Source organism: Marinilactibacillus sp. GCM10026970, from assembly GCF_042660675.1.
In the GTDB taxonomy this organism is placed as follows: domain Bacteria; phylum Bacillota; class Bacilli; order Lactobacillales; family Carnobacteriaceae_A; genus Marinilactibacillus.
In genome coordinates, this window is record NZ_JBHSUL010000009.1 from 1 (window position 1) to 57,671 (window position 57,671).

The following is a 57,671-nucleotide window of genomic DNA, read 5'->3' on the forward strand; positions in this document are numbered from 1 at the left end:
ATTGTGAATGAACCTTGTTCATTCGTTTAGTTATCTTGATCCATAAATGAATCGAAGACCCCTGCACATTTGGTTGTTTTTACTTTGTTCAGTTTTCAAAGATCAATCGTTTACGTCTACTAGTTAAGCTGTTCTTTCGAACGTTTACTTATCTTGTCGACTCATACTATATTACATCATCGTGTTGAAGATGTCAACAGTTTTTTATTTTTTTTTTGCTTGTTTCTCCGAATGAGTTGAAAGATCGATTCTTTTAACTGCGTTTCGTTATCAGCAACGTTTTATACTTTACCAGTTAAAATCGATCTCGTCAACAATTTTCTGCATACTTTTTTTGGATTTATTCTATTTATTTAATCAAACATTGATAAATCAACATTTATTCAGAGTCGTTTGAATCAGATTCTTTTTCTTTCATGAATGAAAAATCATAATCTTCCTTTTTTGTAACCAGTAATAGTCCATCCCCTAATGGTAGTAATGTTGTGTCTAGTGCGGGATGATCCAATACAATCTCAAGAAAAGCGTTCAATTTTTTGTGAATCTTTCTTCTTCTTCTTGGAATATCTTTTACATCTTCCAGTATCGTGCCACCTTGAAGTACATCATCGACTGCCAAAATACCACCTTCTTTTAAAACACGCATACAATCTGGGAAGAAATCATAGTATTTTGCCTTAGCACTATCCATAAAGATAAACTCGTACTGATTTTTTTTAAGCTTTTTTAACCATTCGTCTGCTTGGCCTTCAAGGAGCGTAACTCTTTCTTCAATTCCTAGTTTTTTAAAATTCGCTTTGGCCTTTTCAAGCATAACTGGATTTCGATCTATTGTCGTAATTTTACTTTCTTCACTTGTATGCTCAGCCATCAAACCAGCAGAGAATCCAATCGCTGTTCCAATTTCTAGTATTTCTTTTGGATCAATCTGGCCAAATAACCATACAAAAAAAGCAACTGTTTCGTGCGGAATGATGGGCACTCGTTTCTCATTGGCTTCTTTTTCTATCGTACCCAGTTTGCCATCCAACTGTTTTTGTGCAGATCTCAAAAAATTTCTAACTTCTTCATTTACGACTGGCCGATCCATCATTTCATTAAGTTTATGCATACTAACCTCATCTTTCTTTTTATGAATTTCCATTTTATTTTACAGGTATTTTGGTACTTCTCCAAGTGTTTATCTGTTATAATTATAATGTGAGAATAGAGATAGTTAAATGAGAAGGAGCCAATAATCAATGCTAATTAAACAGTTATCTGTACCAAAAAACGTTGTGAATACCATTTCGGAAAAAGCAACGTTACAAGAATCAATCGAACTATTAGAAGAAACAGGTTATCGCTGTGTGCCTGTATTAGACGAAAGTGGTAAAATTTTCCGCGGAAATATCTATAAAATGCACATTTATCGCCATAAAGCGAACGGCGGAGATATGAGTCTGCCGGTTACTCATTTGCTTAAGAATGCAACCAAATATGTGCACTTAAATTCTTCTTTCTTCAAAATATTCTTTATGATTAAAGATCTTCCTTACATTACTGTTTTGGATGAGAACAATCACTTCTATGGTATTTTAACGCATAGTTCTTTGATTGATCTTCTACAACAGTCTTGGAGTATTGATCAAGGAAGTTATGTTTTGACGATTGCAACGCCTGGACAAAAGGGTGATTTAACTTCAATCACAAAAATTATCAATCGCTACTGCTCAATCATGAGCTGTATAACGCTGGATGTTAAACGTGAAAACATGGTTCGTCGTACAATTATGACCTTAGAACCAGGTGTTTCAGAAAAAACATTAGAAGAATTGACTCATAACCTGGAACGTAAAGGATTCAAAGTGGTTGGTACGGAAGATCTTCACAACAACTAACCCCTTAGCAAAGCAATATCAAAAAGCAGTGTCTCTATCATCAGAGTCACTGCTTTTTTACGCCCGTTTTTTGGTTGTTACTTCATTTGTTGTCTAAAATTAATTTTACTATCTAAATAAAGCATTAAAGGAATTCCAATTACCATTGTTACGAATTGACTAATGAATAGTGATAGATAAGTAATCCAGAAAGCTTCTTCTGCATCGAAGAGCAAGATTAGAAAAGCAATCATAAAAGTGAAAATAGAAAATACGATTGTATTAATAACCATTTTCTTTTTAATCGACACCATATTTCTCGTTAAAAAGAGGACCACGATAAAGGAAACGATTGTATGTCCTCCACCAAGTACCCAGTCATATACTCCAAAAGGTGACAGTATAACATTCGCTATGATTACACCAATACCGATACCATATGCATACTTTTTATCAAAGGTTACCAAATGATTCAGCATCTCAGATAAGCGAACTTGAATCGCTCCAAACCCTAAAGGTGCGATGATTAGTGTAACGACTACATACAAAGCTCCTATAATAGCGTTTATTACCCATTGTTTTGTTTTCAAATCTATTTCCTCCTAGTTTTTGATAACGTGGGTTGGCGCTCTCGAACCACGGCTGTTAGACAACGAGTAGTAGTGTATCATGTTTTAAAGGGTTGGCGCAACTGGATATATACAAAAAAGAGGAAGTCTAGATAGTAGACTTCCTCTTTTACTAAGTAAATTGGATCATATGATCAAATATGTTTGTATTTGTTAGATAGACCTACACTGATAGATAACGCTTCGTCCACAGAATCCATTATACTTGCATTTAAATGCGTCACTTTATCTCTGAGTCTCTGCTTATCAATTGTTCGTATCTGCTCCAACAATACAACCGAATTCTTTTCAAGTCCTTGATCTGCACCAACCTCAATATGTGTTGGCATTTTACCTTTTTGAATCTTCGTTGTAATAGCTGCAACGATAACAGTCGGACTATACTTATTACCGACGTTGTTTTGGATAATCAAGACTGGCCTCATTCCGCCTTGCTCCGACCCAACTACCGGCGATAGATCCGCATAATAAATATCTCCCCGCTTAACCATAGGCGTTTTCTCCTCGAAGGTACCCTTTTGGAATGGTCCGTTTCATGCGACCCTCAATGACTCCTACTTCATCGCATGATACTTCCCGTTTTAGATATGATAATGTGCTTCGCTCTCGCATCCATCAAATTCAGAACAAATCTCTAAATTGATGTTAGCCATTTCAGCATACCCTTTCCGCATGGCATCCATTTTATTCATACTCTCTTTAATCCAATAATTTACCATTTGCGACATTAGTTCTGTCTTCTCAATGTTTGTCTCCACACAGAACTCGACTAGGTCTTCATAAACTGATTGATCTAACTCAATAATCATTTTCTTGTTGCGCTGCTCTTCCATGATTGTGCCCTCCAAAAGATTATCGCTTACTTACTATATTCCAAGTCCCATTAATTGATTTTAAAAAATCAGTTAACTTTATAAGACTGGTCTATGTTCAGTACGTTGGATCCATTTAGGAATGAATCGTGCAAATCGCTATCTTAAGGTTAAGTCTATCATGAAAGACCTCGCATTAAAACGGGTCAAACCTATCATTTGTGACGAAAGTATGACCAAATGATCACTAAATCAAGAATTTATGTTCATGTTTTTTCTAATATAACCTGAGATGCTGCAGTATTTTCCGTATGCGTTATGCTTACCCAGGCATTGCCAGCAAATGGAGACTTCATAACTTCTGGTTTACCAGAAGCGCTATTCAAAATTTCTATATCTTGAAACCCTACTTTACCGATACCTGTCCCTAACGCTTTAGAAAAAGCTTCTTTTGCTGAAAATCTACCCGCAAGATATTCATCTTTACGTGTACCTTGCAATTGCTCGTAAACTTGGAGTTCATTTTGAGTCAACACACGAGATGGAAAACTCTCTCTTCTTTCACAAGCTTTCCTGATTCTTGAAATGTCTACAAGATCTAATCCAATTCCTACAATCATACAATCCCTCGTTCTATTCTAAATGTCTATCTTTTTTCTCAAGCTTACTTGTTTTCAATACTACCAGAATCTCCACAGATTGTCATACATAAGCTTTGCAGTCAATCTGACAACCGGTCAAATGCGAACACTTACTTCTTGAATATAGATGTTACTCATTTTAATTAATACTTTACAAGCTAAAAAAGGGATCCTCATTTCGGATCCCTTCAACTTAGCTTTTAATTGTTATCCTTTATTGCTGTTACTGCTTCCGCCACGATCTTTACGGTAATTATTACGACGTCCGCCATTTTCGCTACGTCCTTTTCCATCACCGCGTCTGTTCGTACGTCTGTTATTGCTATTACCGCTACGTCCGTTTCTGTTACGGCTTCCACCTTTTCCGCCACCACTACGTTTACGATCTTTGTTTGGTAGAGGTCTTTGAGGTGTAATCGTTACAGGTACTTCAGTAGAATCTTTGATCATTGTTTTGACCAAAGCTGCTGCAATATCCTCTGACGAGTAAGCACTCAATAGTTTTTCAGCTGCAGTATGGTATTTATCCAAACCATTTTCCACGATTGTTTTACGGATATCTTCCATAGCAGACTCAAGCTGGCTTTCAATTGCTTCGTCATTTGTTGGTGGACGAAGAGAAGTGATTTCTTGCTTCGTTAGGTTTTCAATTGTACGTAAATAACCCATTTCTTGAGGTGTTACGAACGTTACAGAAACGCCTTTTTCACCTGCACGACCAGTACGTCCAATACGGTGAACATAGCTTTCTGGATCTTGAGGAACGTCATAGTTATAAACGTGTGTTAAACCTGATACATCTAATCCACGTGCAGCAACATCTGTTGCTACTAAAATATCCATTTTACCTTTTTTAAAGTCGCTCAATACACTCATACGTTTACTTTGTGAAAGGTCTCCGTGGATTCCTTCAGCTTGGTATCCGCGCATTTCTAAACCTTTAGCTAATTCATCAACACGGCGTTTTGTTCTACCAAAGATGATGGCTGAAGTTGGATTTTGAACATCGATTAAACGAGTTAAGATGTCAAACTTCTCATTGTCGCGTGCTTTAGTGAAGTACTGATCGATTGTTGCTGCAGACAATGTTTTTGTTTTAATTGCAACTGTTTCAGGTGATTTCATGAAACGTTCTGCGATACGTTTAATAGGTGTCGGCATTGTTGCTGAAAACAATAATGTCTGACGCTCTGAAGGTACTTCTTTGATGATAGATTCAATATCTTCGATGAATCCCATATTCAGCATTTCATCTGCTTCATCCAAAACAAGTGTTTCAACTTTATCTAATTTCAAAGTTCTACGTCTGATGTGATCTAGTAATCGTCCAGGAGTTCCTACGACGATTTGTGCGCCACCTTGGATTTGTTTGATTTGTCTTCTGATATCTGCTCCACCGTAAACACAAGTCACACGTACACGTTTATCTTTACTTAAACGGAACAATTCTTCCTGTGTTTGAATCGCTAATTCACGAGTTGGTGCAATAACCAAACCTTGTACATTACGATTACTTGGATCAATTTTTTGTAACATCGGGATACCAAAAGCAGCCGTTTTACCTGTACCTGTTTGTGCTTGTCCAATTACATCTTTACCTTCTAAGGCTAATGGTATTGTTTTTTCCTGGATTGGGGTTGTTTCTTCAAATCCCATACCCTCTATTGATTTCATTATCTCTGGTGCAATGTTTAATTCGCTAAATTTCAAAAAATAATTCCTCCTATTGTTTTCCTTGGCTTCTATTTGTCGTGGAGCCAAGGAGTAATGCCTTAAAATGAGCTTACAGGCTCAATAGGTCGGCACTACTTAAAAGAAACTTATCTCCTCTATGATTTACTGAGGGTAGTTCGTCGTTTCTTTTTCACATAAAGACCCTAATGTTCGTATACGAAACGCTCGACGCGAAACACTAGGGTTTTAAATTCTTCTTGACTCATATTTAATTAAAATTCATTTACTTTAAATTAGTATTCCGCTAACGAAAGCAAAATTGAACAATATCGAACCGTTGCTCAACAGCCATCATAGCATGCATAGTTTTTATTTTCAACTTAATCGATGCATATTTCAAATGAATACGTTTTACACTCTATTTACGTTTTAATTCTTCCACAACGCCAAGGATACCCGTTCCTAGGCTTGATTTAAGCAAGACCATATCGTTCTTTTGTACGGTCTTTCTAAGGTAATCTATAAGTGGCTTTTTATCTCCTGAAAAGTGTCGGATATTCTCCGTACTGAACTGTTCTTTTACTTGTTCGTATACAACACCCATTTCATCGCCATACAAGACTAAATGATCGATGGATTTTGCATCAATAGATTCCGCTACACTTTTGTGCAAGGATTCAGAAAGCTCGCCCAGTTCCAGAATGTCTCCTAAGACAACGATCTTCTGTCCATCCGCTTGTACATTGGAAAAATAATTCAATACAGCTTTCATTGAAGAAGGGCTTGCATTGTAAGCATCATTCAAGAGTTGTGAACCGTTAAACCCTTCTAGCCACTCCAGACGATTTTTAGTCAACTGGAAGTGTTCGAGTTTTTCTGCACCTGCCTCAATCTCGATTCCTAGCTCCAATCCTACCGATAAAGCCGCTAATGCATTCTGGACATTATACTCACCTGGAGTCGGTAACGTAATCGTCAAATTCGGAACCAGATTAACTGAGAATTTTGTTGACTTCACTTCGGGCTCTATACTTATTGAATACAAATCTTCTTTATCCGTCTTCCCAAAAGTTTTCGTTTTAACTGTAGTCATTTTATCTATTCGTTGCGAGAGTAGCGGTTCTTCTCCAAGATAAATCAAAGTACCGTCTGCTTTTAGACCATCCACTATTTCCAGTTTTGCATCTGCTATTCCAGATTTCGATCCAAAGAACTCAATATGAGATTCTCCTATCATTGTGATAACAGCAACATCTGGCTCAGCTAATACTGAAAGAGTGTGGATTTCTTGAGCTTGACTCATGCCCATTTCCAAAACAGCTACTTCCGTATCTTCCGGCATTTCTAAAATGGTATAAGGAAGTCCAATATGGTTATTGAAGTTCCCCACTGTTTTATGTGTTTTAAATTTGGCTGACGCAACCGCAGCAATCATATCTTTTGTCGTTGTCTTACCATTACTACCTGTCACACCGACTACTTTAGGATGAACTTTTTTCAAATACCATTTCGAAAATTTTTGTAAAGCTGTTAACGTATCTTTCACTAAAATAACGGGTATATCTTTAGGTGCTTTTTCAATCGGATCACTCCAGAACGTTGCACTCGCTCCGTTTTCAATGGCACTAGTGATATACTCATGCCCATTTCTTTCTGCTACGAGCGGTACAAATAAACTTCCTTCTGAAAGATTTCTTGAGTCAAATGATACTTCTTTGATTTTGATCGTTTCGTCTTTAGCGTAATAGACGACACCTTCTGTTGCTTCTGCTATTTCGCTTAATGTCCATTTTGTCATTTCATTCTCTCCAATAGGAGGGAGCAATCAATTGACCGCTCCCATTTATGCTGTAGATCCTTACTGTCAACGATCTTTTAAAGCTTGACCTTGTCTTGCTTTAAAGCGACGTAATCCTAGTTGGATCAATTCTTCAATTAGGTCTTTGTAAGCTAGTCCTGTATTTTCCCATAACCTAGGATACATACTGAAGTCTGTGAATCCCGGGAATGTATTGACTTCATTAATATAAATTTCATTGTCGTTCGTTAGGAAAAAGTCAACTCTAGTCAATCCACTTCCATCAATTGCCATAAACGCTTTGGCCGCGTATTCTCTTAGTGTTTTAGTAATATCTTCAGATAGTTCTGCAGGTATTTGCGGTACGACATCATTCGATAGATATTTAGACTCGTAATCGTAAAATTGCTGTTCTTTCACCAATTCCCCTGGTACTGAAGTATTAACATCTTCATTTCCCAGTACTGCAACTTCTATTTCACGGGCTTGTATGCCTTTTTCTACAAGCACTCGTCTGTCATACTCGAAAGCTTTCACAATTGCTTGCGCCAATTCTTCTCTATTCGTTGCTTGTGTAATTCCAACACTTGAGCCCATATTAGACGGTTTGATAAACATTGGATACGACAGTTTAGCTTCCGCTTCTTCTATCACTACGTCTTGATGAACACGCCATTCGTTTACTCTGACTTCGTGATAAGGAACGATTGGTAATCCAGCTTCTTTGAAAAGAATTTTACTAATAATTTTGTCCATACCCGTGGCACTTGCTAATACACCAGCACCGACATAAGGGATCTCTAGTACTTCAAGTAATCCTTGAACCGTTCCGTCTTCGCCATTTGGTCCGTGCAAGACTGGAAAAACAATTGAATTATCTTTCGGTATTTCATTGAACCGCATTTCATTTCCAGAATCATTGATGATTAAATCTTCGCTGGATTTCAGCTGGTCTGGATCTGTTATCTCTTCGCCTCTCAACCACTTGCCTTCTCTAGTAATAAAAACTGGGGTAACTTTATAATAATTGTAATAGATTTCTTTCAGAATAGAGTAGGCCGATAAAATAGAGATATCGTGCTCTGCACTTTTCCCTCCATAAACTAGAAATATATTCATCTGAGTTTTCTCCTTTAGTGTTGATTCGTCTTCACTATTTTCTCAAATACCGGTAAGGTGTCCTAACCAGTATTTTAGCAACAAACTTCTAGCTTAACAACTAAAACTATGTAGATTTAATAAAGCTGTCGAATGCTTCGCTAAACTTTTTCTATCCATTTAACATTTGTATATTCTAGTAAAAACATTAGAAATCCAAACCCGTTATTTTATATACCCAAAATGTACACAAATAAAAAAAGCCCTGGATATCCAGAGCTTTTCTTGAAATACAGTTTACGCTTCGTCCATACCGTATTTTTTGTTGAAACGGTCGATACGTCCATCTGCTTGAGCAAATTTTTGACGACCAGTATAGAAAGGATGTGAGTCAGAAGTAATCTCCATACGAATTAATGGGTATTCTTTTCCGTCTTCCCATTCTACTGTTTCGTTAGATGCTTTTGTAGAACCAGACAAGAATTTAAATCCTGTAGTAGTGTCCATAAAAACGACTTGATGATATGTTGGATGGATTTCTTTTTTCATAGTGTTTTCACTCCTTATGCCATAAAATCTCTGCGATCTCATAGTTGTCTTCTGTCATAAAAAAGGGTTCTTCTGTCTAAACTAGAATAGCAGACATTCTTATCCAATTTTAGATTGTATGCAACACTAAATATAATAGCATGATTAAATTAGTGTTGCAATCATTTTTGTAGATTTAAATGAATTATTTACACTATTAATGCTAATTATTTTTGAGTCAGCATTTTCTGTACAAATTCTTCGTTTTTCTTATATCTACCTAGTGTTTTGATAAATTGATCTGTATAGTCATACGTGTCGTTCCGCATACCCCGTCTTAATTTATAGACTGCTTCATACTGTTCTTTTGTCAGTAGCATGTCTTCTTTTCGTGTACTTGAACGTTTGATATCGATTGCCGGATAGATTCTTCTCTCTGCAAGCTCCCTTGACAGGTGCAATTCCATATTACCAGTACCTTTGAATTCTTCATAAATGACATCATCCATTCTGCTCCCTGTATCCACAAGCGCAGTAGCTACGATGGTTAAACTACCGCCTTCTTCTACATTTCTAGCAGAACCGAAAAAGCGTTTGGGACGATAAAGCGCAGCAGGATCAATTCCTCCACTTAATGTTCGACCACTTGGCTGTTCAACCAAGTTATAAGCACGGGCCAGTCTGGTGATACTATCCATCAAGATAACAACGTCTTGTTTGTCTTCCACCAGTCTGCGGGCACGTTCTAGTACAAGTTCACTGACTTTCACGTGGTTCTGTGGCTGTTGGTCGAACGTTGAATGCACCACTTCTCCGTCAATACTACGCTCAAGATCTGTAACCTCTTCTGGACGTTCGTCAATCAGCAATACAATCAATTCCACTTCTGGATGATTGTGCTTGATTCCATTAGCAATCTCTTTGAGTATCGTAGTCTTTCCTACTTTGGGTGGCGCTACAATCAATCCACGCTGACCAAAACCAATCGGTGCAATCAGATCGAGCATACGAGCTGATAATTCTTTCGGAGTCGATTCGAGGTTGATTCTTCTGTCAGGATAAAGTGGCGTCAACGCTGGAAAATGCGGTCTTTCTCGTGCTTCTTCCGGATTTTTTCCATTTACTTGACGAACATTCATTAAGCCATAGTATCGCTCTCCGGATTTTGGTGGTCTTGCTGTACCGGTAATTTTATCTCCATTTCTTAATCCGAAACGCGTCATCTGAGAAGCAGATATATAAATATCTTCATTACTGTGAGAATAATTGATTGGTCGAAGAAAACCGAAGTCTTGAGTATAAATTTTATCTAGCACTCCAGAAACCTGGAAGTATCCTTGCTTTTCTTCCTGTACACGAATGACCGCCAAAGATAACTCTTTTTTATTCATTTGACTGTAATACGGAATTTTAAGATTTTTAGCTAGCTCATAGATTTCCTTCAATGTCTTCTGCTGTAAATCGTTAAATGTTAAAATATTCGCCACTACTGCTTCCCCTATTCGTTTAATCCATTTTTTTCTCTATTCTGTTACTGTTACTTCTTCCATTCGAATGTCAGCGCCTAGGGCTGTCATTTTTTCAATAATATGCGAATATCCACGCAAGATGTTCTCCACACCCGTGATTTCCGTCTCGCCTTCAGCAATTAGTCCTGCTATCATCAAACATGCACCCGCTCTTAGATCACTTGCTTCAACTTGTGCGCCCTCTAAATTAAAAGCCCCTTCGATCAATATCGTATCGCTCGTAACTTTTGCTGCTGCGCCCATGCGGTTCAGTTCAGGGATGTGTTTGACGCGCTTAGGATAAATGGTATCTACAATAGTAGAATTTCCTTCAGCCATCATTAATAAAGGTGTAAATGGTTGTTGAAGATCTGTAGCGAAGCCTGGATACGGTAAGGTCTTGATTGAGACACCTTTCAGTTTCCCTGTCGGTTCAAAAACGCGTACGGAGTCTTCTCCGATTTCCATTGGAACACCCATTTCATCCATCTTCGCAATCAAACCTTCGATGTGTTCTACGATGACGTTCTTCACTAACACATCTTTTCCAGCTGCTGCTGCCATAATCAAGTAAGTTCCCGCTTCGATACGGTCAGGAATGACTGTATGACGACATCCATGCATTTCTTCAACACCGTCGATACGGATGATATCTGTTCCGGCACCTCTGATTTTTGCACCCATATTATTTAATAGTGTTGCTACATCAATAATCTCAGGTTCGCGAGCAGCATTTTCAATAATCGTTCTGCCTTTTGCTTTTACAGCAGCCAACATAATATTGATTGTTGCTCCAATTGAAACGACGTCAAAATAGATTCTTGAAGCTGTCAGGCCTGATTCGTCTGTTTTCAAGTACATGGCACCTAGTTCGTTTTCAACAGTTGCTCCTAGTGAACGAAATCCTTTAAGATGCTGATCGATTGGACGAGGACCTAGGAAACAACCTCCCGGAAGTCCTACGACACCTTGGCCGAATTTAGTCAGTAGTGCACCCATGAAATAGTAGGATGCACGCAAACTTTTGATTTTACCGCTTGGCATCGGAATTGACACCATCTCTGAAGGGTCGATGACTAATGTCGATCCATCGAAATCTGTTTTTACGTTCATTTGATTTAAAATTTCAATCAATGAGTGCACATCTTGAATGTCTGGGACCCCTTCTAGTGTGACGGGAGAATCAGCTAATATGGCTGCTGGTATTAAAGCTACTGCACTGTTTTTAGCGCCTGAAATGGTTACTTCGCCGGTTAATTTATTTCCACCGTTTATCATTATTTTTTTCATAATTGCTTATACAAGCCTCTCTTTTAAGAAAATGTTTTTTACTTATCTAGTTTAAGGTTAATCATTTAGTTAGACCGTTCGTACCAATACAGCTTCAAGTCTTTGGTATACGAGCCCTGCTGTAAAGGCTTTGATCATGTCTATAGGTAAAAAAGCTGTGACATTGGTGACGATAATGGTCTGCCAAGAAATCGCTGTTTCGAGAACTTGATTCATAATGAAGTACTGATAGCTCATGCCGACAATATAAAGCAGAACGATACCTAGAAACATGGTTCCAAGCATTTCAATCGTTGATGCGCTTCTTTTGTGCAGTCTACCTACAACCAGACTAACGAGAATGGCTCCAATAATATATCCAAAAGCTGGAGACAGTATACTCTGAAACCCGCCCGTTCCTCCAGCGAACACTGGAAATCCAATTAAACCTAGTAACATGTAAAGGCCCATTGTTAAAGCACCTTTCAATCTACCAATTAAAGCTGGAATCAAGAGGAAAAAGAATACTTGTAAGGTGATAGGGACAGGACCGATTGGAATAACAAATACAGATGCGACTGAAAGCATCGATGTTAGTAATGCAATTTGAATAAGGTCTTTCGTTGATGAATTTTTCAAAGGGATCTTCCTTGCTTTTCATAGTTTCAAACACAGATAAGTATATACAATAAAGATTGGTAACACAATATGAAATGCAAGAATGATATCGTCTTGCAACACGCTATTCATCACTACGTAAAACAGTAAAACGACGCCTGAATACTCAGACGTCGTTTTATTTAGATCATATAAATTTTAATTAACCTTGGTTAGAAGAACCAAATTCTTGCATTTTAGCTTTAGTAGTAGCTGTAATGTTTTCTTTACCAGGTCCGATAACTTTACGTGGATCGTAAACTTTATCATCATTAGCTAAAACTTCACGCGTACGTTTAGTCCATACTTGTTGCAATTCAGTATTTACGTTGATTTTAGTGTGACCATATTCAATCGCTTTTTTGATTTGGTGAGTTGGAATACCAGATCCACCGTGTAATACTAAAGGTGCACCAGTTAATTCAGAAATTTCTTTCATTTCGTCGAATCCTAGTTGAGGTTCGCCAACGTAGTCTCCGTGAACAGAACCTAGAGCAGCAGCTAAAGCATCGATTCCAGCTTCAGTTACCATGCGTTTACATTCTTGAGCATCAGCATATGTTACGTTACCGATAACGCCGTCTTCGTTTCCGCCTACAGAACCAACTTCAGCTTCTACAGAAGCGCCTTTAGAGTGTGCGTATTCCACAACTTTTTTAGTTGCTTCGATGTTTTCATCGATTGGGAATTTAGAGTTGTCAATCATTACTGAAGAGAATCCAGCTTCGATTGCAGCCGTACATGTTTCTAATGAAGAACCGTGATCCAAGTGAACCGCTACTGGTACAGTGATGTCCATTTCTTCCATCAAAGCATTAACCATTGCAGTTACGACTGTAAATCCACCCATGTATTTTCCTGCTCCTTCAGAAACTCCCAAGATTACTGGAGATTTTTCTTCCTGAGCTGCTGTTAGAATAGCTTGAATCCATTCTAAGTTATTGATGTTGAATTGTCCTACAGCATATTTACCTTCTAGGGCTTTGTTCAACATTTCTGTCATACTCACTAAACGAGTCATGTATTTGTTCCTCCTTAAAATTTTCGCACTTTTAAACCGAGCTTTCATAATCGGTTTCTATTTTATTATAAACAAAATTCACAAATAAAACTAGTTAAATATTGAGATTTAGACGGGATTTCCATTATCTTATATCTAAGACTTTATCTTTTTTTAATTAGATTAGACTCTCGCTTCTATTCTAATCTTTTCGCCATTTATTTACTTAATGCGTTCTCTAATGATTTCTCTACGAATGCTGCAAACAATGGTTGTGGTCTGTCCGGTCTAGAAATGAATTCAGGATGGAACTGGCAACCTACGAAGAATGGGTGATCGGCTACTTCAATGATCTCCACAAGACGGTTGTCTGGAGAAACCCCTGAGAAGATTAAGCCTTTTTCTTCAAGAATCTCTCTGTATTCATTATTGAATTCATAGCGATGTCTGTGACGTTCTTGAACAACTTCTTGATTACCGTAAGCAGCAGCTGTTACCGTATTTTTCTCTAGTTTACATGGGTAAAGACCTAGTCTTAAAGTTCCGCCCATTTCAACAACATCTTTTTGATCAGGCATTAAATCGATGATATTGTGCTCGATTGTCGGATCTACTTCTGCTGAACCAGCGCCTTCAATCATCGCTACATTACGTGCATATTCTATTGTCGCTAGTTGCATACCTAAACAAATACCGAAGTAAGGGATTTTGTTTTCTCGAGCGTGCTGAATGGCAAGTAATTTCCCTTCAAGCCCTCTTGATCCAAATCCACCTGGTACTAAAATACCATCTACATCTTCTAATTGACTCATCAACTCAGAAGGTGCTAATTTCTCGGCATTCACCCATTTGATTTCAATGTCAGAATCAACAGCGTATCCTGCATGTTTCAATGCTTCTACTACAGATAAATAGGCATCCGGTAATTCTACATATTTCCCAACAATGGCTACACGTGTTGTATGTTTTAAGTTTTGAACTTTTTCTTCTAGTTTCTTCCATTCAGTCATATCTGCTTGAGGAACATCTAATTTAAGATGATCCACAACAATTTGATCCATGTGCTGTTTTTGTAGATTTAATGGAATCGTGTAAAGTGTTTCTACATCTAGCGATTCGATAACGGCTTTAGAATCTACATCCGTAAACAGGGCTAGTTTATCTTTTGTATGCTGGTCAAGTGGATATTCTGTTCTGACGATGAGTAAGTTTGGTTGAATCCCTAAACTACGCAATTCTTTTACACTGTGTTGTGTTGGTTTAGTTTTCATTTCTCCTGCTGCTTTCAAGTAAGGAATCAACGTTGTATGAATGTACATAACGTTATCTGAACCCACTTCGCTCTTCATTTGACGCAAAGCTTCTAGGAATGGAAGAGATTCGATATCTCCAACCGTTCCGCCTACTTCTGTAATGATGATATCTGAGTCTGTTGTTTGCGCAGCTCGCATAATTTTTTGTTTGATCTCATTTGTAATGTGAGGGATAACTTGAACAGTTGCTCCAAGATAATCTCCACGTCTCTCTTTGTTTAAAACTTCTGAATAGACTTTACCGGTTGTGACGTTTGAGTACTGATTTAAGTTGATGTCGATGAAACGTTCGTAATGACCTAAGTCCAAATCCGTTTCTGCTCCATCATCTGTTACAAAAACTTCTCCGTGCTGATACGGACTCATTGTTCCCGGATCCACATTGATATACGGGTCGAATTTCTGAATCGTTACTTTAAGTCCTCTGTTTTTCAGTAGTCTTCCAAGGGAAGCTGCTGCGATCCCTTTACCAATTGAAGAAACTACGCCGCCTGTTACAAAAATATATTTTGTCATTAAAAATCCTCCTGTATGATCTGTTCGGGAAAGTTCAGTGCAGTAAAGCTTAACCTTGTAAAAAGTTGTTTCCTATTTTCTACAATTACTCCTCTAAAAAAGAGAAAGCTCCCCATTCTATATAAGAATAGGGAGCTTGATATCTATTGTATTCCGCTCTGCCCTATCAAGACTTTCTACTCACTTTTTGGTAAAAGTTTGCAGATTACCTCTTAGGGTGCCCAATAAATATACTATAGACTCCATACATGTTCGTCAAGAGTTTTTTTGCATCCTGATATGCTGAATTGATCAGTCTTTTATATTCGATGGTTACTCTTCTTCTTCTTCATCGTCGCCTAAAACGTCTTCGTCGTCAACAACAGAAAGTCCTGCGATATTTTCATCATCTTCTTCATCGTCATCGCCAAGGTCTTCCAAATCTGCTTTGTATTCGCCAAGATCTTCATCATCTTCGTCGTCTACCATAACGCCGTGTTCGTCAACCGCTACACGATCTCCAAATTCGACTACATCGTCATCTTCTTCAACATCGTCATCTTCGAACACTTCAATTTCATCATCAAAGCCTTTACGATTTCTACGACGTGGTTTTTCATCTTCTTCATCGTTGTCGTGTGTGATTTCTTCATCGATTGAATCGATTGGATACCAGCTGCGCAGTCCCCAGCGATTAGAACCTAAAGAAATGAAACGACCATCGATATTCAAATCAGTATAGAACTGAATCATTTCTGCTTCCAGTTCATTGTCATCAATGTTTAAATATTCTGCAACTTGCATGAGTAAATCATTGTAATTTGTTACTTGCCCAGTCTGTTCCAAAATAGCGTGCGCTACGTCTACCATTGCTAATTCATCTTTTGATTGTCCATCGAATTGTTTGAGTTCCAAACCCACACGACCTTTCTTGTCTATGCTCATTTTTACTTATCTGTAAGGTATATCTATCTTTTTCGACCACCGTTTTTCAGCTCGTTCAAGTACAACCTTTTACGGCATCCAGTTTATACTACCTTATCACGTTGTAAAACGCAATCTAATTTGATAAGAACCTAGTTGTTCTTCATTGAAATAAAGAACATAATCTGCAGATACTCTACCAGCGAACGGGCGATCATAGTAGCTGATCTTCAAGTCTTGCGTTTCTACTCGAATCGGCATGATGCCAGCAGCTGTCTTGTATTGCGTCTCTGTTATTTCTTCACTACTAAATGTAAGACGCGTCATATATTCTCCTCGTCGGATCAGATTAACCGTTCCGTTTGGATTGATTTTTACCGTAACGGGGACCATTGATTCTCCATCGATTTTTTCTTCATATCTAATATAATAGCTATTGTTTATATAAATCACTCGGCCCTTTTCCTCAAAAACATGATGGTGTGTTTCCCCGTTTTGTACGTAGGAACTTTCCATAAAAATTTCCGCAGGCATTCCGTTCGTTAATTCTTTTGAAGGCACAGTCCATTCTCCTTTCATCATTTAATCCATTAGGCAGTAAATGACTCATTCTATGCTTTTCAGTTTATCACAAAATCAGATTGACGTCTCACACTTCCTTTTCTTTATCGCTTTATAGGAAAAAAAAACAATCTTTGTTATACTGTATTCATAAATATTATTACATTTAAAGGAAGATTCTTCATGACTCCATTAACTGAACTCTCTATTCCTAGTGAAAAACCTTATCTCTTATTTGATTCAGAGTCTTCTCCTTTTGAACGAACTCCTGCATCTCCTTTTGCGCTGACAGATGCATTTATTGATTATGCTGTGCGGTTAAAACAACCCGTACTACACTTCTGGTCGACAAAGCCGCTTGTTATCTTGGGGATGATGGATACAAAACTACCCTACTTAGATACGGCACTAACTGTTTTAAAAGAAGCTGAATACGACTATGTGGTTAGAAATTCTGGCGGTCTGGCTGTGGTCAGCGATCCTGGTATTCTGAATATCTCTTTGATTTTTCCAGAAGGAGACGAGCGCTTGACCATTACGGAAGGGTATCAGCGGATGCATCATTTAATTGAACAGACTTTCAAGTCTTATGGGAAATCCATCGACGCGATTGAAATACCCGATTCTTACTGCCCTGGAGATTATGATTTAAGTATTGATGGTAAAAAAATCGCCGGTATCTCCCAGCGACGAATCAAAGGCGGTATCGCCATCATGATCTATATCAGTGTTACTGGAGATCAAGATGCACGCGGAAATCTTATTCGCACATTTTATGAAAAGGGACTGTCCGGCACTACAACGAAATGGACATTCCCGCATGTACGGCCGTCATCAATGACAACTTTGGAAGAAGTTTTCGGAATGCCTTTTTCTCTTGTTCAAGTAAAACAAAGCATAACGATGACCATACAGAATCTAACAACCCAGCTAAGTTTGGGCCAATATGATCAAGAAATCGAAAAAAACTACCTCGAAGGTATGGAAAAGATGAAGAAAAGAAATGAAAAAGTCTTGTGATTAATCAACATTTACCGATCACCTTGACTGATAGAGAGGAGTCCGTGCCAAACCAGACAGTCGTACTAGTTTTAGATAAAGCTGTCTAAAAGGTTGGCAGAATATTATGAGCACAGATAAATTCGAACGTATGGATCGATTACCTTTCGAAAAGGTTTTTAAAGATCCTGTCCATGATTATATCCATGTAAGACACCGCATACTACTAGACTTGATCGATACAAAGGAATTCCAACGCCTTCGCCGAATTAAGCAGTTAGGTACTGCTCAATTCACCTTCCACGGAGCGGAACATTCTCGTTTTTCTCATTCACTTGGCGTGTATGAGATCACAAGAAAAATCGTTGATATGTTTGAACGGAATTACCCAGAAGATTGGGATCCAGATATGCGTTTAGTCACGCTATGTGCCGCTTTACTGCACGATCTCGGACACGGACCGTTCTCGCATACTTTCGAAAAAATCTTTGATACGGATCATGAAGAGTTCACAACCGATATTATTTTATCAGAAGGCACTGAAATTCACGACGTGCTCAGACGCGTTTCACCCGATTTTCCTAATCAAGTCGCAAGTGTGATTACAAAAGAACACAAAAATCCTCAAGTCGTTCAATTGATTTCAAGCCAAATTGACGCGGATAGAATGGATTATCTTCAGCGAGACGCTTTTTTCACAGGTGCGACTTATGGTGCTTTCGATTTATCCCGTATCTTAAGAGTGATTCGCCCTTATAAAGAGGGGATCGTTTTTCAATATCAAGGTATGCACGCGGTAGAAGACTATGTTGTGAGTCGTTTCCAAATGTATATGCAGGTTTATTTCCACCCCGCTTCTAGAGGAATGGAAGTCACGCTTGATCGCTTGTTATATCGTGCAAAACAGTTATATGAAGAAGGCGCACTTTATCCGCAATTCCCTTTACTAGATCCATTCTTCAAAGATACGTATTCCCTAGATGACTATCTTAAGTTGGATGACAGTGCCCTTCAAACGGCTATTAACCTGTGGACCACTAGCGAAGATGCTTATTTGAGTGCTTTATCCAAAATGTTCCTGAATAGACAACCCTTTAAGTCCTTGTCTTACGAAAAAGGAAAAGATGACTATCTTGTTGAAGCATTAAGAGACATCGTAGGAAATCTAAAGTATGACAAAGATATTTTCACGCGTACCAACAGTAGCTCAGATTTGCCTTATGATTATAAGCTTAAAAGTAAAACACCGATTCACCTTATGCAGGCAGATGGAACACTGGTTGAACTCAGTGAAGCAAGTCCTATCGTTCGCTCGCTGAGCGGGAACCTGCATGGTGACCACAGATTATTTGTGCCAAAAGAGTTTTTGGAAAACAACTTGACCAACAAAACAGTCAGTATGTTCCAGGAAGATTATGATGAGTTTCAAAAGTATATTTTAAATGACAGGATTGTTGATCCAAATAAAAAAAGAAGTGGAGAATGATTGACGCATGAAAAAAGATTTAATCGCAATTGATATGGATGGTACTTTATTGAACCCGGACCGCAAAGTAACGGATGAAGTGAAACAAGCCATTCACGAAGCAAAATCGGCTGGAATAAAAATTGTTTTGTGTACGGGTCGTCCTTATCCAGGTGTAACGGCTTATCTGGAAGAACTAGATCTTAGAAATTCTGGAGATTACGTAATCACTTATAACGGTGCGCTTGTTCAAAAATCTGATACAGAAGAAATTATTTCTGAACACACAATGGATCACGAAGATTATGTTGTTTTAGAAAAAGCTGCCCGAGAAGCTGGTGTTCACTTCCACGCTATCCGTAACGACGGTATTTATACGCCAAATAAAGATATTGGAAAATACTCTGTCCTGGAATCTCACATCAATCAAGTGCCTTTATTTTATAGCGCTCCTGAGGAGATGGATGCTACAACACCTTACAACAAAATGATGATGATTGATGATGAAGCGTTACTGGAAGCAGCGATCGCCCAACTCCCTAAAGTATTATGGGAAAACTATACAATTTTACGCAGTGAACCTTTCTTTTTGGAATTCTTGAATAAAAAAGCCAATAAAGGGATAGCATTAGAAGATCTTGCAAATAGCCTGAATATACCCCGTGAGCGCGTTATGTCTATCGGTGATGGTGGAAACGATGTTCATATGATTGAATACGCTGGAACAGGTGTCGCAATGGGGAATGCAAAAGATGCTGTCAAAGACGTAGCCGATGCATTTACAACATCCAACGCTGAAAATGGTGTAGCTAAAGCCATCCGCGATTTCGCATTATAGAACACATTAAAAGACTGAAAGCCAGATAAAATCGGCTCTTCCAGTCTTTTTTGCTTTTTCAATAATGATACTTTAAAAGTAAAAAACGCTGGATTTGTTTTTAAAACCGTATGATTTCACCTTGAAAATGATGAGTGTTATACTTTGTTGAGACAAATCATAAAGGAGATGGAAGAAACATGGCAGACAAACCAGTATACACAACTGCATCAGTAAATACAGGTGCGCGTAATGGAGAAAGTCATACTCCAGATCGTTCATATGAGGTAAATGTAGATACACCGAAAGAAATGGGTGGATCAGGGAACGGTACAAACCCTGAGCAGTTATTTGCTTTGGGATACAGTGCTTGTTACCACTCTGCACTAGACCACTACAAAAAAGAAGAAAAAATTCAGAATAAATCTCAAGTAACTTTAACGGTTCATTTATTGAAAGACCCAAGCGATGGTGGATTCAAGTTAAGCGTAGAAATCGAAGTTGGTATCGAAGATTTAAGCGATGCTAAAGTAGAAGATCTTGCGAACAAGGCACACCACTACTGCCCTTATTCGAAAGCAACAATGGGCAACATCGATGTTAAAGTTAGCGCTGTTCCTTATGTAGAAGGAAAATAATCAATTAAACCCAGTAAGACTCAGGTTTTGATGCCTGAGTCTTTTTTTGTCTCTAATGAGTTTTTCTTGACTACAGGAATATATGTTCTTATAATTAAACCAAACATATATTCCTAAGGAGACACCGTTATGGTACAGCGAATGGATTACACACATGAGCCCCGGCGACAGATTTTATGCATTGACGTAAAGTCTTTTTTCGCTTCGGTTGAGGCTGTGGATCGCCATTTACATCCTCTCGAAGCGTATATTGCTGTGGTCAGTAAGCCGGAAAATAATGGTGGTCTCGTTTTAGCTGCTTCTCCTATGGTAAAACAAACTTACGGAATCAAAACAGGTTCTCGTATCTATGATATCCCTAAACGATCAAAAATCCAGATTGTTGAACCGAGAATGGCTCTTTATCTCGAAAAAAATATTGAAATTTTGAAGATTTTCAAACAGTTTGTTTCAGGTACAGATTTAATGGTCTATAGTATCGATGAATCTTTTTTAGATGTTACGCATTCTCGTCAGCTTTTTGGCTCTGCAGAAGAAATCGCTAAAAAGATTCAATACTTAGTTTGGAAAAAAATGAATTTAGTTGTGACCGTTGGAATCGGTGATAATCCTCTTTTAGCAAAGCTTGCACTGGATCATGAAGCAAAGAATAATCGACAGAAGAACTTCATAGCTGACTGGCGTTATGAGCTGGTCGAAGATACCGTATGGACCATACATCCTATGGCTGAATTCTGGGGAATTGGATCTAGAACCGAAGCTCGTTTATTACGCATGGGTATTTCCTCCATTTATGAACTTTCTCAATTTGATGTGCATCAACTGAAGAAAAAAATCGGTGTGATTGGAGAACAACTTTTCTATCATGCTCATGGAATTGATCGAACACAGTTTTCTGAAACATTCACACCTCGGTCAACTTCTTTTAGTAAAAATCAGATATTAAATCGCGATTATACAGACAAACACGAAGTAGAAATCGTCATTAGAGAAATGACGGAAGAAAATGCCATGCGTCTACGCAAGCATTCTGTCACTACCAGCGTGGTTAAGCTTAGTTTAGGCTATTCAAAACATATTGAAGATAAAGGGTTTAGTCATCAGATGATCATCGAAGCAACAGATTCCTCAAAAGATCTGATTCATTCTTTACTTCTACTATTTGAACGTCATTATACTTATAAACCGGTACGCGTCATAAACGTCAGTTTCGGTAAGATCAGACCCAAACAGTCTTTACAATTAAATTTATTTGAAGAAACGCAGCAATTAATTGACCGGGAGGAATTGGACAAGACAATCGATCATATCCGCCAAAAATATGGGTACACGTCTCTTTTGCATGCCAGTAGCTTGGTTCATGGTGGAATGGCACTGCAAAGGTCGAAACTTTTAGGTGGACACCGTTCTGGTATTCAAAAATAACTCAATAAAAAAGTCTTTATAAGTTGGTCAGAAGCACTTGAATATGCTTTGACGCCTTATAAAGACTTTTTAAAAACGGAACATTTTATTTTTTAGCTGTTGAATATTTTCGGTAAACATTTCTCAGTTGTTTATTATTCGTCAAAAACCAGATTGCCAGCACTCGGACAACAAGTGTTACAGCATTTTGAATCAGTCTAGGGGGTAGAATAACTGCCAGTGGATTACCTGTTAGGATGAATACCCATGTCGTATTGAGCGCAATGTGTATAAACAAGGCAATGATCACTTCGACTGCTATGATGTTTCGTAGTCGAATGTCTTTTCTATGCAGAAATAGGCCATAAGCAACACCTGTTAGCAGTGCAGATAAAGTGAATCCTGGAAATAACGTAACCGCTCCTCCTAAGAGTACAAAGGCTAATAAATCTGCCAGGGCTGCTGAAATCCCAGCCACAAAAGGACCAAATAAAATACCAATAAGCGCAATAGGCAGGAACGCAAAAGTGATTCTAATGACCGGTGTAGTAATTCCCACCCGACTAAGTGCCAAGTTCATAGCAATCAATACTCCTACAATCGCTAGTCCTATCGTCCCAATTTTCCAGTTTGACTGTTTTCCATTCTTACCATAAACGGTCTTTTCTTGATTTTGCATAATCCGAAGATCTCCTTTAATTTGAATTTTGTCCCGCATGAACCGGATACAACTTCTGCCTATATTCCATTAGACAGAAGCCAATTAAAGAGTCCTCGCTAAAAAACCATAGAGCTTTAAAGCGGATGCAGAGATGAGTCGCAAAACTCAATCGTTTTTTCGTCTGAAGGCGACATCCCATCCACTCAGCACTTAACGCTCATCTCTTACTCTTTTGTATTCTAATTTTTGCGTAGAATCGTTTATTCTTGAATCGATTTTATTATAGCATGATTTTTGCTCTTTGGTGTGTCTTTTAAGGTAATCATGTATTTTACAGGTATATCATGATTTTCAATAGGCATTTCTTTTACAAGTTGATTGAAATGCACAAGCGATATTGTTGAATGAGGATAATCCGTTAGCAGTCGATCATAGTAACCACCACCAAAACCTATTCTATATCCTGTTTCCGTATAGACAACTCCCGGAACAATCATCAGATCAATTTCATTAGCATCTAATCGCGTAGTCTGCTCTGGAATTGGCTCTCGGATTCCAAAGTAACCGGACTTCACTTGATTGAACTGTTCAATCTGATAAAAGTGAAGTTCTCTTGTAGCGTGAATAGATTTTGGTACACCGACTTTTTTCCCTTCTAGCCAGGCTTGTCTGATAATGGGTTCCGTGTTCCATTCAAAGCCACTTGAAAGTGTCACCCCAATACTTTGAGCATTTTCCCAAATCGACGAACTGAAAAGTGCCTCGTAGAAGCTTGCTTCTATTCTTCTTTTTTCTTCTGACGTCAAGGATGTCAACGTTTCAATCACTTGTTTGCGAATGGCTATTTTCTCCAACTACCTGCGCCCCTTTTAATGCTTATGTTCTACTTGTAATGACCACGCTGCTTTTACCACTTGTTCAGCAAGAATGGCTGTAGTGATTGTCCCGATACCACCTGGAACAGGCGTAATGGCACTTGCTTTACCCATAACTTCATCGTACTGAACATCTCCACATGGTTTTCCGTCCACGTGTCCATATCCGACGTCAATAACCACTGTGCCTTCTTTGATGTGTTCAGGCGTTACCAAATGAGCTACTCCTGTAGCAGATATCACAATATCCGCTTGTTGCGTGTAGTTTTTCAAGTTTTTCGTTTTGACGTGACAGTTGGCTACTGTCGCTTCTTCGTTCAATAATAAGATAGATAAGGGTTTCCCAACTACCGGGCTACTTCCGATGACGCACACGTCTGCACCAACTAAATCAATACTATAATAATCTAGTAGTTCCATTACTGCTTTAGGTGTGCTTGGCCATAATCCGGTTCGATCGTTTTCGACTAATTTTCCAAGATTACTCGGAGTTAACCCATCAATATCTTTTTCAGGGTCAATCCTCAACGCAATATCATTCCGCGACACCCCTTCAGGAAGTGGCTGCATCACAAGAATTCCATGTATTTCACGGTCTTCGTTAAGATTGTCAATGGTCGAAAGAATTTTATCGGGTGATGTTTCTTCTGAAAAAATAACGGATGAGACTTCAATACCGATTTGATTCATAGTTTTGATTGCGGCTGTTTCATAAGAGATGGAAGAAGCTTCTTCTCCGATTCTGACAATCGCTAGTGTAGGCTGACAATCGACTGATTTCAATTCTTCTACAACAAGTTTGGCTTGTCGGCTGATTTTTTCTGCTACGGGCTTTCCTTTTAATACGTTTACCATGTATTACTGCACTCCTCTTACATCGATCGATGGCCACTTTTTGTGCATCAAATAGTATTTTGAATCTGCGTATAACTGGTCTGCTTTTTCTTCACCTTGAACAAGGTAGGTGTTCCCTAATCCCTCTAGCTCTTTTTTTGTTTGTTCATCTTGCATAAAGTTTGTATTTACAAGGACATTCAAGTGAGAAGATTGCAGTGTAGTTCTGGCAAACAATACACCTACAGCAATATCATTTACAATAGATCCTTTGATTGGTAAGCGAGCGAGTCGTTCATATAGCTCAATCAATTTCAATGTTGTTTTCATCATGCTTAAAGGCGGCTGTACAGCACTATGAAGCCCTTTTTCGATTGCTTTCTGACGACTACTTTTTTGTTCTTCTGTATCTTTGGGTAGCTTATATGCTTTAGAAACAGGCTCAAAAGCAATAGCATCTTGGTCTTTGAGTTTTTCAAAGTGTTCTTTAACTTCTTCAGCTTCTTCAAGAATGCTTATAACTTCCTGTCTTGAGTCCTTGAGCGCTTTTTTATCTTTCTGAATTTCTGAAACCATGTGGATGAGTGCGGCACTCATTGCACCTACTAGTGCAGTAGCACTCCCCCCTCCAGGTAAGCCATTTTCCGACTGTAACTGATTCAAGTAATCAGATATTGACTGTTCTGTCATCTCGATTGTCCTTCTTTCTTCTAGAATAGTCCAGTTATCTTTCCTTCAGATGTAATATCCACTTGTTCAGCAGCTGGTTTTTTAGGAAGTCCTGGCATACGCATGATGTTGCCCGTTAAGACAACGATAAAGCCAGCTCCTGCAGAGATAGATAACGCTCTAATATTCACACTGAAATTTTCTGGTTTACCTAATTTTTCTGCTTGATCAGACAAAGAATACTGCGTTTTAGCCATACAGATAGGTAAGTTTCCGTAACCGAGTGCGGTGAGCTTTTCTGCAGTCTTTTTAGCCAATGTAGTCCATTCTGTTCCTGATCCACCATAGACTTTTTGAACGATTTGCTCGATTTTTTCTTCAATAGAATCTTCTAACTCGTAAGCGAAGGTTAATTTGGACGGCTGATCACAGACCTCAACCACTTGTTTCGCAAGCTCTGTTCCTCCGTTTCCACCTTCAGCCCAAACATCGGACTGAACAACTTGAACGTCGTGTGCTAAACAAGCTTCTTTTAATACTTCCAGTTCAGCTGTTGTGTCTTGCGGAAAAGTATTGATAGCGACAACGGCATTTAATCCGAATACACCTTGAATATTTTCAACATGTTTCAATAAGTTTGGCAAGCCATTTTTTAACGCTTCTATATCCTCTGCGTCTAGCTGATTTTTTTGAACGCCTCCATGCATTTTAAGCGCTCTAATGGTTGCAACAATGACGACTGCATCTGGCTCTAGTCCGCCCATGCGACATTTAATATCCAGAAATTTTTCTGCACCTAAGTCCGCTCCAAATCCCGCTTCTGTGACGACGTAGTCTGCGTGCGTTAAAGCCATTTTTGTTGCTAGTAAACTATTGCAACCGTGTGCGATATTCGCAAACGGTCCACCGTGAACAAACACGGGTGTCTGCTCCAGCGTTTGCACAAGATTCGGTTTCAGTGCATCTTTCAATAACGCAGCAGCCGCTCCTTCTACACCCAGTTGACCGATTGTAACAGGGCGATTGTCATAAGTATATCCAATCAAACAGTTTTTTAATTTTGCTTTTAGTTCATCAATAGAAGTAGATAAGCAGAGTACTGCCATAATTTCCGAAGCAACGGTAATATCAAATCCATCTTCTCTTGGCATACCGTTAGAGCGTGCGCCGATACCACTGATGATTGACCTAAGCTGTCTGTCGTTCATATCAATCGCTCTTCTCCAGGTTACACGCCTTGGATCGATTTCCAATTCATTCCCTTGATAAATGTGATTGTCAACCATAGCTGCGACCAGGTTGTTGGCTGCTCCAATCGCATGAATATCTCCTGTAAAGTGAAGGTTCAAGTCTTCCATCGGGATCACTTGGGCGTATCCGCCACCAGCGGCGCCTCCTTTTAATCCAAATACCGGACCTAAGGAAGGTTCACGCAGGGCAATGGCTGCTTTCTTGCCAATCTTTTGTAATGCATCTCCAAGTCCGACAGAAGTGGTCGTTTTCCCTTCTCCTGCTGGCGTTGGGTTGATTGCGGTAACTAGAATGAGTTTGCCTTTTCGCTTGGATTCAATACTCTTTCCAGATAAAGTGATTTTAGCTTTGTAAGGTCCATATTGTTCAAGATCTTTTTGTTCAATCCCTAATTTTTCGGCGATAGATTCAATAGGTTCCATTTTTGAGGCTTGTGCAATTTCAATGTCTGTCTTCAAAAGTTACCCTCCGTTTTTACGAACGAAAAAAACATCAAACTTTCATTTTATTCGCTTTAATATTATTTAACTGCTTACTTTCTATGTAATCCGATTATAACATAACAATAAACGAACTTTAATCACAATTTCAAGTGGTTTCTCTATTTACTTTTTTTGTATTTACGCGGTATAATCGCCAAGTAACTTCAATTTATTTATCGACATTATTCAGTATATTTCGTAAAATATAGTTAGTTCGTATAAAAGGAGGCTATACCTTGAAAATATTAGATAGAATTGCATTAGGCATCCTGATACTCGGAGGCATTCATTTACTACTGATCGGATTAATTGGTTTCAATACTGTAGAACTTGTCTTCGGTAGCCCAGAGGAGTGGGGAACGCGTATTGTCTATATCGTCATTGGCTTAAGCGCACTATGGTGTTTCAAATACTTCTCATTCACACCAAGAGGCGGCAGCAGATTAAAAGATCGATAGCATCCTTTCCCTCCTGAAGTTGGCGTCATTAACGATTATTATAAATTAAAAAGTCGAGTTATTATAGTTGATTATAATAACTCGCTTTTTTTATGTTCTCTCTATTAATTAATTGAATCCATTATCTGTAAAAAACGATTCCCGCAAGTACAAGTAATACTCCTACAATCAAAGATACAACACTTCCGATGACATAGATACTGTTATACCATAACCAGTATTTTTCTTGTTTCTTATTGGTTGTCTGCTGATTTCTCTTAAGTTGCTTTGGATATTTCAGAGAAATCCCTCCGTACACGATTAATGCAAGACCTATTATAATTAGTAACCCCATTTTATACCCTTTCTTTCACCTGTATCTAGTCACTCATTTCAGATGGGTAAATCTTCTCTACCTTTGCCTCTGAAAAAATCTCTCCACTGATAAAAGTCAGCATCCAACCCTCTTAATAAAATTTCTGCTGAACCTACATTAGTTGCTAATGGAATTTCGTAAACATCACTTAACCTCAGTAATGCCGAAATATCCGGTTCGTGCGCTTGTGCGGTTAGTGGATCTCTTATGAAGATGACAAGATCCATTTTATTGTCTGATATGTATGCACCAATTTGTTGATCTCCACCTAGTGGTCCTGATTTGAATCGATGAACATCTAAGCCTGTTTCTTCTATTATTCGTGTGCCGGTGGTTCCCGTTGCAAATAAAGTATGTTTTTCTAATATTGCCTTGTAGGCCGTGGCCAGTTTAATGATGTCTTCTTTCTTCTTATCGTGAGCAATTAATGCAATATTCATTCTGTTCACTCCATCCTATTGGTTTCAGACTGGTCATACTTTGTATCTTCATTTATCATAACATATCTTATCGGCTAGAGAATACCATGAGAAACAGCATTTAGTATAAGCATTAGATTTGCACCCGTTCTACATGCGCGATACACTAAATGTAGATAAACTAATAGGAGGAATTTAGACATGGGTAAAAAAGTAGCAACCGTTATGACAAAATTATTTGAAGATGTAGAATTCACTTCACCAAAAGAAGAACTCGAAAAAGCAGGTCACGAAATCGTAACGATTGGCTTTGAAGCAGGCGAAACCGTTGAAGGTAAAAAAGGAAAAGCTTCTGTTACAATCGACAAAAGTATTGACGATGTTTCCCCAGAAGATTTCGACGCTTTACTCATACCTGGTGGATTTTCACCCGACCAACTTCGTAAGGATGAGCGTTTCTTGAATTTCACACGTGCATTTTCTGAAAATAATAAACCAATTTTCTCAATTTGTCATGGTCCACAACTACTAATCAATGCTGAAGTTGTAAAAGGAAAAGATATTACTTCAGTCTCTCAAGTAGCAATTGATCTTAAAAATGCCGGCGCAAACTTCCGTGACGAAGAAGTCGTTATTGACGATTCTGGTTTAATTTCAAGCCGTACGCCTGAAGATTTACCTGCTTTTAACAAAGCTATGGTGAACGCGTTACAATAATTACGGCTAGCTGAGGAAATTATTATTTTTCTCAGCTAAAACCTTAACTGATTTTAAGGATACGTACAAAAAATATTGTTAAACTATCTATAGTGTCAAATTATAAAACACTTTTCTTTTCTCCCCCTAATATTGAATGTTTTAAAGTGGCCCCCCACTTTATCTTGTTCTTTTGAAAAGAAACTTATTCTATATGAAGCTGAACTTTCTTTCTCCCCTGATTGAATTGTATACATTGCTGAATATAGAAATATAAGAGACTAGATATGTCTCAATTTTAAATTGAGGTTGGAATGCTTTCCTTCCTTAAAAAAATCCCATTAGGATTCAGCGAACTTTCGCTTTTTCCTAATGGGATTTTTTTGTCTACTTTCTTAATTTTCTGTTCGGTAAGCCCAGTGATTTGTCGGTCCATGACCGTGCCCCACCTGCTCCAGTGGATTAGATATTGCGGCTTGGATGTAAGCTTTAGCTGTCTTGATGGCTTCTAGCACTGAGTGGCCTTTTGCAATTTCAGCCGCAATACATGCTGAATACGTACATCCCGTACCGTGAGTATTTTTCGTGTCAATTCGGGGGGTGGATAGCCATACTTCCTCTCCAGATTCAAGCAGTATCAAATCAGAGGCTTTCGGATCATCCAGCGTATGACCACCTTTTATGATGACAACTTTACTCCCCGCTTCTTTTAACTGATAGGCAGCTTTAAGCATATCTTCCTTGTTTATTATCTCAATCCCTGTCAACGCTTCAGCTTCTGGGATATTGGGTGTGATGACATCTGCTAAAGGAACCAGTCTATTTTTCATCACTTCGATCGCAGTAGATGCCATTAAGGGATGTCCTCCCTTTGCGACCATGACCGGATCAATGATCAGTGGGGCTATTTTATGGTCTAAAAGTTTGTTTGCAATGAGCTCCATATAATCCCCATTAACAAGCATGCCTGTTTTAATCGCTGACAAGTTGAAATCACTGAAAATTGCATCTAATTGTGCTTCAACCATTTCAAGCGGCACAGGATGTACTCCATGAACCCCAAGTGTGTTCTGAGCCGTGACCGCCGTTAATACGGATACCCCAAATACGTTTCTTTCTTGAAAGGTTTTCAAGTCTGCTTGAATTCCTGCTCCACCACCACTATCACTGCCTGCAATCGTCAATACTTGTTTAGTCGTCATTTTCTCACCGCTCCTTGTGCACCGAAGACTTTTTCGATTGCTATGACCGATAAAAAGGTGGTTTTTTCTATTATTTGTTGCGCTACTGTTTGAAAATCGTTCTGTTTTATCATTTTGCTCATCCCACTCTCTAGACATTTTAAGACACAAAAAAACTCTTCCAAAATTGATAGAAGAGAGTCGGTTCACACTAAATAAGAATACAGATAACTTGATCTGCCATTCATCATGATCACTTCCCTCCGCTAGCATTACCTAGTTCAGGTTAAGGGTCAGGTCTTACCTTTCTCAGCTTTCGCGATCAGTTTGGTTGGAGGGTTTTGTAAATCCTCGATCTTTACTGAAAGCTCTATGCTCCCCTAGTTCTTTTAATTTAACGATTTCATTATATCAGTTTGGTACCGAAAATACCATATGCTTAAGCGTTGACTATTTGTTTCATTCCTTTCTATTTTTTACGATTTTTTCATCTGTTCATCATACCTTCTTCAAATTTGTTTTCTATACTATGTTCATACCCACAACAACCAACTTATTTTTCAGGGCGATTACTCCTCCAAGTAATCGTCCGTCTCCTTTTTAGCCACTTGCATCTGCAGGTGGTTTTTTTTGTTTTTTTTGACTTTACTGATCAGTTTCTTTGACAGTAATGCTTAAGGCCGATTTCATTCTTGTTGATGGCTACATTCAAAGTTAGGAAATCACGTAATCTGTGAAATAGTATAATGAGAACGATCGTCACGAAAGGTTCATCGTACATTTGATTATAGAAAATTTCTCCTTAAATATATTCTTTTAGTTTATTCGTTCCTACCATGGTGAAATGTGTTTCTAGCACTTTTCGTATGCTTTTTGTTGATGTTTGTTTACCGCACCAGTCATCGATTTGATTTGTAGTCACCTTACCTTCTGGAAACAAAACTTGATATTGTCTAACACTTTCTAATATAGCTGATTCTAATGGTACTTTATGCCCACAGGTCAGACAACTTTTCATTCTAAGACCGCTCGACAAGGAAAGCGTATTGCAGTGCGGACAGACAACCCCTTTTTCTAACTGTTCATAAGGGTATTCGGGCGTAGTTTGTTCATGCTGATTCTGAGTCTCCTGTCCATCCACTAGTATTTCTGCCAGTTGTCTGTCTTTTTGGGATGACATTTTAAGCTGATCGTTTATTTTGATGAGGTGGGTTTCAATTTGTGTGGGGAAGATAAAAGAATCGGTGGTACTGGCATTATAAAGGGTAAATGTGGGATGAACAAAGACGACGTGTGCTTGAATTTTATGTTTGAAATGTGTTTCTCTGATTAGGTTAGTGAGGTTTTGTTTGGTTCTGGCTAGCTGGATAGTAGGGTTTCTGATAATTTTTCCGGATACTGTCGATAATCCTTCGTTGGTCAAAATGTAATCACCCGAATAATTTTTGATTTCGTAAAGATGGATTGTTCCTCCAGAAATCACTAAGGTATCTATTTGAAAAGTACTTCCACTATTTTTTAATAGTAAATCATTTAGTATCAAAGCGTCACTGGTTAGATGTTTAGCGAGTAGGGTATCAAATTGTTCCTCCCCTGTATATCCTTTTTCAAGGTTCCATAGTAGTCTTCGGTCAGATTCCCTTAACGTAGTTCGTGCATTCAAATAGATGAGCTTTTTTAGCAAATCTGGCTCTTTTCTCTGATTCTTTACTATAATTGTTATCACCTCATTATTGATACTGATGAATGCTTTGGAATCTAATGAAAATTCTAAAAGTTATTGATTTTGAGGATAAGCTACAGCCTATTTTTCTTCATATAATGAGTTTCATTTTAATAAGAAGTTACAATTATGAACATAGTCCCTCTCGTTGACTTCCCACCTTGCGAGAGGGACTATCTGGGCTTTTCATTCCCTCTCGTTGACTTCCTACCTTGCGAGAGGGACTATCTTGACGTTTCATTCCCTCTCGCTGACTTCTGACCTTGTGAGAGGAACTATCTAGGCGTTTCATTCCCTCTCGTTGACTTCCCACCTTGCGAGAGGGACTATCTTGACGTTTCATTCCCTCTCGCTGACTTCTGACCTTGTGAGAGGGACTATCTAGGCGTTTCATTCCCTCTCGTTGACTTCCCACCTTGCGAGAGGGACTATCTTGACGTTTCAGTCCCTCTCGTTGACTTCTGACCTTGTGAGAGGGACTATTTGGGCGTTTCATTCCCTCTCGTTGATTTCCGACCTTGCGAGAGGGAATGTCTTAATGATTCGTGCCAAAAATATAGGTTGGGTCCTTGAAAATGAAAAAAACAGCCGCTGCCGGCTGTTTTCCTTTTTAGGCTATTTGGTTTTTGACGATTTTGCCGTCTTTGATGACGAGTTGGATTGTTTCTGCGTTAGATAGGCTAGTGATATCATCTAGGGGATTTCCTTTGATAACGACAAGGTCTGCTAATTTACCTTTTTCAAGTGTACCGAGTTCGTTTTCCCAGCCTAGGCATTCTGCAGCTGTCTTAGTGGTCGCAACAATCGCTTCCATCGGTGTCATGCCGCCTTCGGTCATCAAAGCGAGCTCGCGTAGATTGGTTCCGTGAGGCATGACGCCTGCATCCGTCCCCATTGCGATTTTAACGCCTGCTTTGTAAGCTGCGGTAAAGCTCTTTTTGTGTGCTTCGATGGCATCTCGAGCTTTTTGAACCGCAGAATCCGGCATCCCTGCCTCCTCAGCTAATTCCAAAACGGCAACAGGCGCGAGTAGCGTTGGGACCAGGTAAGTCCCATGCTCTTTCATCAGTTCAATCGCCTCGTCATCTAGGAAAATTCCGTGCTCAATTGAATGAATCCCAGCTTTGACGGCTTGCTTAATGCCTTCAGCTCCTTGAGCGTGTGCCATGACTTTGACACCTTTTCTAAAAGCGGCTTCTTCAACGATGACTTGTAGCTCTTCAAATGAAAACTGAGTGAACTCTGGGTGATCGGTTGCACTGAGCACACCACCGGTTGCATGGACTTTGATCACTTCTGCTCCGGCGCGCAACATTTCTCGTGTCTTCTTGCGTACTTCTTCTACGCCGTCTGCTTTTCCGTCTGGCATTCCAGGGTAGTTAGCCTGGAGCAATTCAACGGTTTGCCCGGAAGTTGTGTATCCATCGCCATGCCCGCCGGTGATGGTCAGCGCATTGATACTAAGCTGCATTCGCGGACCCTCCACGATACCGTCTTCGACTGCTTTCTTGACACCGAGGTCTGTTCCTAAGGCGTCGCGCACAGACGTAATCCCTGCATTGAGTGTATTGCGCATATAGTCGATCGCTTGATAAAACATGTAAGAAAAAGGTGTTTCCAATCTATTTTGCACGGAAGAATATTCCATCATCAAATGGACGTGGGTATCGATAAATCCTGGAGCGATCGTTGCACCATCGACATCGATTGTTTCGTCAACAGTCCCATCAAAATCCGCAGCGTCTCCCACAAACACAATACGGTTCCCGTCAATGACGACCGTGCCTTGTTCCATTGGCTCGCCCCCATTACCATCTATCAATAATCCATTCTTAATCATCGTTTTCGTCATGTCATTCTCCCCTTAGCTATTAAATATATTCTATTCTAACCTAAGGATTTTCCAATTACTACATTGTGATGAAAAAAAGATGAAAATTTTATCATTTAAAAACCTGCATTGCTTTCAATAACTCCTGAACTTGTTCTACATCCTTATCCCCGCGACCTGAAATCGTCAGAATAATCGAATCTTCTTTATCAAATTCTGGTGCCAGTTTCTTCGCGAGCGCCACTGCATGCGCACTCTCCAAAGCCGGTATGATACCTTCTTTTGAAGATAGCAATTGGAAAGCTTCTAGTACTTCTCCCTTGGACACAGTGTAGTATTCTGCACGTTCACTTTCTTTTAAATAGCTATGTTCTGGCCCAATTCCTGGATAATCTAAACCAGCCGCAATGGAGTACGTTGGTGCTGGCTCACCATTCTCGTCTTGTAACACCAGCGTTTTAAATCCGTGAATTTCTGCTGGCATCCCGTGTGCCATCGTAGCTGCTTCTTCTGGTTCCGCTCCGATCAAACGTACTTCTTCTTCATCAATGTAATGAGCAAAAGAACCAATCGCGTTACTCCCGCCGCCGACGACTGCGATAACTGCTGCTGGAAGCTTACCTTCTTGTTGGATGATTTGACGCTTTGACTCCTCGCTGATGATAGATTGAAAATGTCTGACGATCGATGGGAAAGGATGTGGTCCAACAGCCGAGCCCAATAGGTAAAATGTGTTCTCATAATTTTCTACAAGATCCGCTAAAGCGACATCTACTGCGTCTTTTAGTCTACCTTGCCCCTTTTCGACCGGTACGACTTTTGCACCCAGCAGTTCCATTCGAAAGACATTTAACGCTTGTCTTTCGGTATCGAGTTTGCCCATGTAGATGGTGCAGTCCATGCCAAACATTGCGCAAGCTGTAGCTGTCGCAACGCCATGTTGGCCGGCGCCGGTTTCGGCGATGATTCGGTGGGCACCCATACGTTTTGCGAGTAAGATCTGGCCAATAACATTGTTGATTTTATGCGCGCCCGTGTGGTTCAAGTCTTCTCGTTTCAAGTAGATTTTTGGACCGTTAAAGGCTTCTGTTAATCTTGAAGCAAAAGTGAGTGGATTTTCTCTTCCAACGTATTCTTTTAAAATGTCTTTGAATTCTCTATTAAAGTCCGCATCGTCTTTGTAGTGTTCAAATTCGTCTGCTAGGCGGCTGAGTACTTCATTAAGTGCTGGCGGTACAAAACTTCCACCGTAGTTTCCAAAATATCCTGCTTGATTTGTCGCCATTTACTCCACTCTCCTTTTTATATTTAAAGTACTGCTGTCAGGTTTTCTTCTTCAAATAATTTTAGTAAGTCTTTTAAAGTCATTTTTTCTTTTTCTTTCTGGTTTAAGTCTAGTGTGATTTTTCCGTCTTTCATAACAATTAAACGATTTCCATATTTAAGTGCATCTTCCATCTGGTGGGTGATCATCATACACGTCAATTGTTTTTCTTTGATGATTTGATCGGTCAGTTCCATCAGCTTTCTGGACGTTTTTGGATCTAGTGCTGCGGTATGCTCATCTAATAGTAATAAATCCGGTCTGGTCATCGTTGCCATCAGTAAACTCAACGATTGACGCTGTCCTCCGGATAGATTTCCTGCTGGTGCATCGATTTGCTTTTCAAGTCCATTTCCAATAGTTGCACAAAGTTCGATAAAGCCAGGCTTGTTTTTTCTAAGACTTCTTGATTTCAAAGTCTTTTTTTCTCCTCTTAACTTCGCCAGCAAAAGATTTTCCGCTACCGTCATTCGCGGTGCAGTTCCCATTTTTGGATCTTGAAATACTCGGGAAATTAAAGTCGCTCTTTTTTCTTCTTTCCATTTCGTCAGTTTCTTTCCGTTGAGTTCAATCGTGCCTCCAGTTATTTCTGTGGAACCTGTAATACCATTAAACAAAGTAGATTTTCCAGCACCATTTCCACCAAGAACCGTAACAAATTCTCCTTCGTTCAATGTGAAGTCTACGCCGTCCAAAATGCGATTATCTATATCGCCTTGATTGGTAATCACTTTTGTTAAGCCTGTAAGTTTCATTAAATGACTCATGCTCTTTCTCCTTTTCCAATGATCGTCCCAAGTCCAAGAGAACGTCTGATTTGTGGAATCATTAAACAAATTGCTAGAATCACTGAACTGAAGATTCGGATATACGTTGTATCAAAGCCTAATTGAATCACGCCTAGTAACAGTAACTGATACAAGACACTACCGATTACGATTGTGCATAAACGTTCTCCAAGTTTCATGTCTTTGAACATGACTTCTCCAATGATCAAAGAAGCCAGCCCAATGACGATGACACCCGCGCCACCATTTACATCTGCATAACCATTGTTTTGTGCGACTAGCGCACCTGCTAAAGCAATGATACCGTTAGAAATCATCAAACCGAGTATTTTCATATTATCTGTACGAATGCCTAACGAACGCGCCATATCTTCATTATCTCCGGTCGCAATAAAAGCTTGTCCTAGATTCGTATAGAAAAATGTCAGAATCAGACTGATCAAGATAACCAAAACAATCATCCCTACAAAAACCACATCGTAGTAATTTGGAAGTCCTTCAAAAAAATCAAACAGACGACGCTGGTTCAGTAGATTCAAATTCGGCCTTTTCATAATAAACAGGTTCACAGAGTGCAGCCCGGACATAACCAAAATTCCTGCTAAAATAACCGGTACTTTCCCTTTTGTATAAAGCAATCCCGTTGCCAGCCCTGCGCCCATTCCCGCTAGAATCGCTAAGATAATGGCCAAAATTGGAGAAATACCAGAAACAATTGCCGTAACGGCCACTGCCGCTCCCAGAGGAAAAGAACCTTCTGTTGTCAGATCAGGAAACTTCAGAATTCGATATGTCAGATACAAACCAATTCCTAGTACTGCCCATAAAAATCCTGATGAAATTGCTGAAATAATCATATTATTGTCCTCCGTTTTCTGGTTCGATGATGACACTATTTTCTAAAATCTCTTCAGGAATCGTAACACCGATTGCTTCCGCTTTTTCAACATTGATCAGTTGTTCTCCACCTAAAGCAATATACACTGGAAAGTCTGCTGGATCTCTTCCATCTAACACTTCCGCAGCCATTCTGCCTGAATCGACACCTAGCTGTACTTGACTAATTCCAATCGTAGCCAATCCACCTTGAGCAATCATCAAATCTACTGTCGGAATGAGTGGCATATTATAGCGATCTGCTTCGCTGACAACCGTATTGAAGGCACTCGCGATTGTATTATCTGTTGGCAGGTAAATCACATCCACTTCTCTGGACATGTTCGCCACCATCTGCTGAATCTCGTTCGTATTAGAAACTGTGTAAACTTTTAAGTCCAGACCCGCATTTTCAATCGCCACTTGAGCACGATTCGCTTCGGCTCTTGCATTGTCTTCTCCAGAGCTATAAAGCATTCCAACCGTTTGAACCTCTGGTAAAATGTCTGTCATCAATCTTATTTGATCCTCAACGGGTGCTTGGTTTTTCACGCCGGTCACATTCCCACCCGGAACTTCTTCTGACTCGACTAAGCCTGAACCGACTGGGTCTGAAACAGCAGCCATTATGATGGGAATATCACTGGTCGCATTTGTCAGAGCCTGACTAGCGGGTGTCCCGATTCCAATCACGATATCTGCCCCATCACTAACAATAGAACTGGCCATCGTATTCATCAGGTTCTGATCGCCTTGTGCATTCTGGAAGTTGATGGTCAAGTTTTCTCCTTCAACATATCCATTATCTGCAAGACCTTGAATCGTTCCTTCTCGAATTTCGTCAAGCGACGGGTGACTCGTTGTTTGTAGTAAGCCGACTGTGATCTGTCTTTCTTCAGTTGTTTCTGCTACTTCATTTGTCGTATTCTGGTTAGCAGATTGTCCTGACGGAAAAAAGAATCCTACAATCAATACGGCAAATATTAGTGCGAATGTAGCAAGCATGCCTCTTCTTTTCATTTTTACTATTCCTCTCTCATTTATCAATTTTTAACAAGCTTTATCTTTTCTTTTCCACTCCCAGTCAGATATCATCTGCATCAGCTCCTTAAATACTTATGTATACTTTTAATTAGACAGTGCTTTCATAGATAAGCCACAAAAAAAGGCAATCTCCACACTTTGGTTCAGTAGTGGAAATCGCCTTTTAAAAAAAACAAAACCACATAGATATCGTGATATCCATGTGGTTACTTATCTAGAATTTCTCGAGAAATAAGCCGCATAGATACAAAATTTAGAATACGTTCTAAACGTTGTATCTATGAGACTACTCATATCTACAACGATCTACGCCAGCTTTGCCAGTTCATATTTAATTGTACTGTCTGCTTAGAATCGAAGTTCATGAGTGTCTCTCCTTTGTCATCTTTAATGTGATTTTTATCTTACAGTGTTCCTCAGAAGTTGTCAACAAAAATCTTCTTCCTCGCTGAGCAGTTGCTCCTGTAGTCTACAAAGTACCTGCAAACCTATTTGTTTCGAGGTTTCCCTGTTCCTTTGATCTTTAAACATGGTAAACTGACTAGGTAAAGAAAGAAAAGGAGTTCGTTAAGAACATGACAAAAAAAATCGCTATTGTAGGTGCCGGAGTCGTCGGCGCTTCAGCAGCCTATTATTTAAGCAAAGAAAAAGATATTGAACTGACAATTTTCGACGAAGGAATTGGTCAAGGGACTTCTGCCGCAGCTGGAATCATCAGTCCTTGGTTATCTAGAAGGCGAAACCAGAAGTGGTACCGTATGGTCAAAGCAGGTGCTGCCTTTTATCCAAAATTTTTAAGTGACGTCATGGACGGTGACCCTATTCCTAACACTGTTTATAGCAAAGTGGGGACTTTATTATTCAAATCTAAGTATCGCCATTTGGAAGAACTGCTTGAGATTGGATATAAAAGACGTGAGGAAGCCCCAGAAATTGGTGATCTTCAGATTTTATCCCCTGAAGAAATCAAGCAGAAAGTTCCGATCTATACCGGAGAACTGTCAGCGTTATGGGCATCAGGCGGTGCTAAAGTAGATGGCAAAGAATTGGTGACCTTATTAATTGAGAAAGCCACCCAAAATGGCGCGACCTTTATTCAAGAACGCGTAGAAACCTTGAAACCTGAGTCTAACGGAGTAACGATTTCTACTGGACAGTCTGCTTATTCTTTTGATAGTATTGTGCTTGCTGTAGCGGCTTGGCTGCCAATGCTACTGGAACCACTGGGCTATGAGCTAGATTTGCGTCCACAAAAAGGACAACTCGCTATTCTCCAACTTCAAGATACACCAACAGCCACATGGCCTGTCATTATGCCCGAAGGCGAATTCGATATTATTCCCTTTGAAGATGGTCGGATTGTGATTGGCGCTACACACGAAAATGATAAAGGGTTCGACTTAAAAATCGATTCGTCTCTGTTGACTTCGATGGTTAAAGATTCTGTGGCAATATTTTCAACTTATTTCGACCAAGCAACTATTGTGGATTACCGCTCAGGAACACGCGCTTATACATCTGATTTTTCTCCTTATTATGGCCCTGTTCCTTCCCTACCGAATGTTTATGCAGCAAGTGGATTGGGTTCAACTGGACTCACCGCTGGTCCCTTAGTTGGTAAAGAACTTGCCCTTTTGGCGATGAATCAGGAAACACACTTACCTTTATCCGATTACCCAATCGAGCAATACATTAAAAAAACAAATCATTTAACAAAATGAGACTAACAAAGAGGTGCTTTTATGTCAGCTTCTATTGGAAATACCATCGGTTGGACAGCAACCGCATTGTCTTTTATCGGCTTCTTTATCTGGAATATCCCTTTAGGCATCATCGCGATGCTTTTAGGTCTAGCAGGACTAATGAGTGATCAAAAAGGCGTCAACTGGACAGCCATCGGACTAGGTGCTATCGCAGTGATTATTGGAATTATTTGATAGAAAAAAAGATGATCCCAGATATTTGGGATCATCTTTTTAGTATCATACTTTTTGAGTTCCTGCTTAACGATTGTGATGGTGTCATTCGATCTTTTCAATGTCTGGTCTCTTTGTAAGAGACAATCCATAAAGTCCAATACTAAACGTCAGCCACATCATCCCAACAGAGTACCCGCCTACAATATCTGACGGAAAATGAACACCTAAATAAATTCGGCTGACGCCAATGACTAGAATCAATGTACTTAAGGCAATGGTTGCAGTAATACGAAACCAAAGTCGTTTAGACAGTCGCAGGATCAAGAAAATCATTGCGCCATATAAAATAATTGAACCCATTGCGTGACCACTCGGAAATGAATACCCACCTTGTGTGATCAAATGCTCCACCGCGCTAGGTCTATCTCTTCTAATGACAAATTTCAGTACTTGGTTGAGTACGCCTGCACCCAGGGCAACTGTTAGTAGATACCATAAAGACAACCACTTGTTTCTCAGCTTAAATAAAATAAACGAGCTGACGATTAGTGCGATGATCGTCGTCGGCCCTCCATTACCAATGTAAGTAATGGTTCGAAAAATACTGGTTAATAATGGATCACGTTCATCAATGATCTCACTCCCTACGTAATCATCAAACATCCCGAGAATGCCCCATTCGAAATATCCCGCCATCGCTAGAAGCAAGAATGGAATAATCATAATCATTCCCAAGTAAAACATCGTTTTTGGCTTCCATAAGTGTCGCTTAACTTTTTTCAATGGATCTGGCATGACCGTTTCCCTCCATGGATTCATAATGATGAACCCTTTAATTGTATTTGTAATCATAGCACAAGTTTTTGGTTTAATCGTGTCTAATTTTTTGCAGTTACTTTACTGATTTCTTTTTTCTGTAAATCCCCTTTGACTTATGGTGTTTCATTAGGTAAAGTAGTCAAGGGAATCTGAAATACTCCCCTCTAATCTTCGTCTGATTTAATGAGGCGATAGGTTAGAAAGTATACCTACTATAGAGGAGTTTATTGTTGTATGAAAGTATTTGATTACGAAGATATTCAATTGATCCCTGCCAAAGCTATTGTATCCAGTCGTTCTGCTTGTGACACTTCAGTAGAATTAGGTGGACGCCGCTTTATGCTTCCGGTTGTTCCAGCGAACATGCAGACAGTTGTTGATGAAGAATTGTCAATCTGGCTTGCAAAAAACGGTTATTTTTATGTGATGCACCGCTTTGACGAAGCTGCTCGTGCTGGTTTTATTCAAAACATGCATGAACAAGATCTTTACGCTTCAATTAGTTTAGGTGTCAAAGATGAAGAATATGATTTTGTTAAAGAATTAGCTGAACAAAATCTAGTTCCTGAATATGCAACGATCGATGTTGCCCATGGCCACTCTCAAATGGTTATCGACATGATTACACATGTTAAAAAATATTTACCCGAAACTTTCCTGATTGCCGGTAATGTAGGTACTCCAGAAGCCGTTCGTGAACTTGAAAATGCCGGAGCTGACGCAACTAAAGTTGGTATCGGACCTGGTAAGGTTTGTACAACAAAACTGAAAACGGGTTTTGGTACAGGTGGATGGCAATTAGCTGCTGTCTCTCACTGTTCAAAAGCTGCACGTAAGCCAATCATTGCAGATGGAGGCGTCCGCACTCACGGAGATATCGCTAAATCTATGCGCTTTGGTGCAACAATGGTTATGATTGGTTCGATGTTTGCTGGACATGATCAATCACCAGGCAAAATGGTAGAAGTCAATGGCCGACCTTATAAAGAGTATTTCGGTAGTGCTTCATCGCACCAAAAAGGCGAACGCAAAAATGTTGAAGGTAAAAAAATGCTGACACCTTATAAAGGCGATATTGCAGATACACTACTTGAAATGAAACAAGATCTACAATCTTCTATTTCATACGCAGGTGGAGATGATCTTGACTCTCTACGTAAAGTAGATTACGTGATCGTTAAAAATTCTATTATGAATGGTGAGAACTATAACGCTAGTGGAATCGATGTTCCAGATAGTTTTGCTACTTCATCAAATTTTCAACCTTAAGAACATAAACGAAGCACCTGTGAGCTAGCGCTCACGGGTGCTTTTTCGTTTCCATTATAGTTAGTCTTTTCTTTTGATTTCTATATAAATAAATAAAGCGTAATAAAAAATCACAGCAAACAAAACGATAAAGAAAGTCCAAAAAGGTATATTAAAAAATAAGTACATAATTAAAAATAGAACAAAAGAAAATAGAGGGTACCATACAAGCGTTTTAGGATCAATATCACGTTGAGACAAGGTTATCCTCTCCTAATTTGTTTGGTTCAAATGAGAAAGAATTTGGTCAACAGTCTCCTGTATAGAAATATTTTCAATAACGAGATCTGTGTCTTCCGGAGGTGCCAATTCATCATTTGCTTCACTGTGACAAAGCCTCTCATAAATTTTCTCTTCACTATCCCCACGTTTACGCATACGTTCAGCCATCATTTCTTTTGAAATGTAAATAAACACGACAACTGTTTCTTGTGGAAAGCTTCTTTTCATCGCTCTCGCTCCATGACGATCAAGAGAAACATGAACAACATCATGTTCTCTTAATGCATCGCTAACTTCTTGCTTTGTCAGTCCGTAGACCTTTTGATTATAAACAGTTTGCTCAACAAAGTCCGCCGGATCCAACTCTTCGATTTTTCTGAAATGATAATCGATACCTTCTTGTTCTCCAAGGCGCGGTTCTCTAGTGGTGGTCGTAACCAGTTTCGGAATTCCATTACGTGATAAAGCTTCTCCTACGGTTGTTTTTCCACTACCGCTTGGTCCTACCATAACAATAATGCACTTATTACCCATGAATACTCACCTCAGTATACCTCCGTATATTGATAAGGTCTTATTCTTATCCACCTAATGTAACATCTGTTTTCTGATACCAATCAAGCGCATCATATAAATGCTGATTCTTATAATCTGGCCAGTATTCATCGATCACAAAAATATCAGAATAGACAGATTGGATCGGTAAAAATCCGCTCAGTCTTCGGCGACCGCCCCATCTTAAAACCATATCCATACGAGAAACATCTTTAGAGGCAATATTGTCGATCAAATCACCTGTCTCTTCATGATTTAAAGCATAATTCAAATCCCAGTTCCATCCATAATTCACTAAAAAATTTACTTTCATTTTACCTTCACCAAATTGTGTACGGTTCATAGCATATGGGAGTAGTTCCTTTGGAAAAACCTTAGAGTCTGTATTCCCCAGCACCAGTAAATCTGCATCACGCTTTTTCAGTTCATTTACTGAATCCACGCACGCTTTCTGAAAAGCTTTTGTTTGTAGAGAGGGTCTTTTTACGTTATCCATTGTGAAACCATAAAAAGTCATTTCCTCTACACCTAATTCCAGGCACGCTTCATATAATTCTAATCCTGGTCCAATTCCATGAGGGTAGCCATCTGTTTTTTGCAGTCCTTGTCCAACCGCCCAACGACGATTTCCATCTGGAATAACTCCAATATGTTTTGGCATACGTTTAAATGTTTTCATACTTTTTATAGGTCTCCTTATATTCTACTGCAGATTTTTAAAAATCATTTAATGAATTCTCATATCTTATAATACCGTTTTTGACCCCTACACATCAACTCACACGTACATATTTGTTGAAACAGGTTTAAAGTAAGAAAAAATCATATGCTCCCTTTTACAAACCTGTAACAAAGTGATAAAATAATAAGTAAGAAAACGCTATCTTATTCTAAATCAAATAAAATGTATTGCTCTACAATCAGTAAGTCCTGTATACTTTGAGTTCCATAAAAACGTACGTTTAAATCGATTTACCCAGTTGAGGAGGGGTTGAAGTGTTTAAAACAGAACGAAGTAAACGCTTGTTTCATATTGTCAGTAACTTATTTATCGCACTATTCTGGGGTTGGACGCTTTATATCCAGTACAGTATTGAATACCAGAGTTCATTTGAAATTAGTTTTCAAAGAGTTTATATGATTTTACTTTGGGTCTTTATTATGACCACAATTGGACGAATATTTTACCATATAATAAAACTTAGAAAATATACTAAACGTAAAAAAGAATCTAAAACAAAATTTGCTTAATATCCTTAAATTCCATTTCTCATCTATCATGAGAAATGGAATTTAATTTTTTTAATATAAATTTATAAAAAGAAATCTTTATCCATTTACAAACATTCCATGTAACCGCTTATCTAAAGATTCAGTAATTTCTTTACGGCCTCTTCAACTGGACGAAATTAGCATGATTATATTCAGTAAAAACCCTTAATACGTTTAATATGAAATCATACAATTCTCTTTAAATTACACTTCAATTTTTCATGTTATTTCTAGTTATATTGTTATAAAAGCATCTAGAAAAACGATTTAAATCGTTTTTCTAAATTATTAATATAATTATAACGAACGTTATCAAAAAAAGTTCTGTTTTTCAGATGTTTACATTCTGCTATTTTATTTTATTCTGGTATACTAACTGTAATAAAAGTCATACCTAAAAAATATAATGACAAATGTTAAATTAGGGGAGGCATTTTGTGAATTCAACATTTAAAGTTAATGAACTCCAGTATTATCTGAAACATCATCAACCTGTAGATACAAGCGGACTGCTTTCCTTTTACCGGAAATTTGACGCTTCCTTGAGCTATAGTACGCTACGTTGGCGTATCCATGAACTCAAAAAGTTACAAATCATTTATAGTCCCAAACGTGGATATTATGCTTTAAATGATAAGAAAGCATTTATACACGAATCAACACCTGAAATGGATGATATCGTAAGAACGATACAGACATCCCTACCAGAGTCAAAATTTTCGATTTACTCGACTGATTGGCTGACGGATTTTTCGGATCATACATATCCGTGCCATAACATTATGATTGATGTTGAAGCTTGTTCTTTGAATTCTGCTTTCGACAAGATTAAGCAGATCCACGAAAACGTGTTTCTTGCACCGGAAGAATCTATTTATGAGCACTACATATCTCCTGAAACACATAATATTATTTTAAATAAGCTGTACGTTGATGCACCCATCAATCATGTTGATAGCTTTTACTATACGCCTAAGCTAGAAAAATTGTTAGTCGATCTCATTTTAAATGATCCTATCATTTTAATGATTAGTAAGCCTGAAATCAAAACGATTGTTTCTAATTTACAAAAAACCTACCATATTAATTATTCTACTTTGAATCGCTATTCTAAAAAACGATATTTAGGAGAAAGAATTACAAAATACGGCTTGCTTCAGGCTTGAAGCGAGCTAAAGAAAAGACCGCGTCCTCATATAATTATGAGCACGTGGTCTTTTCTTTAGTATAACAAAGGAATTGAACACTTGTTTTCATCGTTCAATTTAAACCAGTTGTTCACTGATTGCTTGACCTTCTTCTAAAAAAGTTTTTTTATTCTCTTCAGGTACCATGGATCCACCTGTTGCCCAAGCGATGTGTGTAGCTTGGGATAATTTATTGGTTAAATGATGACTCCGAATATAATGTTTCCCTGCTTCTGATCCTAATAATCTTTGAGGACCTGCTAGTCCAGCAACGGCTGCCGGCTCAAGGAAAATGGTTTCTTTGTCATGTAAATTAAATAGTAACTGACGGAAAACTTCATCTTTCAAGCTATAACCTGCACTAAAGTAGTTATGCATCAATTTAGCAACTAAGCCTGAAGTTCTTGGAACAGCTAAGCCGTCCGCAACAGTCAGTCCACCTAGTCCAATTTCTTCAACTGAAATTTCGTCATATAACTTTGAATCTAATCCAACGAGCATACTCGGCATTTTGGTAGGCTCTGCAAAAATACAATGTACGTGATCTCCAAAAGCTTGCTTCATTCCAAATGTGATCCCACTTGGAGAACCTCCAATTCCGCACGGTAAGTAAACAAATAATGGGTGGTTCTCATCAACCTTGATTCCCTTTTTATCTAGCTGCTTCTTCATACGGTATCCACCAACCGTATAACCGAGGAACAGCTCTTCTGAGTGTTCATCGTCTACAAAATAACTATTTGGGTTGGCATTAGATTCTTCTCTTCCCTGTTCTACCGCTTTAGAAAAGTTGGTATCATGTTCAATGACTTTTACACCTTTTGAACGTAAATATTCTTTTTTCCATTGCTTCGCTTCAACAGACATATGGACGGTTACGTTGAATCCTAATTTACTTCCCATCGTCCCTACGCTGATACCAAGATTTCCTGTTGTCCCTACCGCGATATGATGCTGAGCAAAAAACGCCTTGAATTCATCACTAGCGAAAATAGCGTAATCTTCTTCGATGCTATTTAACATACCTTGTTCTAGTGCGATTGTTTCTGCATGTTTCAGCACTTCATAAATCGCACCTCTGGCTTTGATTGTTCCAGAAATGGGAAGTAGATCATCGCGTTTTAACCACAATTTCCCTTGAATGGTTTCTTCATTTACTTCGTTCAACCAATTTCTCATGGATGGTATTTCCATTAATTCAGATTCAATGATCCCTTCCGTCTTTTGTGTTTCAGGAAAAGCGATTTGAATGTATGACGCAAATCTTTGAAGTCTGGCTTCTACGTCTTCTATATCTTTCATTGAATATTTTGTATGTCTATTTGCTTCTTCAGCTTTCAAGTATGCAGGATTCTCCCAAAAAACTTCTTTTCCTGCAGATATTTCTTTAATTAAAGGACTTTGTTCCGTAAATTCCCCTACCTGTCCTTCTACCATTGTGTTCAACCCTCTCCGTTGCGTTGTATTCTTCCATCATTCTACCTACTCAAACTACATCCAAACCATTGTAGCATATTTTTGATTTTGCAAAAGGGATTCTTTGTTTTTGATTAAAAGTAGTGCTTTTAGATAATATTCTAATGTGAATAAGGTTTTTACCTTTTTAAATATTCGTTTAGTTTTTTCTTTTAAGGATTCTTTTTTGTTCTCTATCGATTTTTGATACTGATATCGTTATACTGAGTTTATTGAATTTTATTGGAAAGAAGGGAATGGCTTGGAAAGTTATCCAGTAGCGGATATTCTGGACGTTTGTGTTGAAGCAGGACAGGTTATGCTCGAAAATGGGGCAGAGACGTACCGAGTAGAAGACACATTGTATCGAATTGCAAAAAGCTATGATCTGGTTTACATTAATGTTTTTGTCGTACCAACTGCTTTGATTTTAACGGTTCAAGGAAAAGACAAACAAGACCACACCGAATTACTCCGGATGACTGAAAGACAGACGAACCTTGAAAAAGTTTCCAAAGTAAATGAATTGTCCAGGCACCTTACTCAAAATCTACTTTCTCCTGATGAGGTAAAAGAAAAGCTTCGCGAAATCAAACAAGCGCCTAGAAATTTCAACCAATGGCAGAGAAATTTAGCGATTGCCTGCGCTTGCGGCTGTTTTCCTTTATTATTTGAAGGAACGTACGAAGATATGCTACCTTCCTTTATCGCCGGAGGACTTGGACACGTTCTTTTTGATATCGTTAACCGTTGGACAAATGTCAGTTTCTTTGCAGAAATGGTCGCTGCTTTCTTTATAGGATTATGTGCTGTTTTCTTTACCTCTTTTGGGATAGGCAATGACATCAATACTATTATTATCGGTAGTGTAATGTGTCTTGTTCCAGGTATGGCCATCACCAATAGTTTCCGTGACCTGATGGCAGGACATCTTCTGGCTGGGGTCGCTGTGGTGGCAAAAGCTTTACTAACAGCAGGTGCTATTGGAATTGGGATCGCTATGGTTTTAACCTTCCTATAAGTTTGATGAAGACTATTCATGAACCCTATCGATGTTAAGGAGAATGTATTATGATTACGCAGTATCTCACTTATTTTCTTGCTGCTTTTGTTGCTACAATTGGTTTTGGTATTTTATATAACGTTCCTAAAAGAACCATTATTGCTTCTAGTTTAGCTGGAGCAATGGGGTGGATTGTCTATTACTTTCTATCTTTTCAAATCGATCTGGATCTTTTTGTTGGTGCTGGAGCTGCTGCTTTTCTTGTAGCAAACTGTAGTCAGTGGTTTGCTCGTTACTACCGTATGCCTGTAATCGTCTTTGCGATTCCCGGCATCATTCCTCTCGTCCCTGGAGGATCTGCCTACAATATGATGCGCGCATTTATAGAAGGACATTCTGACGTTGCTTTTATGTATGCGACTGAAACTTTTCTGGTCTCTGGCGCCATTGCGCTTGGATTGTCTGTAAACAGTGGTTTATTACAAGTTCTTTCGTCTAGAAAACTAGGTAAACGCGATAAACGGTATTTACCTTAAATTCTAGCAAAAAAAGCATCCACAAATTGGTGGATGCTTTTTTAAGTTCTATAATCCAATATAAGTTGCTGGATTGGTAAATTGTCCGTTTACACGAACTTCAAAATGTAAGTGAACGCCTGTTGAAACACCGGTCGTTCCCATTGTTCCAATGCGTTGACCTTGCTGAACCGCTTGTCCTGCAGACACTAGTAAATTGGGTTGTAAATGAGCATATAGAGTTTCATAACCATTACCGTGGTTGATCTTGATATAGTAGCCATAACTAGAGCTGTAGCTCGAAATACTAACCGTTCCGCTTGCAGCAGCTATAATCGGACCACTTCCGGCAATATCTATTCCGTTATGCTTCGTGCGGATCCCAGTGACTGGGTGGATTCTGACACCATACCCAGAAGATACATATCCATTAGCCGGTCTAATAAATTGAGAAGATGAGACGGGTGATGATATAACTTCTTCTTCAACAATGGGTTCTGGTTTCACTTCTGGTTTAGGTTCTACCTCTACTTTTTGTTTCGATTTTATTTCCGTTTTTTGTTCAGGCTCTACGTTTTGTTGACTATCTTCCTCTGTTCCTAGTGATGGATTCGTAGAAGTGCTTGGCTTAACTTGTGTATCTTTTTCGTTTTTTAAATCAACTGTTTGCGCTTGTACCTGAGATTTTTCTGATGTTTTTTCTTGTTCTGCTTTCTCTTGCGCTTCTTGCCTTGCTAATGCTTCTTGCGTTCTTTTCTCTTGTGCTTCCGCTTCTGCTGCTAGTTGCTCTTCAGCCTGCTTTTCTGCGAGTAGTTGTGCCGCAATGCGTTCTTCTTCGAGTCTTTTCTCTTCTGCTAATTTCTCCTCAACACGTATTCTTTCTGTTTCCGCATCGATTTCCCCATCAATATCCGCTGATTGAAGTGCAAGTGCATACTGCTCTTGTATAAACGTTTCTTTTTCTTCAGCAGTCATCTGATACAGTTCCACAACTTGATTGATTTGACGATCAAGCTGTGTTTGTTGTGAAGAAAGCTCAGTTCTTGTTTGTTCCATCTCATAGAGTATTTGAGTGACTTCTTCTTTTTCAAATTGCATTTGCGCTTCTGCTTTGACCACTGCTTGCTGATCTCTAATTTGATCAGCCATCATCCTTTGGTTTGCAGAAACCAGTGTATTCACAATACTCAAACGTCCAATCACTTCTGCAAGATTTTCAGAAGCTACAATCGTATGTATGATATTTCCTGCGTGCCATTTCGTTTGAGTAGCGCGTGCTTGCGTATCTAATTTCTGATTTCTTTTTTCGATTGCATGATTGAGTATAATCACTTCATCCTGAAGATTCTCAATCTGAATATTTGTCTCTTCTAAAACGGCGCTTTGTTCTTCAAGCCCTATAGACAGTTCACCTATACTGATTTGAAGACCTTGTATGTCGTTTTCCAAGCTTGCTCTTTGCTGATCTAGCTCATTTAATCTTGTATCTTGTTGGTCTATCGTACCTTCTACCTCAGTTGCTCGCTCTTCTATGGACTCTTTTTCTTTCTGTAGTTCATCCAATGAACTTTCGGCAAATACCGAGTGCGTGAACAATAGATTTATGTTCGATAATAAGAGCGCAGTTACCGAAACTGCTAGCCAATTTCTTTTCAAAAAATCTCCCCCACGTTCGCAGTCTTCTATAAGAAGTATAGTGTACTGACTTCTTAATTGGAAATGAATTGGGGCAATTTTTTATTACAGTTTGATGACTATAACAAATGACCTCTCTATCCCTTGCTAGCATAGGAGCCGGTTATCTTTCACCTTCTTTTTGCCTTGTCTCCAATATCTTTTCGGTAAATGACTTTTTGGGAATTCACTTTATTTAATTGATTGTAAATTTTCTGCTGAGCTTCTGCTATGGATTCACCGCAAGCTTCTAGAAGATAAATACGTCCGCCATTAGAATAAAGATGACCGTCTTTTTCTTTTACGCCAGCATAATAAGTGATTGTATCTTCAGATTCCGTCGGTTCAATCAAAATATCCAAGTCGTACTTTTCCGGGTATCCTTTAGCTGCCACAACGACGCCTAAATCTATTCCTGTTGTTTTCCACTTTATATCTGGATCTTTTTCATCAAGTATATCTGTAATCACTTCTACTAGATCCGATTCCATTCGGTTCAAAACAACTTGTGTTTCTGGATCTCCGAATCTCGCGTTGAACTCAATTGTTTTAGGTCCTGATTCTGTAGCGATCACACCGGCATATAGTACCCCTGTAAAAGGTGTTTGACTATCAGCCAATCCTTGCGCAGCTGGTTGTAGAATTCTTTTTACCGCTTCTGCTACGGTTTCTTCAGAAATATGTGGCACTGGAGAATACGCACCCATCCCGCCAGTATTTGGCCCTTTATCTAATTCCAACAAACGTTTATGGTCTTGAGAAATGGGCATCGGAAAAATATTTTCTCCATTGACGAAAGCCATTAATGAAAACTCTTCGCCTGCCAGACATTCTTCAATGACGACTTGAGAAGCTGACTCCCCAAATTTATTGTCTTGCATCATTTCTTTTAGTGCTTTTTGCGCTTCTTCCATTGTTTCAGCTACAATAACGCCTTTCCCTGAGGCCAATCCGTCTGCCTTAATCACAATAGGCGCGCCTTGCGCTTGAATATAGGCTTTTGCTTTTTCGTATTCGTCAAACACTTGATAGGCGGCAGTCGGAATACCTTGATTGACCATTAGCTCTTTTGCAAATGCTTTTGATGCTTCAATTAAGGTTGCGGCTTTGGATGGTCCAAACACGGATAGACCATTCTTGTAGAAGTCATCTGCTAGTCCATTGAACAAAGGAACTTCCGGTCCGATAATCGTCCAGTCGATTTGATGGTCTACTGCAAAGGCAATCAGTTGATCATGATCGTCTAAAGAAAGATCTTTTATTTGAATACCATCTAATTTCATACCAGCGTTACCAGGGATACAGTATACTGTTTCTGATAATGGACTTTGATTTAATTTCTTTGCAATCGCATGCTCGCGACCCCCGCTTCCAATAACCAATAGATTCATAATGGATTCCTCATTTCATGATTTTTATGTAAAAAACGAAAGAGAGGTCTCCCTTCTCTTTCGTTTTGAATGGCTTAATGTCTAAAGTGTCGAGTTGATGTTACGACCATTGCAATGCCGTACTCATCTGCTTTATCAATGGATTCCTGATCCTTGATGCTTCCACCAGGTTGAATGATTGCTTTGATTCCGTGTTCAGCTGCATAAGCTACACTATCGTCCATTGGGAAGAAGGCATCACTCGCTAGTGCAGCCCCCTTTGCCAAGTCACCGGCTTGCTCAATGGCAATTTTGACCGCTCCGACTCGGTTCATCTGACCAGCGCCAATACCTAGCGTACGTTCACTGTTTCCAACAACAATAGCATTACTTTTAACATGCTTAACGACTTTCCAGTTGAACGCTAAAGCCTTCATTTGTTCGTCCGTTGGTTGGGTTTTCGTGACCACTTTCCATTCTGGCTTATTTGCTTCTTCAATCCAGTCCTGATCTTGAACTAACAGTCCACCTAAAACAGAAACCAATTCTTTTCCACCTGAGGTTGCTTGCGAGAAATCCAGTTCAAGTAAACGGATGTTTTTCTTGGTGCTTAATAGGCTCATCGCTTCTTCTGAAAAGCTTGGTGCAATCACAATCTCTAAAAAGATTTTGTGTAGTTTTTCTGCCACTTCCAGAGAAACTTCTCTATTTAACACAACAATTCCACCAAATATTGAAATACTATCTGCTTCATATGCACGGTCGAAAGCATCTTCAATGGTTTCACCAATACCAATTCCGCAAGGATTCATATGCTTAACGGCAACGGCTACAGGTTCTGTGAATTCTCTTGCCATACGAATCGCAGCATCTGCATCTTTGATATTATTATAAGAAAGTTCTTTTCCGTGTAACTGTTTTGCCTTGGCGATAGAAAAAGGACCGGCCATTGGATCTTCATAGAAGACCGCAGACTGGTGGCTATTTTCTCCATAACGTAAGCTTTGCTTTTTATTGTAGGTTACGGTAACGGATTCTGGATCTTTCACGTTGGATAAATCTGTTAAGTAATCCGCAATCAGTGCATCATAACTCGCAGTATGACGGAACACTTTCGCTGCTAACCCTTGTCTTGTTTCAAGACTTGTTTCGCCATTTGCTTTTAATTCTTCAATGACTTTAGCGTAGTCCTTTGCATCTACAACAACCGTTACGGAAGCAAAGTTTTTAGCAGCGCTTCTCAGCATGCTTGGTCCACCGATATCGATTTGCTCAATCGCTTCTTCTGCAGTGACATCAGCTTTTTTGATCGTTTCTTTGAAAGGATAAAGATTTACACAGACATAATCGATTGGCTTGATTTCATGAGTTTCCATTGCTTGCATATGACTTTCTAAATCTCTTCGTCCTAATAAGCCTCCATGAATTAACGGATGTAAGGTTTTAACACGCCCATCCATCATTTCTGGAAAATCAGTCACCTCTTCGATTGAAATTGTCGGGATCCCAGCTTCTTCTAAAACTTTTTTTGTTCCCCCAGTAGAAATAATTTCCACGTCGTTTTGAATCAATGACTGTGCAAATTCTACGATATTTGTTTTATCTGACACGCTAATCAGTGCTCGCTTCATGAATTGACCTGCTCCTTCTGCAACTTTTCAATATACGCTTGAATCACATTTGGATACATCGAATGTTCTAATTTATGTATTTTTTCTCCCAGCGATTCTAACGTTTCATCTGATTCTACCATGACTTTCTGTTGAGACAAAATAGGGCCCGTATCAACGCCTTGATCGACTAGATGAACGGTTACCCCGGTCTCTTTGACACCTGCGGCAAAAGCATCTCCAATCCCACTTTCACCTGGAAAATCCGGTAGTAAAGAAGGATGAATGTTGATAATGCGCTCCGTATACTTCTCCAATAAAGTCTTGCCAATGATGCGCATATAACCCGCCAATACAATCAGGTCGATTTCGTGATTTTCAAGGTGTTTTAGTAGAACCGTTTCAAACGCTTTTTTTGTTTTGTAGTCACTTGGTTGAATAATTATACTAGGTACTGCTTTAATTTCAGCACGTTTTAAAACGTAAGCTTCTGGTTGATCACAAATCAATAGACTCAGCTCTGCTTTGATAGAGCCTTTTTGAACAGCTTCAGCAATGACTTCAAAATTTGATCCATTTCCAGAAGCAAATATAGCTATTTTTAAGTTCTTTTGATTATTCAAAGACAATCGCTCCATCTAAGTGACTTAACTGTTCTAAGACTTCACCGATCAAAACAGGAGCTTCCCCACTTTGGATTAACTTTTCCATAACGGCAGACACGTTCTCTTCTGAAACTGCTAAGACCATCCCAATACCCATATTGAAAATCTCGTACATTTCTTCAGGCTTCAGCTGACCTTCTTTTTCAAGTAAATCAAAGATAGCCGGTATTTTCCAAGTACCTTTTTTAATTTTAGCTCCTAAGCCTTCTGCTAGCATTCTCGGTAGATTCTCTACAAATCCCCCGCCTGTTATATGAGAAATGCCGTGGATTAGGTGCTCTTTGATTAGTGGTAAAACAGGTTGAACGTAAATCTTTGTTGGTTCAAGTAGTTCTTGTCCAAGCGTTCTACCATTCAATGATTCAAATTCGGTATCTAATTTGTAATCGTTCTGTTCAAAAAATACTTTTCTTACCAATGAATATCCGTTGGAATGAATACCGCTTGAGGGTAGACCAATCAACTGGTCTCCTGCTTTCACTTTATCCGTAGTGAGTAATTCTGTTTTTTCTGCAACCCCTACGCAAAATCCTGCTAAGTCATACGCTTCTTCTTCGTACATATCCGGCATCTCAGCAGTTTCTCCCCCGATTAACGCTGCGCCTGCTTGCACGCATCCTTCTGAAATCCCAGCAACAATTTGTTCCATTCTTTCCGGGACTGTCTTTCCTGTCGCAATGTAGTCCAAAAAATACAAAGGTTCTGCGCCTTGAGCCAAAATATCATTCACACACATCGCTACGCAGTCGATCCCGATTGTGTCATGCTTGTCTTGTTGGATCGCTAGTAACAATTTAGTTCCGACACCATCGGTTCCAGAAACTAGTACAGGTTCTTTTACGTCTATTGCAGATAAATCAAATGCGCCACCGAAACCTCCTAAAGCACCCATCACACCTAGCCGTTCTGTTCGTTTGGCATGTTTCTTGATTCTTTCAACTGTTTCGTAGCCTGCTTCTACATCTACGCCAGCATTCGCATAGGCATTTCCCATCTGAATAAACCTCCTGTTTTTTGTCTGTTCATTTTATTTGCTGAACATTGGATCTCGTTCATTGATTTTCTCTAGTGTATGCAGATAATCCATCTCGTAATCATATAATGGTGTTGGGAAATCTCCTGTAAAGTAAGACATACATAGACCATTATGTGGTGCATCGAATTTTAGCCCAATTGATTCCACGGTTCCGTCAATACTTAAAAACGATAAACTATCCGCGCCAATCACTTCTCTGATTTCTTCAACCGTGTGATCTGCCGCAATCAGTTCTTTTTGATTTTGAATATCGATTCCATAGAAACAAGGATACTTCAGTGGTGGAGAAGAAATCCGTACATGTACTTCAGCAGCTCCTGCATCTTTCAGGAGTTGAACAATACGTTTACTCGTTGTTCCTCGCACAATCGAATCATCAACCATAATGACTTTTTTACCAGCCACAACTCCTCTAACAGCAGACAATTTCATTCGAACACCTTGTTCACGTAGTTCTTGTGTTGGCTGGATAAAGGTTCTTGCAACATACTGATTTTTGACAAGTCCCATTTCATAAGGAATGCCGCTCTCTTCCGCGTAACCACTTGCAGCGGATAAAGAAGAGTTGGGCACACCAATGACCATATCAGCATCAATTGGTGATTCTTGAGCCAATCTTCTACCCATATTTTTACGTGCTGTATGAACATTGACACCTGCAATATCAGAATCTGGACGAGCGAAATAAATATATTCCATCGAACAGATTTGTAGTAAAGTATCTTCTGTGTATTTTTCAATCGTATAGCCTGCATCATTGATGATCACCATTTCGCCCGGTTCCACAGCGCGAACAAAGGTCGCTCCTACAACGTCCAAAGCACATGTTTCACTGGCCAGCACGTAAGCCCCGTTTTCCATCTGACCGATTGATAATGGTCTGAAGCCATTCGGGTCAAGCGCTCCAATCATTTCATTGGGTGTCATCATCAGATAAGCAAAAGCGCCTTTGATGACATTTAAACTTTCTTTGATTCTTTCAAGCAAGGTTTCTTTTTTGCTTCGGCGAATTAAGTGCATCAAGACTTCGGTATCTGAATTGGAATGGAAGATCGCACCTTCTTTTTCTAGTTCTTTTCTAAGCGTCATCGCATTGATCAAATTACCGTTATGGGCAAGCGCGATTTCTTCGTCATGAAATTTGAATAAAAACGGTTGAATATTTAAAATACTGTTGCTTCCAGCAGTACTATATCTGACATGCCCGATAGCCGCTTCGCCAACGAGTCTCGCAAGCTCTCTTTCGTCTTTGAAAACATCTGAAAGGAGACCTAGATCACGGTGACCTTTTAAGCGTCCATGGTTATTGGATACAATACCAGCGCCTTCTTGACCACGATGCTGTAGGCTATGGAGTCCAAAGTAATTCAAACTCGCTGCATCCGGATGTCCCCATACACCAAAGACGCCACATTCTTCATTTAAGCTTTTGATTTCAGCAACCACGGAATCGCTTCCTCCCATACTGTTTTCAGTTCATTGATGTCTAGTTCGATTTTTTGATCTTGTGTTTGAATGGCAGTCATTTTTGAGTCGGTCACTTCACCGATCTGAGTTGCTTTTCCTTGGAATAATTCTACTACGTTTTCTTCATGTTCTGGTTTAACAGAAAGGATAAAGCGTGATGGAGATTCAGAGAATAACCATTCTTTTGACATATCTACTGTAATGTCTGTGCCTAATGCGTTCTTGAAGGCTGATTCAACGAGCGCTACTGCAAGCCCACCTTCTGAAAGGTCATGGGCACTTTGGATCCAGCCGTTTCGAATCGCTTCGAGAACCTTATCTTGAATCTGTTTTTCTTTTTGAATATCGAAGTCGAACAACGTTCCTTCGATTCTACCTAATTGGAGTTTCTGCAACTCTGTTCCATTGAAATCTGGTTTGGTTTCTCCAACCAAGATAATTTTATCGCCGATTTGTTTGAAATCAGATGTCGTTACATGCGCAAGCTCTTTTACAAGTCCAACCATTCCAATCATCGGTGTAGGGTAAATCGCTTCTCCATTGGTTTCATTGTAAAGCGACACGTTTCCAGAAATAACCGGTGTTCCAAGCGCTTCACAAGCTGTTGAAATCCCATCAGCAGACGTCCAAAGTTCCCAGAACACTTCTGGTTTATCTGGATTACCATAATTCAAGCAGTCTGTGATCGCTAGCGGTTCGCCACCACTAGCCACGATATTTCTAGCGGCTTCAGCAACAGCCATCTGCCCCCCCACTTCTGGATTCAAGTATAGATAGCGTGCATTACAGTCTGTCGTCATTGCTAAAGCTTTTTGAGTCCCACGTATGCGTAGAACGGCCGCGTCACTTCCTGGTCCGACAACGGTGTTTGTACGCACCATCGAGTCATAGGTTTCAAAAATCGATTTCTTAGAGGCAATCGTTGGTTGTTGCAGTAATTGTTTCAGTGTTTCTCCAGCATCCGTTACGTCCGGATAAAAATCTTTCATTTCTTTGAAGCGTTGAATTCTTTCTGGTTCTGTGTACGGTTTATGATAGACAGGCGCTTCTTCTGCCAAGGCATCTACTGGTAAATCTGCCACCTGGACACCATGATGGAATAATTGATATTGACCATCATCTGTTACATGTCCAATATTGACAGCATCCAGTTCATACTTGGAAAATAATTCCTGCACGCGTTCTTCAGACCCTTTTGTTACACAGATCAGCATGCGTTCTTGAGATTCTGATAACATCATTTCATACGGTGTCATATGCGTTTCGCGTTGAGGAACATCATCTAAATTCAAGACCATTCCACTACCCGCTTTAGAAGCCATTTCAGAACTAGAAGAAACCAGTCCGGCTGCCCCCATATCTTGAATGCCGACTAGAATATCTTGATGATCTTGAATCAGTTCCAGACAAGCTTCCATCAATAGTTTTTCCATAAAGGGATCACCTACTTGAACAGCTGAACGTTCTGACTCTTCTTCATCACTGAACTCCACTGAAGCAAATGTCGCACCGTGAATGCCGTCGCGCCCTGTTTTAGCACCAACGTACATAATCGTATTTCCAACGCCTTTAGCCTGTCCTTTTTGAATGTCTTTGTGATCGATCAGTCCAACACACATCGCATTCACTAAAGGGTTCCCTTTATAAACGGGATCAAATCCAATTTCACCACCAACAGTCGGGATACCGATACAGTTACCGTATCCACCAATACCTGCGACCACTTCTTCCAGCAGATATTTTGTTCGTTCATTATCCAGTTCTCCAAATCTTAGAGAATCAAGCATTGCAATTGGACGCGCGCCCATACTGAAAATATCACGGATAATACCGCCCACACCGGTCGCTGCACCCTCATAAGGCTCTACCGCAGAGGGATGGTTATGACTTTCCGCTTTGAAAACGACCGCTTGACCGTCTCCGATATCGACAATCCCAGCACCTTCACCTGGCCCTTGAAGAACTTGAGGTCCGCTTGTTGGGAATTTACGTAAAACGGGTTTTGAATTTTTATAGGAACAATGCTCACTCCACATAA

Annotated in this window: 56 protein-coding genes and 2 riboswitches (1 of these 58 running past the window's edge); of the genes, 15 read left to right on the forward strand and 41 right to left on the reverse strand. The window is 39.3% G+C overall.

Features of this window, described 5'->3' with window-relative positions:
* Positions 1-379 precede the first annotated feature (379 nt).
* Entirely contained in the window at positions 380-1,111 is a 732-nt protein-coding gene (locus tag ACFP65_RS03045) for an O-methyltransferase (protein ID WP_379915763.1), read from the reverse strand.
* 130 nt (positions 1,112-1,241) lie between these two features.
* On the opposite strand from ACFP65_RS03045, the gene cbpA reads away from it, so the two are divergent.
* A complete protein-coding gene (gene cbpA / locus ACFP65_RS03050; RefSeq protein ID WP_327758254.1) occupies positions 1,242-1,880 on the forward strand; it encodes a cyclic di-AMP binding protein CbpA in 639 nt (212 codons plus the stop codon).
* 77 nt (positions 1,881-1,957) lie between these two features.
* On the opposite strand, the gene ACFP65_RS03055 is transcribed toward cbpA, so the two are convergent.
* From ACFP65_RS03055 to ACFP65_RS03125, 15 genes are all read right to left on the reverse strand, one after another.
* Entirely contained in the window at positions 1,958-2,449 is a 492-nt protein-coding gene (locus ACFP65_RS03055) for a QueT transporter family protein (protein WP_379915765.1), read from the reverse strand.
* Positions 2,450-2,622: 173 nt separating this feature from the next.
* Positions 2,623-2,979: a type II toxin-antitoxin system PemK/MazF family toxin gene (locus ACFP65_RS03060; RefSeq protein ID WP_379915767.1), complete on the reverse strand. Its 357-nt coding sequence runs from the start codon at positions 2,977-2,979 to the stop codon at positions 2,623-2,625.
* Positions 2,980-3,069: 90 nt separating this feature from the next.
* A complete protein-coding gene (locus ACFP65_RS03065) occupies positions 3,070-3,321 on the reverse strand; it encodes a hypothetical protein (RefSeq protein WP_379915769.1) in 252 nt (83 codons plus the stop codon).
* Between the two features lie 245 nt (positions 3,322-3,566).
* Positions 3,567-3,920, reverse strand: coding sequence for a holo-ACP synthase (gene acpS, locus ACFP65_RS03070; protein WP_379915771.1), 354 nt, complete (start codon positions 3,918-3,920; stop codon positions 3,567-3,569).
* 228 nt (positions 3,921-4,148) lie between these two features.
* On the reverse strand, positions 4,149-5,651 hold the full coding sequence (locus tag ACFP65_RS03075) for a DEAD/DEAH box helicase (protein ID WP_379915773.1): 1,503 nt from the start codon (positions 5,649-5,651) through the stop codon (positions 4,149-4,151).
* A gap of 382 nt (positions 5,652-6,033) precedes the next feature.
* Positions 6,034-7,413 (reverse strand): UDP-N-acetylmuramoyl-tripeptide--D-alanyl-D-alanine ligase, encoded by a 1,380-nt coding sequence (locus ACFP65_RS03080; RefSeq protein ID WP_379915775.1) that lies wholly within the window; start codon positions 7,411-7,413, stop codon positions 6,034-6,036.
* Between the two features lie 66 nt (positions 7,414-7,479).
* Positions 7,480-8,532, reverse strand: coding sequence for a D-alanine--D-alanine ligase (locus tag ACFP65_RS03085; protein ID WP_379915777.1), 1,053 nt, complete (start codon positions 8,530-8,532; stop codon positions 7,480-7,482).
* Positions 8,533-8,808: 276 nt separating this feature from the next.
* Positions 8,809-9,060, reverse strand: coding sequence for a type B 50S ribosomal protein L31 (locus tag ACFP65_RS03090; RefSeq protein WP_208559605.1), 252 nt, complete (start codon positions 9,058-9,060; stop codon positions 8,809-8,811).
* Between the two features lie 206 nt (positions 9,061-9,266).
* Positions 9,267-10,526: a transcription termination factor Rho gene (rho, locus tag ACFP65_RS03095; RefSeq protein WP_327758248.1), complete on the reverse strand. Its 1,260-nt coding sequence runs from the start codon at positions 10,524-10,526 to the stop codon at positions 9,267-9,269.
* A 36-nt stretch (positions 10,527-10,562) separates the two neighbouring features.
* A complete protein-coding gene (locus ACFP65_RS03100) occupies positions 10,563-11,837 on the reverse strand; it encodes a UDP-N-acetylglucosamine 1-carboxyvinyltransferase (protein ID WP_379915779.1) in 1,275 nt (424 codons plus the stop codon).
* Positions 11,838-11,906: 69 nt separating this feature from the next.
* Positions 11,907-12,455, reverse strand: a complete 549-nt coding sequence (locus ACFP65_RS03105) for a biotin transporter BioY (protein ID WP_379915781.1) — start codon at positions 12,453-12,455, stop codon at positions 11,907-11,909.
* Between the two features lie 181 nt (positions 12,456-12,636).
* On the reverse strand, positions 12,637-13,494 hold the full coding sequence (gene fba, locus ACFP65_RS03110) for a class II fructose-1,6-bisphosphate aldolase (RefSeq protein WP_225743118.1): 858 nt from the start codon (positions 13,492-13,494) through the stop codon (positions 12,637-12,639).
* A 197-nt stretch (positions 13,495-13,691) separates the two neighbouring features.
* Positions 13,692-15,302 carry a CTP synthase gene (locus ACFP65_RS03115; RefSeq protein ID WP_379915783.1) on the reverse strand — a complete coding sequence of 537 codons (1,611 nt, stop codon included), beginning with the start codon at positions 15,300-15,302 and terminating at the stop codon, positions 13,692-13,694.
* Between the two features lie 312 nt (positions 15,303-15,614).
* Positions 15,615-16,196, reverse strand: coding sequence for a DNA-directed RNA polymerase subunit delta (rpoE, locus tag ACFP65_RS03120; protein WP_379915785.1), 582 nt, complete (start codon positions 16,194-16,196; stop codon positions 15,615-15,617).
* Positions 16,197-16,322: 126 nt separating this feature from the next.
* Positions 16,323-16,766 (reverse strand): DUF1934 domain-containing protein, encoded by a 444-nt coding sequence (locus ACFP65_RS03125; protein ID WP_379915787.1) that lies wholly within the window; start codon positions 16,764-16,766, stop codon positions 16,323-16,325.
* A 183-nt stretch (positions 16,767-16,949) separates the two neighbouring features.
* Here ACFP65_RS03125 and ACFP65_RS03130 point away from each other — a divergent pair, with 183 nt between their 5' ends.
* From ACFP65_RS03130 to ACFP65_RS03150, 5 genes are all read left to right on the forward strand, one after another.
* Complete coding sequence (locus tag ACFP65_RS03130) at positions 16,950-17,786, forward strand: lipoate--protein ligase family protein (protein ID WP_379915789.1); 837 nt, start codon at positions 16,950-16,952, stop codon at positions 17,784-17,786.
* Positions 17,787-17,892: 106 nt separating this feature from the next.
* Positions 17,893-19,251: an HD domain-containing protein gene (locus tag ACFP65_RS03135; protein WP_379915791.1), complete on the forward strand. Its 1,359-nt coding sequence runs from the start codon at positions 17,893-17,895 to the stop codon at positions 19,249-19,251.
* 7 nt (positions 19,252-19,258) lie between these two features.
* Positions 19,259-20,068, forward strand: coding sequence for a sugar-phosphatase (yidA, locus tag ACFP65_RS03140; protein WP_379915792.1), 810 nt, complete (start codon positions 19,259-19,261; stop codon positions 20,066-20,068).
* A 179-nt stretch (positions 20,069-20,247) separates the two neighbouring features.
* Positions 20,248-20,685: an organic hydroperoxide resistance protein gene (locus ACFP65_RS03145; RefSeq protein WP_379915794.1), complete on the forward strand. Its 438-nt coding sequence runs from the start codon at positions 20,248-20,250 to the stop codon at positions 20,683-20,685.
* Positions 20,686-20,814: 129 nt separating this feature from the next.
* Positions 20,815-22,110: a Y-family DNA polymerase gene (locus tag ACFP65_RS03150; protein ID WP_379915796.1), complete on the forward strand. Its 1,296-nt coding sequence runs from the start codon at positions 20,815-20,817 to the stop codon at positions 22,108-22,110.
* Positions 22,111-22,195: 85 nt separating this feature from the next.
* Here the strand turns inward: ACFP65_RS03150 and ACFP65_RS03155 are convergent, their stop codons facing one another.
* The 5 genes from ACFP65_RS03155 to ACFP65_RS03175 form a co-directional block, all read right to left on the reverse strand.
* A complete protein-coding gene (locus ACFP65_RS03155) occupies positions 22,196-22,768 on the reverse strand; it encodes a folate family ECF transporter S component (protein ID WP_379915798.1) in 573 nt (190 codons plus the stop codon).
* 117 nt (positions 22,769-22,885) lie between these two features.
* A riboswitch (THF riboswitch) is annotated at positions 22,886-22,984 on the reverse strand.
* A gap of 26 nt (positions 22,985-23,010) precedes the next feature.
* Positions 23,011-23,604, reverse strand: a complete 594-nt coding sequence (locus ACFP65_RS03160) for a 5-formyltetrahydrofolate cyclo-ligase (protein ID WP_379915800.1) — start codon at positions 23,602-23,604, stop codon at positions 23,011-23,013.
* A gap of 15 nt (positions 23,605-23,619) precedes the next feature.
* Positions 23,620-24,480, reverse strand: coding sequence for a bifunctional 5,10-methylenetetrahydrofolate dehydrogenase/5,10-methenyltetrahydrofolate cyclohydrolase (locus ACFP65_RS03165; protein WP_379915802.1), 861 nt, complete (start codon positions 24,478-24,480; stop codon positions 23,620-23,622).
* Positions 24,481-24,483: 3 nt separating this feature from the next.
* Positions 24,484-25,149, reverse strand: coding sequence for a cyclodeaminase/cyclohydrolase family protein (locus tag ACFP65_RS03170; RefSeq protein ID WP_379915804.1), 666 nt, complete (start codon positions 25,147-25,149; stop codon positions 24,484-24,486).
* Positions 25,150-25,169: 20 nt separating this feature from the next.
* Complete coding sequence (locus tag ACFP65_RS03175; protein WP_379915806.1) at positions 25,170-26,837, reverse strand: formate--tetrahydrofolate ligase; 1,668 nt, start codon at positions 26,835-26,837, stop codon at positions 25,170-25,172.
* Positions 26,838-27,097: 260 nt separating this feature from the next.
* Between ACFP65_RS03175 and ACFP65_RS03180 the strand changes: the two genes are divergently transcribed.
* Positions 27,098-27,319, forward strand: coding sequence for a DUF378 domain-containing protein (locus ACFP65_RS03180; RefSeq protein WP_379915808.1), 222 nt, complete (start codon positions 27,098-27,100; stop codon positions 27,317-27,319).
* 121 nt (positions 27,320-27,440) lie between these two features.
* On the opposite strand, the gene ACFP65_RS03185 is transcribed toward ACFP65_RS03180, so the two are convergent.
* Positions 27,441-27,653 (reverse strand): hypothetical protein, encoded by a 213-nt coding sequence (locus tag ACFP65_RS03185; protein WP_379915809.1) that lies wholly within the window; start codon positions 27,651-27,653, stop codon positions 27,441-27,443.
* Between the two features lie 38 nt (positions 27,654-27,691).
* On the reverse strand, positions 27,692-28,114 hold the full coding sequence (gene mgsA, locus ACFP65_RS03190; protein ID WP_225743101.1) for a methylglyoxal synthase: 423 nt from the start codon (positions 28,112-28,114) through the stop codon (positions 27,692-27,694).
* Between the two features lie 180 nt (positions 28,115-28,294).
* On the opposite strand from mgsA, the gene ACFP65_RS03195 reads away from it, so the two are divergent.
* Positions 28,295-28,810 (forward strand): type 1 glutamine amidotransferase domain-containing protein, encoded by a 516-nt coding sequence (locus tag ACFP65_RS03195; protein WP_379915811.1) that lies wholly within the window; start codon positions 28,295-28,297, stop codon positions 28,808-28,810.
* Positions 28,811-29,184: 374 nt separating this feature from the next.
* Here ACFP65_RS03195 and thiD read toward each other — a convergent pair whose 3' ends face one another.
* The 7 genes from thiD to trpX all read right to left on the reverse strand — a co-directional run bounded on the left by thiD (position 29,185) and on the right by trpX (position 37,532).
* Positions 29,185-29,991, reverse strand: a complete 807-nt coding sequence (gene thiD / locus ACFP65_RS03200; RefSeq protein WP_379915813.1) for a bifunctional hydroxymethylpyrimidine kinase/phosphomethylpyrimidine kinase — start codon at positions 29,989-29,991, stop codon at positions 29,185-29,187.
* Positions 29,992-30,211: 220 nt separating this feature from the next.
* Positions 30,212-30,362: riboswitch (TPP riboswitch) on the reverse strand.
* A 410-nt stretch (positions 30,363-30,772) separates the two neighbouring features.
* Positions 30,773-31,654: a nuclease-related domain-containing protein gene (locus ACFP65_RS03205; protein WP_379915815.1), complete on the reverse strand. Its 882-nt coding sequence runs from the start codon at positions 31,652-31,654 to the stop codon at positions 30,773-30,775.
* 649 nt (positions 31,655-32,303) lie between these two features.
* Entirely contained in the window at positions 32,304-33,545 is a 1,242-nt protein-coding gene (locus ACFP65_RS03210; protein ID WP_379915817.1) for a metal-dependent hydrolase family protein, read from the reverse strand.
* A gap of 91 nt (positions 33,546-33,636) precedes the next feature.
* Positions 33,637-34,809, reverse strand: a complete 1,173-nt coding sequence (gene trpB / locus ACFP65_RS03215) for a tryptophan synthase subunit beta (RefSeq protein WP_379915819.1) — start codon at positions 34,807-34,809, stop codon at positions 33,637-33,639.
* A 23-nt stretch (positions 34,810-34,832) separates the two neighbouring features.
* Entirely contained in the window at positions 34,833-35,615 is a 783-nt protein-coding gene (locus ACFP65_RS03220; RefSeq protein ID WP_379915821.1) for an ABC transporter ATP-binding protein, read from the reverse strand.
* Positions 35,612-36,493 (reverse strand): ABC transporter permease, encoded by an 882-nt coding sequence (locus tag ACFP65_RS03225; RefSeq protein ID WP_379915823.1) that lies wholly within the window; start codon positions 36,491-36,493, stop codon positions 35,612-35,614. Before ACFP65_RS03225 ends, ACFP65_RS03220 begins: the two co-directional genes overlap by 4 nt.
* A 1-nt stretch (position 36,494) precedes the next feature.
* Entirely contained in the window at positions 36,495-37,532 is a 1,038-nt protein-coding gene (gene trpX, locus ACFP65_RS03230; protein WP_379915825.1) for a tryptophan ABC transporter substrate-binding protein, read from the reverse strand.
* Positions 37,533-38,131: 599 nt separating this feature from the next.
* Between trpX and ACFP65_RS03235 the strand changes: the two genes are divergently transcribed.
* Positions 38,132-39,277, forward strand: a complete 1,146-nt coding sequence (locus ACFP65_RS03235) for an NAD(P)/FAD-dependent oxidoreductase (protein ID WP_379915827.1) — start codon at positions 38,132-38,134, stop codon at positions 39,275-39,277.
* Positions 39,278-39,298: 21 nt separating this feature from the next.
* A complete protein-coding gene (locus ACFP65_RS03240; RefSeq protein WP_379915829.1) occupies positions 39,299-39,493 on the forward strand; it encodes a C4-dicarboxylate ABC transporter in 195 nt (64 codons plus the stop codon).
* A gap of 84 nt (positions 39,494-39,577) precedes the next feature.
* Here the strand turns inward: ACFP65_RS03240 and ACFP65_RS03245 are convergent, their stop codons facing one another.
* Positions 39,578-40,270 (reverse strand): phosphatase PAP2 family protein, encoded by a 693-nt coding sequence (locus ACFP65_RS03245; protein ID WP_379915830.1) that lies wholly within the window; start codon positions 40,268-40,270, stop codon positions 39,578-39,580.
* Between the two features lie 258 nt (positions 40,271-40,528).
* On the opposite strand from ACFP65_RS03245, the gene guaC reads away from it, so the two are divergent.
* The gene (gene guaC / locus ACFP65_RS03250; protein WP_379915832.1) at positions 40,529-41,563 is read left to right on the forward strand and encodes a GMP reductase; all 1,035 of its coding nucleotides are present in this window, start codon (positions 40,529-40,531) and stop codon (positions 41,561-41,563) included.
* A 252-nt stretch (positions 41,564-41,815) separates the two neighbouring features.
* On the opposite strand, the gene ACFP65_RS03255 is transcribed toward guaC, so the two are convergent.
* Positions 41,816-42,358, reverse strand: a complete 543-nt coding sequence (locus ACFP65_RS03255) for a guanylate kinase (protein WP_379915834.1) — start codon at positions 42,356-42,358, stop codon at positions 41,816-41,818.
* A gap of 46 nt (positions 42,359-42,404) precedes the next feature.
* A complete protein-coding gene (locus tag ACFP65_RS03260; RefSeq protein ID WP_379915835.1) occupies positions 42,405-43,058 on the reverse strand; it encodes an undecaprenyl diphosphate synthase family protein in 654 nt (217 codons plus the stop codon).
* A 317-nt stretch (positions 43,059-43,375) separates the two neighbouring features.
* On the opposite strand from ACFP65_RS03260, the gene ACFP65_RS03265 reads away from it, so the two are divergent.
* Both ACFP65_RS03265 and ACFP65_RS03270 read left to right on the forward strand, forming a co-directional pair.
* On the forward strand, positions 43,376-43,630 hold the full coding sequence (locus ACFP65_RS03265) for a hypothetical protein (RefSeq protein ID WP_379915837.1): 255 nt from the start codon (positions 43,376-43,378) through the stop codon (positions 43,628-43,630).
* 458 nt (positions 43,631-44,088) lie between these two features.
* On the forward strand, positions 44,089-44,817 hold the full coding sequence (locus ACFP65_RS03270) for a DUF6577 family protein (protein ID WP_379915839.1): 729 nt from the start codon (positions 44,089-44,091) through the stop codon (positions 44,815-44,817).
* 99 nt (positions 44,818-44,916) lie between these two features.
* Here ACFP65_RS03270 and ACFP65_RS03275 read toward each other — a convergent pair whose 3' ends face one another.
* Positions 44,917-46,275, reverse strand: coding sequence for a D-serine ammonia-lyase (locus ACFP65_RS03275; protein ID WP_379915841.1), 1,359 nt, complete (start codon positions 46,273-46,275; stop codon positions 44,917-44,919).
* Between the two features lie 280 nt (positions 46,276-46,555).
* On the opposite strand from ACFP65_RS03275, the gene ACFP65_RS03280 reads away from it, so the two are divergent.
* Positions 46,556-47,314: a threonine/serine exporter family protein gene (locus ACFP65_RS03280; protein ID WP_379915842.1), complete on the forward strand. Its 759-nt coding sequence runs from the start codon at positions 46,556-46,558 to the stop codon at positions 47,312-47,314.
* 50 nt (positions 47,315-47,364) lie between these two features.
* Positions 47,365-47,832 (forward strand): threonine/serine exporter family protein, encoded by a 468-nt coding sequence (locus ACFP65_RS03285; RefSeq protein ID WP_379915844.1) that lies wholly within the window; start codon positions 47,365-47,367, stop codon positions 47,830-47,832.
* 48 nt (positions 47,833-47,880) lie between these two features.
* Here the strand turns inward: ACFP65_RS03285 and ACFP65_RS03290 are convergent, their stop codons facing one another.
* From ACFP65_RS03290 to purL, 7 genes are all read right to left on the reverse strand, one after another.
* Complete coding sequence (locus tag ACFP65_RS03290) at positions 47,881-49,467, reverse strand: peptidoglycan DD-metalloendopeptidase family protein (RefSeq protein WP_379915846.1); 1,587 nt, start codon at positions 49,465-49,467, stop codon at positions 47,881-47,883.
* Positions 49,468-49,616: 149 nt separating this feature from the next.
* On the reverse strand, positions 49,617-50,876 hold the full coding sequence (purD, locus tag ACFP65_RS03295) for a phosphoribosylamine--glycine ligase (protein ID WP_379915848.1): 1,260 nt from the start codon (positions 50,874-50,876) through the stop codon (positions 49,617-49,619).
* A gap of 74 nt (positions 50,877-50,950) precedes the next feature.
* Complete coding sequence (gene purH / locus ACFP65_RS03300; RefSeq protein ID WP_379915850.1) at positions 50,951-52,486, reverse strand: bifunctional phosphoribosylaminoimidazolecarboxamide formyltransferase/IMP cyclohydrolase; 1,536 nt, start codon at positions 52,484-52,486, stop codon at positions 50,951-50,953.
* The gene (gene purN, locus ACFP65_RS03305) at positions 52,483-53,088 is read right to left on the reverse strand and encodes a phosphoribosylglycinamide formyltransferase (protein WP_379915852.1); all 606 of its coding nucleotides are present in this window, start codon (positions 53,086-53,088) and stop codon (positions 52,483-52,485) included. Before purN ends, purH begins: the two co-directional genes overlap by 4 nt.
* Positions 53,081-54,124 carry a phosphoribosylformylglycinamidine cyclo-ligase gene (gene purM, locus ACFP65_RS03310; protein ID WP_379915854.1) on the reverse strand — a complete coding sequence of 348 codons (1,044 nt, stop codon included), beginning with the start codon at positions 54,122-54,124 and terminating at the stop codon, positions 53,081-53,083. Before purM ends, purN begins: the two co-directional genes overlap by 8 nt.
* A gap of 33 nt (positions 54,125-54,157) precedes the next feature.
* Complete coding sequence (gene purF, locus ACFP65_RS03315; protein WP_379915856.1) at positions 54,158-55,612, reverse strand: amidophosphoribosyltransferase; 1,455 nt, start codon at positions 55,610-55,612, stop codon at positions 54,158-54,160.
* Positions 55,588-57,671: the 3' portion of a phosphoribosylformylglycinamidine synthase subunit PurL gene (purL, locus tag ACFP65_RS03320; RefSeq protein ID WP_379915857.1), read on the reverse strand. Its footprint extends 148 nt past the window's final position; only the last 2,084 of its 2,232 coding nucleotides appear in the window; its start codon lies beyond the right edge, outside the window; the stop codon is at positions 55,588-55,590. Before purL ends, purF begins: the two co-directional genes overlap by 25 nt.

What these genes read in the sequence shown, in the direction of transcription:
- ACFP65_RS03135 (WP_379915791.1), top strand. Translation starts at nt 17,893, where the DNA reads ATGAGCACAGATAAATTCGAACGTATGGATCGATTACCTTTCGAAAAG.
- ACFP65_RS03220 (WP_379915821.1), bottom strand. Translation starts at nt 35,615, where the DNA reads ATGAGTCATTTAATGAAACTTACAGGCTTAACAAAAGTGATTACCAAT.
- ACFP65_RS03045 (WP_379915763.1), bottom strand. Translation starts at nt 1,111, where the DNA reads ATGCATAAACTTAATGAAATGATGGATCGGCCAGTCGTAAATGAAGAA.
- ACFP65_RS03165 (WP_379915802.1), bottom strand. Translation starts at nt 24,480, where the DNA reads ATGGTAAACGTATTAAAAGGAAAGCCCGTAGCAGAAAAAATCAGCCGA.
- ACFP65_RS03060 (WP_379915767.1), bottom strand. Translation starts at nt 2,979, where the DNA reads ATGGTTAAGCGGGGAGATATTTATTATGCGGATCTATCGCCGGTAGTT.
- ACFP65_RS03195 (WP_379915811.1), top strand. Translation starts at nt 28,295, where the DNA reads ATGGGTAAAAAAGTAGCAACCGTTATGACAAAATTATTTGAAGATGTA.
- ACFP65_RS03285 (WP_379915844.1), top strand. Translation starts at nt 47,365, where the DNA reads ATGATTACGCAGTATCTCACTTATTTTCTTGCTGCTTTTGTTGCTACA.
- mgsA (WP_225743101.1), bottom strand. Translation starts at nt 28,114, where the DNA reads ATGAATATTGCATTAATTGCTCACGATAAGAAGAAAGAAGACATCATT.
- ACFP65_RS03100 (WP_379915779.1), bottom strand. Translation starts at nt 11,837, where the DNA reads ATGAAAAAAATAATGATAAACGGTGGAAATAAATTAACCGGCGAAGTA.
- ACFP65_RS03115 (WP_379915783.1), bottom strand. Translation starts at nt 15,302, where the DNA reads ATGACAAAATATATTTTTGTAACAGGCGGCGTAGTTTCTTCAATTGGT.
- ACFP65_RS03155 (WP_379915798.1), bottom strand. Translation starts at nt 22,768, where the DNA reads ATGCAAAATCAAGAAAAGACCGTTTATGGTAAGAATGGAAAACAGTCA.
- ACFP65_RS03085 (WP_379915777.1), bottom strand. Translation starts at nt 8,532, where the DNA reads ATGAATATATTTCTAGTTTATGGAGGGAAAAGTGCAGAGCACGATATC.
- ACFP65_RS03260 (WP_379915835.1), bottom strand. Translation starts at nt 43,058, where the DNA reads ATGAAAACATTTAAACGTATGCCAAAACATATTGGAGTTATTCCAGAT.
- cbpA (WP_327758254.1), top strand. Translation starts at nt 1,242, where the DNA reads ATGCTAATTAAACAGTTATCTGTACCAAAAAACGTTGTGAATACCATT.
- trpX (WP_379915825.1), bottom strand. Translation starts at nt 37,532, where the DNA reads ATGAAAAGAAGAGGCATGCTTGCTACATTCGCACTAATATTTGCCGTA.
- ACFP65_RS03170 (WP_379915804.1), bottom strand. Translation starts at nt 25,149, where the DNA reads ATGACAGAACAGTCAATATCTGATTACTTGAATCAGTTACAGTCGGAA.
- ACFP65_RS03145 (WP_379915794.1), top strand. Translation starts at nt 20,248, where the DNA reads ATGGCAGACAAACCAGTATACACAACTGCATCAGTAAATACAGGTGCG.
- purM (WP_379915854.1), bottom strand. Translation starts at nt 54,124, where the DNA reads ATGGGAAATGCCTATGCGAATGCTGGCGTAGATGTAGAAGCAGGCTAC.
- yidA (WP_379915792.1), top strand. Translation starts at nt 19,259, where the DNA reads ATGAAAAAAGATTTAATCGCAATTGATATGGATGGTACTTTATTGAAC.
- trpB (WP_379915819.1), bottom strand. Translation starts at nt 34,809, where the DNA reads ATGGCGACAAATCAAGCAGGATATTTTGGAAACTACGGTGGAAGTTTT.
- ACFP65_RS03235 (WP_379915827.1), top strand. Translation starts at nt 38,132, where the DNA reads ATGACAAAAAAAATCGCTATTGTAGGTGCCGGAGTCGTCGGCGCTTCA.
- acpS (WP_379915771.1), bottom strand. Translation starts at nt 3,920, where the DNA reads ATGATTGTAGGAATTGGATTAGATCTTGTAGACATTTCAAGAATCAGG.
- ACFP65_RS03090 (WP_208559605.1), bottom strand. Translation starts at nt 9,060, where the DNA reads ATGAAAAAAGAAATCCATCCAACATATCATCAAGTCGTTTTTATGGAC.
- ACFP65_RS03065 (WP_379915769.1), bottom strand. Translation starts at nt 3,321, where the DNA reads ATGGAAGAGCAGCGCAACAAGAAAATGATTATTGAGTTAGATCAATCA.
- ACFP65_RS03255 (WP_379915834.1), bottom strand. Translation starts at nt 42,358, where the DNA reads ATGGGTAATAAGTGCATTATTGTTATGGTAGGACCAAGCGGTAGTGGA.
- purH (WP_379915850.1), bottom strand. Translation starts at nt 52,486, where the DNA reads ATGAAGCGAGCACTGATTAGCGTGTCAGATAAAACAAATATCGTAGAA.
- ACFP65_RS03275 (WP_379915841.1), bottom strand. Translation starts at nt 46,275, where the DNA reads ATGGTAGAAGGACAGGTAGGGGAATTTACGGAACAAAGTCCTTTAATT.
- thiD (WP_379915813.1), bottom strand. Translation starts at nt 29,991, where the DNA reads ATGACGACTAAACAAGTATTGACGATTGCAGGCAGTGATAGTGGTGGT.
- ACFP65_RS03130 (WP_379915789.1), top strand. Translation starts at nt 16,950, where the DNA reads ATGACTCCATTAACTGAACTCTCTATTCCTAGTGAAAAACCTTATCTC.
- purD (WP_379915848.1), bottom strand. Translation starts at nt 50,876, where the DNA reads ATGAATCTATTGGTTATTGGAAGCGGGGGTCGCGAGCATGCGATTGCA.
- ACFP65_RS03210 (WP_379915817.1), bottom strand. Translation starts at nt 33,545, where the DNA reads ATGACGAAAACGATGATTAAGAATGGATTATTGATAGATGGTAATGGG.
- ACFP65_RS03185 (WP_379915809.1), bottom strand. Translation starts at nt 27,653, where the DNA reads ATGGGGTTACTAATTATAATAGGTCTTGCATTAATCGTGTACGGAGGG.
- ACFP65_RS03150 (WP_379915796.1), top strand. Translation starts at nt 20,815, where the DNA reads ATGGTACAGCGAATGGATTACACACATGAGCCCCGGCGACAGATTTTA.
- ACFP65_RS03245 (WP_379915830.1), bottom strand. Translation starts at nt 40,270, where the DNA reads ATGCCAGATCCATTGAAAAAAGTTAAGCGACACTTATGGAAGCCAAAA.
- guaC (WP_379915832.1), top strand. Translation starts at nt 40,529, where the DNA reads ATGAAAGTATTTGATTACGAAGATATTCAATTGATCCCTGCCAAAGCT.
- fba (WP_225743118.1), bottom strand. Translation starts at nt 13,494, where the DNA reads ATGACTCGTTTAGTGAGTATGACAGAAATGTTGAACAAAGCCCTAGAA.
- ACFP65_RS03225 (WP_379915823.1), bottom strand. Translation starts at nt 36,493, where the DNA reads ATGATTATTTCAGCAATTTCATCAGGATTTTTATGGGCAGTACTAGGA.
- ACFP65_RS03080 (WP_379915775.1), bottom strand. Translation starts at nt 7,413, where the DNA reads ATGACAAAATGGACATTAAGCGAAATAGCAGAAGCAACAGAAGGTGTC.
- ACFP65_RS03240 (WP_379915829.1), top strand. Translation starts at nt 39,299, where the DNA reads ATGTCAGCTTCTATTGGAAATACCATCGGTTGGACAGCAACCGCATTG.